Genomic DNA, 55,127 nt, shown 5'->3' with positions numbered 1-55,127 from the left:
CCTTCTGGCCTCGGGCGACTTCTACCATCGCCGCATCGTCGAAGCCTCGCCCAAGCTGCACGACAAGAAGCGCGCGCTGACCATCGTGCGCGACGTGGAAAAGCAGATCTCGCGCTATCTCGGCGCCATCACCATGATCAACGCGGGGCTGGGCCTCGCGATCGGCATCGCGCTCTGGATCATCGGCCTGCCGATGCCGCATGTATGGGGCACGCTGGCCTTCCTTCTGAACTTCATGCCCTTCATCGGCGCGATCATTGGTACCGCCGCGGTGGGGGCCTTCGCGCTGGTGTCGTTCGACAGCGTCCCCTACGCGCTGCTGGCGCCGCTGTCCTACTTCGCGCTGACCACCATCGAGGGCAACTTCGTCACGCCGATGCTGGTGGGCCGCAGGTTGGAGCTCAACATCGTTTCGGTCTTCGTCACCGTGGCCTTCTGGATCTGGCTGTGGGGCGTGCCCGGGGCGGTTCTGGCGGTGCCGTTCCTCGTGGTGGTCAAGGCGGTCTGCGACCACGTTCCCTCGCTCAAGGCCTTCGGCTCCTTCCTGTCGGGCGACCCGGCGGTCAAGGCCGAGGACCGCGAGGCCGACCGGCAGGACAAGGAGGAGAAGCGCGCGGCGCGCCCGGCCTGAGCCCGGTTTGACAGCGCTCGGACCCCCGGCCTAGGGTCCGCCGCGACGCCCGGACCCGGACAGGGCCCCGGCCAAGAGGAGATCCACGAGATGAGCTATACCCCGAGCCCCGACCGCTACGAGCGGATGGTCTATCGCCGCTGTGGCCGGTCCGGCCTGAAGCTGCCCGCCGTCAGCCTCGGGCTGTGGCACAATTTCGGCGACGACACTCCGCACCAGACCAAGCGTGAGATCTGCCGCACGGCCTTCGACCACGGCATCACGCATTTCGACCTTGCCAACAATTACGGCCCCGAACCGGGCGCCGCCGAGAGCGCCTTCGGAGAGATCCTGAAGACCGATTTCGCCGGTTATCGCGACGAGATGATCATTTCGTCGAAAGCCGGTTATCACATGTGGGACGGCCCCTATGGCGAGTGGGGCAGCCGCAAGTACCTGATCGCGTCCTGCGACCAGTCGCTCAAGCGGATGGGACTCGATTACGTCGACATCTTCTATTCGCACCGCTTCGATCCCGAGACGCCGCTCGAAGAGACCATGGGCGCGCTCGATCACATCGTGCGGTCGGGCCGCGCGCTCTATGTCGGGATCTCGAGTTACAACTCCGAGCGCACCCGCGAAGCGGCGGCGATCCTGAAGGATCTCGGCACGCCCTGCGTGATCCACCAGCCGAGCTACAACATGCTCAATCGCTGGGTCGAGCATGACGGGCTCAAGGACACGTTGAAGGAACTCGGCATCGGCTCGATCGCCTTCACGCCGCTGGCGCAGGGCATGCTGACCAAGAAGTATCTCGGCGGCATCCCCGAGGACAGCCGCGCCGCGCAGGACAAGTCGCTGTTCCCGTCGATGCTCAGCGAGAAGGCGATCGGCAACATCCGCAAGCTCAACGAGATCGCCGAGGCGCGTGGACAGACGCTGGCACAGATGGCGATCGCATGGGTGCTGCGCGAGGGCGGTATCACCACGGCGTTGATCGGCGCCTCGAAGCCGAGCCAGGTGATCGACTGCGCCGGCGCGGTCGGCAATCTCGACTTCACCGCCGACGAACTGGCGAAGATCGACGAATATGCCGACGAGGAGCAGATCAACCTCTGGGCCCGCTCCGCCGAGATCGAAGGCTGAGGCGAGACCGGCGGGGCGCGTTGCCACGAACGCGCCCCGCTTTGGCCCATGAATCCCCACTCCGGCCGGGCAGGGTGGCTTTCGGAGCCGCGCATCGGGCGCGGACCGAGCCGGAGACGAGCCGATGCAGGACCTGCCGCTGATACTTGCCGCGCCGCTGATGGCCGCGATGATCTGGACCGACCTGCGACACATGCGGATCCCCAACATGCTGGTGGGCGCGGTGGCGCTGCTCGGGATCGGCTGCGCGATCCTCGGGCTGATGCCGGATCTCGGGATGCGGCTGATCGCCGGGGGCGCGGTCTTCGTCGCGGGGCTCGGGCTCTTTGCCATCGGCACCATGGGCGGCGGCGACGTGAAGATGCTGGCGGTGCTGGTCCCCCTGATCCCGCCCGAGGCGTTGCCCAGCTTCGCGGTGCTTCTCTCGGCCACGATGCTGGCCGGAGTGCTGCTGCTGACCGGGGCGCGCCGCGTCGCGGGCGGGCCGGAATCCGCATGGGTCAGCCTGCGCGCCACGGGCCGCTATCCGCTCGGTCTTTCGATCGCCACGGCGGCGATGATCCTGCCGCTGGCGATCTGACCGGGGCACGCGGTCCCGCCTGAGCGGGCCAAGGCATCGCTTGGCATCCCGGGCGGCACCTTTTCCCCGGCGGCGATCTGCGGCAGGAAGGGCGCGACCAAGCCTTCCGGAGACGACATGCCCGATCCCAACCCGCAGGCGCTCGATTTCCTGCTGAAGCGCCGCTCCCGCCCCGCCAAGACGCTGACCGCGCCCGTGCCCTCGCGCGAGGAGCTGCTGCCGTTGCTCACCGCCGCGCTGCGGGTTCCGGATCACGGCAAGCTCGAACCATGGCGGCTCGTCGTGCTGGAAAAGCCGGCGCTGGCAGGGCTGGCGGCACGCGTGCCCGCCCGCGCCGAGGCGCTGGGCATCGATGAGGGCAAGCGCGACAAGGCGGTGGCGCAGTTTCGCGACGCCGATCTCGCGGTCGCGGTGATCTCCGCCCCGAAGGAAAGCGACAAGGTGCCCCGGATCGAACAGGTCCAATCGGCCGCCTGCGTCTGCCTGTCGCTCCTGAACGCGGCGCTGGCGGCGGGCTGGGGCGCGAACTGGCTCACGGGCTGGCCCAGCCACGACCCGGAATTCTGCCGCGAGGGGCTGGGGCTGGCCGAGGGCGAGAGCGTCGCGGGCCTGATCCATATCGGCACCGAGACCGTGGCGGTGCCGGAGCGGCCGCGCCCCGACGTGATGGCGCTGACGGAGTGGCGCTCGGCATGATCCTGACGGATTTCATGCGCGCCTTGGCGCAGATGTTCGACCCGCGCTTCCGCCGGGTGCTCTGGCTCGGCATCGGCCTGTCGGCGGGGCTTCTAGTCGCGCTCTATGCCGGGCTTCTGGCGCTGGTCGGGCTGTTCGCGCCCGACAGCGTGACGCTGCCTCTGATCGGCGAGGTGGCGTGGATCGACGACGCGCTGGGCTGGGGCTCGCTGTTGCTGATGCTCGGCCTTTCGGTGTTCCTGATGCTACCCGTGGCCTCGATGATGAGCGGCTTCTTCCTCGAAGAAGTGGCCGGTGCGGTCGAGGCCCGGCACTATCCCGGCCTGCCGCCCGCCCGCACGATCCCGCTGGCGGACCAGATCCGCGACACCTTTGCCTTCCTCGCGGTGCTGGTGCTCGTGAACGTCGCGGCGTTCGCGGTGAGCCTCGCCTTTCCGCCCGCCGCGCCCTTCCTGTTCTACGGGGTCAATGGCTGGCTGCTGGGGCGCGAGTATTTCCAGGTCGCGGCGATGCGGCGCGAGGGCCGGGCGGGGGCGCATGCCATGCGCCGGCGCCATCCGCTGCGGATCTGGGGCGCGGGCTGCCTGATGGCGGTGCCGCTGACGGTGCCGGTGGTGAACCTGCTGGTGCCGGTGCTGGGCGCGGCCACCTTCACGCATCTCTATCACCGGCTGGCGCGGCGGCGGCCCGCTACTCGCTGACCAGCGGGCCGTTGGCCGGGGCCATGCGGCCGAACACGTCGATGTCGCGCACCGTGACGCCGCCCCACAGGATGAAGGCCGAGAGCGCGGCCCAGATCGGCACCGCCCAGAGCGTGGTGATCTTCGCCTTGCGGCCCAGCCGGAAATCGGCCGGGGCCGAGGCATGGGTGCCGGGCACCGTCTCGCCCGCATCGCCTTGGGTGACGAGCCGCAGCGGCAGCACGATGAAGAACACCATGAACCATGTCACGGCGAAGAGCACGAAGGCGGCGGTGATGGTCATGGCATCTCCACGGGGGCAACCCCCCTGTTGTTTTTCATCTCGGGTCGTGCGGGCCGTCGGCCCCGCCTCTCGGTCAGACCTGTTCGATCTCGATCAGGCAGCCGTCGAAATCCTTGGGGTGCAGGAACAGCACCGGCTTGCCATGGGCACCGGTCTTGGGATTGCCGTCGCCCAGCACTCGCGCGCCTTCGGCCACGAGCCGGTCGCGCGCCGCGTGAATGTCCTCCACCTCGTAGCAGACATGGTGCATGCCGCCCGAGGGGCTCTTTTCGAGAAACCCCGTGATGGGCGAGGCCTCGCCCAGCGGCTCCATCAGCTCGATCTTGCTGTTGGGCAGTTCCACGAAGACCACGCGGACGCCATGCTCCGGCAGCGCCTGCGGGGCGCTGACCTGCGCACCGAGCGACCGGGCATAGCGGTCGCGCGCGGCGGCGAGGTCGGGCACGGCGATGGCGACATGGTTGAGGCGACCGATCATCGGAAAGCTCCTGCTGGCATGGGGGCGATATGGCGGCTCGGACCCGGTGGCGCAACCGCGCGGATCGTCGCGGCTTAAGACGGGATTCACCCTGTCCGGCGAGACTGCCCGAAGCAAGGGTCCTTCGGGCCCGACCCCAAAGGGAGCCCAGCATGCCGGTCAACATCACCTTTCCCGGCGCGCGCGCGCCCACCGCGGACAGGCCGCTGCTCGGGCTGACCGTGCTGCTGGTCGAGGACAGCCGCTTCGCCTGCGAGGCGATGCGCCTCTTGTGCCTGCGCTCCGGCGCCCGGATCCGCCGCGCCGACAGCCTGCACAACGCCCGCCGCCACCTGCGGGGCTACCGCCCCGACGCGGTGATCGTCGATCTCGGCCTGCCGGACGGCTCGGGGATCGAGTTGATCCTCGAACTGGCGCAGGCCACCCCGCGGATCGACATGCTGCTGGCCACCTCCGGCGATCCGGATGGCGAAGCGCCGGCGCGCGCGGCCGGGGCGGACGGCTTTCTCCCCAAACCGATCGGCCGACTGGGCGAGTTCCAGCAGGCGCTGCTCGCGCATGTGCCGCCCGATCGCCGCCCCGGGGGACTTGGGTGCCTTCCGGTCGGGGAGGAGATCCGTCCCGATCCGGTGGCGTTCCGCGACGATCTGGCGCTGGCGGCCCAGCTGATGCGGCACGGCCGCGCGGACGAGCGGGTCATGGCCTATCTGGCGCAGTTCCTCGCCGGAGTGGCGAAGGCCGCCGGCGATACGAAGCTCTGCGCGGCGGCCGAGGCGCTGTCCGTCGCGCGGCAGGGGGGCGTGGCGGGCCCGGCCTTCGACCGGCTGGCGGCGCTGGTCGAAGATCGGCTCGCGGCGCCGGCGGCGCTTTGAGCCGTGCCGCCACTCAGGCGAACAGTCCGGGATCGGCGCCGAGTTCGAGCCCCGGGAACACCGATCCCTCGATCACCGACCGGTCGAGGCCGAACAGGCCGCGCATCACCCAGCCCGCATGGGCGCGCAAGTCGCGCGTCGGCATCAGGTCGCGCCGGTCGTAGAGCGCGGCCTCGGACAGGCCGGGCCAGTCGCCCAGCACCCGCCCGCCGCGCAGCGCGCCGCCGGCATAGAGCATCGCGCCGCCGGTGCCGTGATCGGTGCCCTTCGTGCCGTTCTCGCGCGCGGTGCGGCCGAACTCGGTCACGCAGAGCACCGCGGTCTTTTCCCATGCAGGGCCCAGCCCCGCCTCCAGCGTCAACAGCGTATCGGCGAGCCGCCCCAGCGCCCGGCTTAGCCCGACCGACTGCCGTTCATGGGTGTCCCACCCGGTGAGCGAGAAGCTGGCGATCCGGCTGTCTCCCCGAAGCCGCGAGGCCGCGAACTCGGCCAGCCGCACATGGTCGCCGCGCAGCGCCTCGTCGCCGTTGTCACCCATCTCAGCGGCCTGACCGGTCTCTTCGGCGGCGAGGCTGTCGACGATGTCCATCGCCTCGGCCACGGCGTCGCGGAACAGCGGATCCTCGTGCGTCACAAGCTCCAGCAGCCGGCGCCCCTGCGGGGTCAGCTCCAGCCGCGCCTCGGGCGACCAGCGGGTCGTCGCGGCGCGGCCCGACAGGATCAGCATCTCCTCGCGGCCGATCGCATAGGCGGTTTCGGCGGAAAGGCCCGGAATGGTCTGCAGCATCCGGTTGAGCCAGCCATCGGCCCCCGCCTGTCCCGGCGTCCCGGCTTCGAGCAGGTCCTGCCCGTCGAAATGGCTGCGCTTGTCGCGATAGGGTGTCGAGACGGCATGGACGGCGCCGAACTCGCCGCGTTTCCACATCGGGGCCAGCCGGTCGAGCGCCGGATGCAGTGCGTAGAACCCCGCATCGATGGCGCCGGGATCGGCTTGGACCGCCAGCGTCGGGCGCAGCGCCGCGAGGGCGGGATCGCCCACGGGGCGCACCACGTCGAGCCCGTCCATCGCCCCGCGCAGCACGATCACGACGAGCCGGTTCTCCCACGGCGCGCTGGCGAAGGCCATCGGCGTCAGCAGCGGGCTCGCCGCGGCGGAGCATCCCAGCGCGAGGCCGCCGCGCAGCACGGAGCGTCTGTCGATCCCGGTCATGCCGTCATCTCCTCTGGAAGGCGGGGCTGGACAGCACCACCCCGATCGCCTCGGCGCGGCTTTCGGCGGCCCGGGCCGCGAAGACCAGCGCCTCCGGCGCGTCGGTACCCACGGCGACCCGCACGAAGGCGCGCGGGTCGGGCAGGTCGTCGAGCAGCACCGATGGCGTGTTCATCGCCCAGTCGATCCGCGCGGCCATGCCATGCGGGGTGATCCAGGCCTCGGCGGCCTCGGGCCAGCCATCGGGGCCGGGCGGCCGTTCCCAAGGCTGCCCCATCCGCATCAAGGGCTGGTACAGCTGCCGCCTGAGATCGGGCGTGCCAAGCCCCGCGATCGCCTGCGGGGCCACGCCGAGCGCCCGCAGCGCGCTCTGCACGAAACCGTAAGGCTGCTTGATCTTGCGCGGCTCCGGCGACCAGGCGGCGGGGTGTTCCAGAAGCGTCGCGGTGACCGCGAGAAGGTCGCCACGACTGTCGCGCCAGACCGTTTCGAGCGTGGCCACAAGCGCCTCGTCGGGATCATCAGCCACGAAATGCACCGCGATCTTGCGCGCCATGTGACGGGCGGTGGCGGGGTGACGCGCCAGCATCCTGAGCGCCTCGCGGATCGTGTCGAAGCTGGCGCGGTCGGAAAAGGTCATGCCAAGCACGGTCTCGGCGCCCGGCTCGGCCCGGTCCGGACGGTATTCCAGGCCGCGCGCGGGGCTCCAGCTCAGCCCGGTGAGCAGCTCGGCCAGCTCGCGCACGTCGGTCTGGTCATAGGGACCGTCCACACCCAACGTGTGCAGTTCCAGAAGCTCGCGCGCGAGATTCTCGTTCAGCCCACCGCCGCGGCGCCCGGCGCGGCTGTTCGGCCCGGTCGATCGCGCCTGATCCAGATAGGCGAGCATCGCCGGGTGAGTGACGACGGCGATCAGCAGCTCCTCGAAGGGGGCGGCGACGCGCGGCCGGATCGCCTCCTCGACATAGGGGGTGATCAGGTGACGCCAGGCCTGCACTGGTGCCCGCGTGGTGAAGTGATCGGCCCAGAACCGCACCAGACGCTCATGCAGCCCGCCTTCCGGCGCCGCGACGCCACGGGCAAGACTGGTCGCGAAATTGCGCCAGCCAAGCGCGCTCGCCGCGGCGCTCAGCTTGTTCTGCGCATCGCGCGCGGCCTTCTCCTGCGCGCTGCCACGGGCCGCGCGCTTGGCACGGCCGGCCTCGTACCATTCGACCAGGGTCGGTCGCGCCTCGCCGAAGGGGGGGATCGGAAACTGTCGGGCGATCTCGTCACGCCCGCTCAGCGGTCGCAGCATTGCCGCGACGCTCTCGGGGGGCGGCTGCACCGGCGACAGGCCGGTGCCGAAGCGGATGGCGGCACGAAGCGGGTCGAAGGGCACGGGCGAATCCTTCTCGGTATCTGCCGATCATATAGGCAGGCGCCGCTCCGGGCGTGAGCCCCGCCGCGCACGCGCGGCGGGAATCCGCCTCAGTAGTCGCGTTCGAAGAAGATCCCGAGCGAGGTCTCTCCATCGCTGCTGACGCGGCCCTGCGCCGTGATGTCGTCGGTCACGTCGAGGTTGAGGTTGATCGAGGTCTGGTCGGTGCCGACGGTGACGTCGGTATAGACGTTCTCGGAAAGGTACTTGCCGGCGCGTACGGCGGCGTTGCCCTCGTCGTCGGTTGTGATGTCGAGATCGTCGAGGCCGGTATCGGCCCGGAAATCATCGATCAGTCCGCCGCCGCCGGTGCCCGCCAGCGTGCCCACCGCCGCCGCGAGCTGCACCGCCTGCAGCGGCGAAAGCGAGGTGATGTCGCGCCCGAAGATGAGCTGGGCCAGCACCTCGTCCTGCGGCAGGTCGGGCGTCGATTCGAACCGCACCCCGGGCTCGCTCGCCGGACCTTCGATGATGATCCGCACCTGCGTGCCGGTCGCGGCCTCGGTGGTGGCCACCAGCCGGATGAAGGGGCTGAAATCGCCTTGCAGATAGGCACCGCCCTCGTCGAGCTCGAAGCGCTGCTGCAGGATGTCGAGCCGGCCGCGGATCAGTTCGAACTCGCCCACGGGGATCACCTGGTTGGTGGTGCCGCTGATCTCCAGCTCGCCACCCAGCTCGGCGTCGAGGCCACGGCCGCGGATGAAGATGCGCGACGGCGCGCTGATGGTCACGTCGAGCCCGTAACCCGGGCCGGAGGGTCCATCGGCCTCGGCCGCGCTTTCGCCGATATCGACCCCGGCGATGCTCAGCCCGGCCCGCGCCAGCGTGCGCTGCACCTCCTGCGGCGCGTTGACGTGACGCACCTCCGGCAGGTCGCCCAGAGCGCCGATGCCGGAAGACGGCACCTGGATCTCGGTCTGGCCCAAGGCGACCAGCCCGGAGATCAGCGCCCCGCCGGCCAAGGGGCCGGTGACGCTCAACCGTCCGTCGGCGGTGGTCTGGTAGAGCTCGGGGTCGCGCAGCTCCAGATCGTCGAGCGTGATGACCAGATCGGCGTCGAAGCCGCCGGTCAGCGCCACGGGACCGGAGACGCCGATCCGGCCGCCCTTTTCCAGCGCCGCGGCGAGCGACAGCTCCGCCCGATCGCCCGAGAGGCGGATGGTGGTGTCGATGTCCTGCACCGTGAGGCCGACGGTCGGCACCGCGAGCTCGGCACCGGCGGTAGAGATGGTGCCGGTCACCGATGAAAGGGCCGGGGGCCCCTCGACCGAGAGATCGAAGCGGGCGGTGCCGTCGAGACGGCGCGGCTCGATCAGATCGTTGACGAGGCCGAGCTGCGCCTCGCCGGTCACGTCGAGATCGAGCGTGCCGTTAGAGAGGTAGCGCCCCGAGACATCCGCCGAGGTGCCGCCCGGCCCGGTGGCAGAGACGTCCAGATCGAGATCGCCTGTCGCGTTGCGCGCGGCGGTGCCCGAGGCCGTGACGGGCCCCGAGAAATCGGGGGTGAACAGGCCGATATCGTTCAGCCGCGCCTCGAAGCTGGCGCTTTGATTGCTGCCCGAGCCGGTGGCATCGGCCTGCACCGAAAAGGCCGGGAAGCGGATGTCGAGATCCTGCACCGCGATCTCGCCCGGGGCGTCGCGGCTCAGCCGGGCATCGATCGAACCGGTGCCGTCTAGCAGGCGAGAGGCCGCCTCGACGCCGATGTCGAGATTGGCGGCCTGACCGTCGATGGTGACGTCGAAGGCGGAGAGATCCGGCATCACGCTGCCCGCGGCGTCGAGATCGACGCTGCCGCCCAGGGGGCGTCCCGCGAGCTGCGAGAAGGGCGCGAGTGACGCGATCTCGGTCGCGGCGCTGAAGGTGATCCGGCGGCCCTGCGCCTCCGGCGCGACGCGGCCCGTGGCGGCGATGTCGGTGCCTTGGGCGCGGCCGGTCACGTCGAAGTCGATGCCGCCCGCGGCGTCGCCCGAAGCATTGGCCGAGAGGGTGGCGGGACCCGACAGCCCCGGCGTGAAGGGCGCGATCTCGGTCAGCTCGATATCGACATCGCCGGTGGGCAGCCCGTCGGTCACGGTGGCCTCGCCCATGGCGCGGATCTGCGGGTTCACAAGCGTGAAGCGGGGCAGGGCGAAGTCCTGCGGGCCGGAGCGGATCACCTGCGCGTCGAGCACCGTCTCGCCCGCGAGCAGCGGGTCGAGCTGGCCGATGCCGGTGGTCACGTCCGAGGTCGTGCCGTCGAGCGTCACGTCGAAGCGTGACAGGTCGGCGCTCGCGGTGCCGTTGGCCCTCAGATCGACCGCGCCCGAGAGGGGGCGGCCCGCCAGCGTGCCGACGGGCGCGAGGTCGTCGATGTCGATGTCGAGGTCGAAATCGCCCGCGCCGTTCTCGATCGTGGCAGAGCCCGTGACGTTGAGGCCCTCGGAGGCGACGCGCAGGTTCTCGACCAGCAGGTCCTCGGGGCCGGTACGCACCGCGTGGCCCGAGAGCGTCAGCTCGCCGCCGAACAGCTCGTCCGCCTCTGCCGTGCCGGTCGAGAGATTGGTGGCGCGGCCATCGAGGGTCACGTCGAAGGTCGAGGCGTCGAGCGCGGCGGAGCCCTGCGCGCTGAGCTGCGCCTCGCCCGCGAGCGGGCGGTCCACGGCCTCGCCCACGGCGGAGAGATCGCGCGCGTCGAGGTCGAGGTCGAACTCGGCCAGTCCCTCGACCACCTCGGCGCGGCCCGTCGCGGCAACGGCGGGGCCGTCGAGCTTCAGATCCTCGACCGAGAAGCTTTCCGGCCCGGTGCGGGTGGCCCGGCCCGAAAGCGCGACGCGACCCCGCAGCAGCGGGTCGGCTTGGGCGATGCCGGTGACGAGGTCGGTGGTCACGGCGTCGAGCGTGAGGTCGGCGGCGGAGCCGTCGGTCTCGGCCGTGCCGGCCGCATAGAGCCGCGCGGCGCCGGAGATCGGCCGGTCGAGCGCTTCGCCAAGCGGCGAAAGGTCAGAGGCCTCGGCCTCGATGTCGAATGTCGCGGTGGTCCCGTCGAGGGCTGCGTCGCCACTGGCGCGAACCCAGGGGGCCGAAAGCACGAGATCCTCGACCGAGAAGGCCATCTCGCCGCTGCGGACCGCATGGCCGGCGATCTCGACCCGGCCCCGCAGCAGCGGGTCGGCCTGCGCGATGCCGGTGACGAGATCGGTGGCGCTGGCGTCGAGCGTGATGTCGGCCTCGGAGAGATCGGTCTGCATCGAGCCCGCCGCCGAGATGTCGATCGCGCCCGAGAGCGGCATCGCGACCGCCTCGCCCACCGGGCCGAGATCGGATGCGGCCGCGTCGATGTCGAAGGTCGCGGTGCCGCCGTTCAGCTCGGCGCGCCCCGTGGCCCGGAGGCTCTGCGAGGTCATGTCGAGATTCTCGACGCGGAAGCTCTCGGGGCCCGAGCGCAGGGCGCGGCCCGACAGAGTCGCCTGTCCCCGCAGCAGCGGGTCGGCCTGGGCGACGCCGGTGACGAGATCGGTGGTCTCGGCGTCGATCACGAGGTCGAAGGTCGAGGCGTCGGGCGCGAGCGTGCCCTCGGCCGAGAAGACCGCCGCACCAGAGAGATCGCGGCCCGCGATCGAAGAGAAGGGCGCGATGTCGCGCAGGTCGGCGGTCATGTCGAGCGTGACCTGCTCGCCTTCCTCCTCGGGGGCCTGTGTGGCGTCGATCACGGCACGGCCATTGGGCAGTTCGGCCACCACGTCGGCGCGGGTCACGCCGGCCGCATCGCGTGAGGCGGTGCCGGTGAGGGTCGCGGGGCCCTCGACCCCGTCGAGCGCGAGGCCCGCATCCTCGACCGAGATGTCGAAGCGGGCCTCGGAGGCGCCGGAGGTGATGTCGGCCTCGGCGGTGGCGGTCAGCCCAGGCGTGGTGATCGCCAGGTTCTCGACCCGGGTGCCGGTCTCGTCCCGCGCGGCCCGGAGCGCGATCTCGCCTGCGCCGCCGATATAGGGGTCGAGCGGTTCGATCCCGAGCGCGAGATCCTGCGTGGTCCCCGACAGGGTCACGTCGAAGATCCCGTCGAGCGGGCGGATCGTGCTGTCAATGTCGAGATCGGCGGCTCCTGCGAGATCGAGGCCGGTGAGGCCCGAGAACCGCTCCAGCCGCTCGGCGGCAAGCTCCACCGTCGAGCTGGTTTCGAAGCCGTTTTCGGAGCCGGCGACGGTGCCGGTGGCGTCGAGCGCGATGCCCGGCCCGTCCAGCGTGACGCGGTCGATGGTAACCGGGCCTTCGCCGTCGCGTTCGAGCACGATTTCGCCCGCGATCTGCTCACCCAGCGCCTCCGCGAGGTCCTCGTCGTCGAATTGCAGCCCGCGCGCGGTGTAATCGATATCGGCGGTGAACAGGCTCGGCGCGACGTCGCTTTCGCGCACGATCACGCCGCCGCCCTGCACGGTGAATTGCGGGATCGTCAGCCTGGGACGCGCGAAATCGCGGGCGGTCAGGTCGATCACCCATTGATCGCCGATGCTGGCGTCGAATTGCAACGCCAGATCGGCGCCGCCGATCCGGGTTTCGCCACCGGCCACGGGCAGGACGACCGGGCCGCCATCCTCGCCGCCGATGCTGCCGTTGAGATCGAAGCTCTCCGGCCAGCCATCGGCGCCGATCCGGGCCGAGCCGTCGAGCGTGAGCGCCTGCGCCTCGATCGAAAGCCGCGACAGCGCCAGCGCGCCGTCGGCGCCGCGCGATCCGGTGACGGCGAGCCCGACATCGGGGCCGAAGAACTCGGCATAGTCGGGCGCGATCAGCGGCGTCACGTCGCCATCCACGTCGAGCGAGAAAGCCAGCGGCGCGGTGCCACCCTCGGGCGCTTCGCCCCGGTCGAGCGCGAAATCGCCGCTGATCCGCGGTTGCCCGTCGGTGGCCAGCGAGATCGCCGCGTCGAAATCGTCGATCGGCCCCGCGCCCTCGACCCTGAGCGCCACAGAGGGGCGGCCGGGCAGGTCGAGCGCCCGCGCGGCGATGCCGTTCTCGGCCTCTTCCAGCGCCAGCGTCAGGTCCAGGAGGCGGCTGTCGTTGGAATAGCTGCCCGAGAGTTCGAAGCGGCCGGTCTTCTCGCCCAGCCGCTCGGCGGTGAGTTGCGCCTCGCCTTCGCCGCCCGCAAGCTGCGCCGAGCCCTGCACGGTGAGCGCGACCTCCTCGTCGAGAAACGCCTCGCCCAGCACCAGCCGGTCGATCGAGAGCTCGTCGAGCCGGATCGAGACCGGCAGTTCGGGCAGGGAGAAGGGCGTGGCCTCGGCCGCGGGGGCCTCTTCGGCACCGGCCACCGGCGGCCGGGTCAGTTCGATCAGCTCGGCCGAAAGCTCCTCGACCTCGAGCCTGCCGCGCAGCAGCGCCGAGCGATTCCAGTCGAGCACGAGGTTCTCGGCCCTGAGCCAGACGCCTTCCTCGTCGGCGATGGTCATCACCTCGATCGAGGCGGCGGAGCTCAGCGCGCCCTGAAAGCCGGTGATGATCACTTCGCGACCGGCGCCCGAGAGGTTGTCCTCGATCAGCCCGGTGAGAAAGCCGCGATCGCGCTCGGCCTGCTCCTCCTGCGCGGGGAGCATGGTCGGCGCGACGGTGGCGATGGTGATGGCGGCGGCGCGGGAGAGCTGTTTCAAAACGACTGTCCTATTCCGATATAGACATGGACGCTCTCATAGGCGTCGTCGCCGGTGACCGGCGTCGCGAGGTCGAGCCGTACCGGCCCGATCGGCGTGGCATAGCGAATTCCCGCCCCGGCACCGGCCTGGAAGTCGCCCTCGCCATCCGGCAGGGCATCGGCCTCGACATAGCCGATGTCGTAGAATCCCACCGCGCCGATCTTCTCGGTCACGTCGAACCGCGCCTCGAGCTGGGCGCCAGCAAAGCTCTTGCCCCCCGAGCTGACCTCGACCGGGCCGTCGCCGAAATCGCGCGTGTAGGTGACGCCGAGCGACTGGTAGTCATGGCCGCGCACGGTGCCGCCGCCGCCGGAGTAGAACAGGAAATCGGCGGGGCTGTCCTCGAGGCTCGAGAGCAGCACCGAGCCGAGCTGGCCGCGCGCGGCCAGCGTCAGCCGCTCGGTCTCGCCGAAGCTGCGATAGGCGCGCGTGTCGACATAGAGCCGGAGCCCGTCATCGCTGCCGGTCACGCCGAGAAATGGGGTGACCTCGACATCGACGAAATAGCCGTTCTGGGCATCGAGCGCGGCGTCGCGCCGATCGAGCGTCGCGTCGAGCGGCAGGGTCAGCAGCGTATAGTCGCGAACCCGCGCATCGGTTTCCTCGCGCGCGGTCAGGATGCCGATGGCGCCGGAATAGCTCAGCGTCTCGTTGACGTAGCGTGACAGGCCGATCTCGGCGCTGAACTGGTCGAGCAGGTAGTCGATCTCGTCCTCGCGCTTGAGCTCGGCCTCGGCAAAGAGATCGACATCGGCGCGGAACGTGGCGGGGCGGTTGAAACTGGCGCCAAGCCGGTAATCGGCACCGCCCGAACCGGTGACGCCGGGCACCTCGCCCTCGATGCCCGAGATCTCGCCCTCGATGCGCAGCCGCTCGGCCCCGCCCAGAAGGTTGCGATGCAGCCAGAAGGCAGAAAGGCCCAGGCCCTCGACGGTGGAGATCTCGGCGCCGAAGCCGATCCGTCGCGGCAGCGCCTCGGTCACCGTCAGCTCGAAGGGCAGGGTATTGTCCGGGCCGATCTCCTCGCTCTCGATGAAGGCCACCGAATCGAAGGCGCCGGTGCGGCGCAGCCGGGTCGCGGCGAAATCGAGATCCTCGGGATCGTAGATGCGGCCCGTCGGCAGGTCGGCGATGGCGCGGATCCGCTCCTCGCGCACATCCTCGTTGCCGGTCACGGTGAGCGCACCGAAACGCAGCCGCGGTCCCGGGGCCAGGCGCACGGCGGCGTCGAGCCGCTCGGTCGCGTGGTCGGCGACGATCTCCTGATCCGCGACCTCGGCCTTGGCGAAGCCCACCGCCTCCCATGCCTCGACCCCGGCGCGCGCGGCGGCCCGCACCGATTCGGCGCGCGCGGTCTCGCCGGTGGCAAAGCTTTCGGGCAGTTCGGTGTCGGGGGCCAGCGGCGCGATCTCGGTACGACCGAAGGTGAAGCGCGGCCCCTGGCTCACCCGGATCGCGATGTCGTCGATCCGCGCCGGCGCGTCGAGCGGCGCGAGGGCCGCCGCTTCCTCGCCATTGACGAGTATCGAGATCGTGCCGCCGAAATAGCCTTGGGAATAAAGCCCGGTCAGCAGCCGCCGGTAATCGGCCCGGGCGGCGGCGACGTAATCCTGCGGGGTCGGGTTCTCGTCATCCTTGAGCGCCACCAGCAGCGAGGAATTCTCCAGCACGCTTTCGAGCTCGTCATCGGCGACGTCGATCTCGAAACGGACATCCTGGCCCAGCGCGGCGGATGTCGACAGGGCGAGAACCGACAGGCCGGTCAACACGGCGATATGGCGCAACTTCGATGTCCTCCCGGCGAACCGCTCTTTATTCGTGGCGCGGTCTGGGCCGGGCCTTGGCCCTATTGCTATCCTATCGAGACCGGGAGGCAACAGCCCGTTCCCGGCCCATGATCAATTGTGATCGAAGGGATCCGGCTCGTATCCCACGGCGGCGAGGTAGAGCCCGTGCGGTGGACAGACCGGGCCGCAGGCGGCGCGGTCGCGCGCCTCGAGCGCCGCCGTGACGTCATCCGGGCTCCACGCGCCGGCGCCGACCCGCTCCAGCGTGCCGACGAAGCTGCGCACTTGGTTGTGCAGGAAGGAGCGGGCTTTCACGTGAAACCGGATCTCGGGGCCCGAGGGGCCCTCGATCGCCTCGATATTGAGGCGGTCCAGCGTGCGTAGCGCCGAGTTGGCCTGGCAGATCGAAGAGCGGAAGGTGGTGAAATCGTGCCGCCCGACGAGCCGGTCCGCGCCCGCCTGCATGGCTTCCGCGTCCAGCGGGTGCGGCACCTGCCAGGCGAGACCCTTGTCATGTGTCAGCGGCGCGCGGCGCGTCACGAGACGAAACAGGTATTGCCGCCACGTGGCCGAGAACCGCGCATGGAAATCCTCCGGCACCACGGCACAGGCGGTGATCGCCACCGGATCGGGCTTGAGGTGATAGTTCAGCGCCTCGGACAGGCGGAACGGGTCCCAGTCCTTCTCGAGATCGCAATGCGCGACCTGGCCCAGCCCATGCACCCCGGCATCGGTGCGCCCGGCGGCGGCGATGGTGTGCGGGCGCCGCTCCAGCTTTCCGAGCGCGGCCTCGATCGCACCCTGCACGGAGGGGTGGTCCGACTGGCGCTGCCAGCCGGAAAAGGGCGCGCCGTGATATTCGACCTTGAGTGCATAGCGTGGCATGGCGCTGCGGGTAGCCCCGGTGCCACCGCTTGGCAAGCGCGCGCAGGTCCCTTTCATCTTTCTCCAAATACGCAAATCCGTGGGTGGTGCGGGGTGCGCCTCTGTGCATTCCGGGTGGGCATGCCTATCTTCGCGGCGAATGGCGGGCAGGGAGCGGCACATTGGTCATCGGGGCGATCACGCAAGGATTCACGCGCGGCGTCGAGGGGGTGGCGGACCGGCTGGTCTCGCCATTCACCGATCCGGTGATCCGGCTCGGCGTGACCGGGCTGTCGCGGGCCGGCAAGACGGTGTTCATCACCTCGCTGGTCGCGAACCTGATGGATCGTGGCCGGATGCCGCAATTCGCCGCCGGACCGCGCATCCAGGGCGCGGTGCTGCGGCCGCAGCCCGACGACACGGTGGCGCGGTTCGACTATGAGGGGCACATGGCGCAGCTCATGGGGCCCGAGCCCAGCTGGCCCGAGGGCACGCGACGGGTGAGCGAGCTGCGGCTCAGCCTGCGGGCCCAGCAGGGCGGGCTGCTGGCGGGGGTGCAGGGACCACGGACCGTGCATCTCGACATCGTCGATTACCCGGGCGAATGGCTGCTCGATCTCGGGCTTCTCGAAAAGGACTACGCGCAATGGGCGCGCGAGGCGCTGGGCCGGGCCGAGCGGCGGGCGGCGGCGATGCCGCAGGCGGCGGCGCTGCTCGCGGCGGTGGCCGCAACGGAGGCCGAGGCGCCGTTCGAGGAGCCGCGCGCCAAGACGCTGGCTCGGGCCTTCACCGAATATCTCAACGCCGCCCGCGAGGCGGGCTATTCGGACTGCACGCCGGGGCGGTTCCTGCTGCCCGGCGATCTGGAAGGTTCGCCGGTGCTGACCTTCGCGCCGCTACCCGGCGCGCCGGGCGGCAAGGGCAGCCTGAAGCGCGAGATGGAGCGGCGATACGAGGCCTACAAGCGCGAGGTGGTGAAGCCGTTCTTCCGCGATCACTTCGCCCGGATCGACAGGCAGGTGGTGCTGGTCGACGTGCTGTCCGCGATCCATGCCGGACCGCAGGCGGTCGAGGATCTGCGCGCCGCGATGGCCGACATCCTGCGCGCCTTCCGCCCGGGCCGGAACGCGTTCCTGAGCCGCATTTTTCAGGGCCGGCGCATCGACCGCATCCTGTTCGCCGCGACCAAGGCCGATCACCTGCACCATACCGAGCATGCCAAGCTCGCGGCGATCACCGAGGCGCTGTTGCGCGACGCGCGCGACCGCGCCGATTTCGCCGGGGCCAGGACCCAGGCGATGGCGATCGCCGCGCTGAGGACCACGGTCGAGGACCGGATCAGCCATGGCGGCGAGATGATCGACGTGGTGCGCGGCAAGCTTCTGGAAACCGGGCGGCAGGCGGCCTTGCATGCGGGCGCGCTGCCGGACGATCCGTCCCAGCTTCTGGCGCCCGCGCGCGCCGGGGCTGAGCGCTGGCTCGACGGGGACTACTCGGTGATGAATTTCGGGCCGGCGCGGATGGTGCTGAAGCCCGGCGAGGGCCCGCCGCATATCCGGCTCGACCGCGCGGCGGAGTTCCTCTTGGGCGACCGGCTGTGAGGAGGCAGGCATGAGCGACCAGAAACGCCGCGGCCCGGTGATGATCGATCTCGAAGAGGAGGCGGCGCCCGAGGTGACGCCCGCCACCGCGCCCCCCGTACCCGAACCGGGGCTGTCGCAGGGCGCGGCGCTGCAACGCGCGGCGGTGATCGCGGCGCGGCCGCGCTCGGCGCTCGCGCGCTGGTTCTTCGCGGCGCTGGCCACGCTTCTGGGCTTCATGCTCTCGGTCGCGGCCTGGAACTGGGTGGCGGGGCTTCTGGCCGTGAGCCCGGTGCTGGGAATGATCGCGAGCCTGCTTCTGGCGCTGGTGCTGGCGCTGCTGCTGGCGATCGCGGCAAAGGAGTTCTGGGCGTTCCGGCGGCTGGCGCGGCTCGATCACATCCAGAGGGATGCCGGCGCGGCGCTGGGCGCGCAGGACCTGCCGCTCGCGCGATCGGTCTCGGCGCAGATGCTGTCGCTCTATGCCGGTCGCGACGAGTTGGCGCCGGGGCTGGCGCGGATCCGGGCGCGCGAGGGAGAGGTCTTCGACGCCGACGGGTTGCTGGCGCTGTCGGAAACCGAGCTTCTGGCGCCGCTCGACGCCATGGCGCTGCGCGAGGTCGAGGCGGCGGCGCGGCAGGTGGCGACGGTGACGGCGGTGGTGCCCTTGGCGCTTGCCGACGTGACCGCGGCGCTCACCGCGAATCTGCGGATGATCCGGCGCGTGGCCGAGATCTATGGCGGCCGCTCCGGCACGCTGGGCGCCTGGCGCCTGACGCGGTCGGTCTTCACCCATCTCGTGGCGACCGGCGCGGTCGCGGTGGGCGACGACCTCGTCAGCTCGGTGGCGGGCGGCGGCGTGCTGAGCCGCGTCTCGCGCCGCTTCGGCGAAGGGGTGGTGAACGGCGCGCTGACGGCGCGGGTGGGCGTCGCCGCGATCGAGGTCTGCCGGCCGCTGCCGTTCCGCGCGGCCAAGCGCCCCTCGGTCTCGGGCCTCGTGGGACGGGCGTTGACCGGGCTGTTCGGGTCGCGCGAGGGCTGACCGGCCGGGCGCAGCCTGGCTGATGACTGCATCTCGTCGTTTCGATGATCGAGCGCGCGGGCAGGGCGCCGAGCACGTCGATCCCGGTTTCGGTGTGGCCGGGAGCGCGCCTCGTGTGCCGATGCGGGTTCCCCCGCATCATTGGGGCGTGCCGCCTAGAGCAGCTTCGGAATGCCGCCCGGTAGGGTCTCGCGCTCCGTGACACCGGCGCGCAGCGTCCGGCCGATGCGATGCGCCAGCGCCGACCACGCGGCGGCGGTCTCGGGTGGAAGCTCCTCGCGCAGCGTCATGTCGAACAGCGCCAGCCACGGCGCGAACATGCCGGGCCGCACGTCGCGGGCTTCGCGATGCACCGTCACCGGGCTGCCGCGATAGCCGGGACGGCCGAGGATCGCGCTTTCCCAGAAGGTCACGATCCGCGCCTCGTGCTCGGGCCAGTCGGTGACGTGGCGCGCGAAGACCGGGCCGAGACCGGGATGGGCGCGCACGCGCTCGTAGAACCGCGCGACGACGCGCGCGATCTGTTCCGGCGTGATCTCGATGCGCGGTTCCGGCATGGCGGGCTCCTTCCGATCCCTGTCATAGACCCAAGCCCGGGCATGGGAAACCGGGGCGCGCTTTACCCGCCGCGCGGCCGCGCCTATAAGCGGCGCCATGACGGCCCTTCGCGCCCATATCACGCGAATTACCGGCCCGGCGCTCTGAGGATCAGGGCCGCCGGGACAAGGCGCATGAGCTGACGCCGCGCCGCCCTTCACCAGACATTCCGATACGACCGGACTTCGACAGGACCGAACAGCGATGTGCGCCGATACGCCCGAGAACCAGACCGACACCCCCGACTACAAGGACACCCTGAACCTGCCGCGCACCGATTTCCCGATGCGCGCGGGCCTGCCCAACCGCGAGCCGGGCTGGCTCGCCCGCTGGGAGCAGATCGGGGTCTATGACCGGCTGCGCGAGAAGGCGGAGGGCCGCAAGCCCTTCACCCTTCATGACGGCCCGCCTTACGCCAACGGCAACCTGCATATCGGCCACGCGCTCAACAAGATCCTCAAGGACATGGTGGTGCGCTCGCAGCAGATGATGGGCCGCGATGCGCGCTACATCCCCGGCTGGGACTGCCACGGCCTCCCGATCGAGTGGAAGATCGAGGAGCAGTACCGCAAGAAGGGCCAGGACAAGGACAAGGTCGACGTGATCGACTTCCGTCAGGAATGCCGGAAGTTCGCCGAGGGCTGGGTCGATATCCAGCGCGACGAGTTCAAGCGGCTCGGCGTCACCGGCAAGTGGGAGAAGCCCTATCTGACGATGGACTTCCACGCCGAGCGGGTGATCGCCGAGGAGTTCCAGAAGTTCCTGATGAACGGCGTGCTCTACCAGGGCTCCAAGCCGGTGATGTGGTCGCCGATCGAGAAGACCGCGCTGGCCGAGGCCGAGGTCGAGTACCACGACAAGGAAAGCTTCACGATCTGGGTGCGCTTCCCGGTGCTGGGCTCGGACGACCCGCTGCTTCAGGGCGCGGATGTCGTGATCTGGACCACCACGCCCTGGACCATTCCCTCGAACAAGGGCGTCGTCTACCACCCCGACATCTCCTACGGCGTCTACGAGATCACCGGCGCCCCGGAGGACAACTGGGTGAAGAAGGGCGACCGGCTGCTGCTCGCCGACAAGCTGGCCGAGGGCTGCCTGGCCAAGGCCCGCGTCGATGGCTGGGAGCGGATCGGCGACGCGCCCGCGCTCGACGGGCTGTCGGTCGCGCATCCCTTTGCCGGCATCGAGGGCGGCGAGGGAGAGTGGGACCAGCCCCGCGACTTCCGCGCCGCGCCCTTCGTCACCGACGAGGACGGCACCGGCTTCGTGCATTGCGCGCCCAGCCACGGCATGGACGAGTTCGAACTCTACCGCGATGCGGGGATGCTCGCGGAGGTCATCACCTACAACGTCGAGGAAGACGGCTCCTTCCGCGCCGACCTGCCGCTGTTCGGCGGCAAGCGCATCCTCAAGCCGAACGGCAAGGAAGGCGACGCCAACGCGGCCGTCATCGACGCGCTGGCGCAGTCGGGCAAGCTCTTCGCGCGCGGCAAGATCAAGCACTCCTACCCGCATAGCTGGCGCTCCAAGGCGCCGCTGATCTTCCGCAACACGCCGCAATGGTTCGCCGCGATCGACCGCGAGGTCGGCGACGGGCAGGACCGGTACGGCAAGACCATCCGCGAGCGGGCGCTGACCTCGATCGACGAGCTGGTGACCTGGACGCCGAAGACCGGCCGCAACCGGCTGCATTCGATGATCGAGCAGCGGCCCGATTGGGTGCTGTCGCGCCAGCGCGCCTGGGGCGTGCCGCTGACCTGCTTCGTCAAGAAGGGGGCCCGCCCCACCGATCCCGACTTCCTGCTGCGCGACGAGGGCGTCAACGCCCGTATTCTCGAGGCCTTCGAGGCCGAGGGTGCGGATGCGTGGTACCGCGACGGCGCCAAGGCGCGCTTCCTGGGCGATGCCGTGAACCCCGATGATTACGAGCAGGTCTTCGACATCCTCGACGTCTGGTTCGATTCCGGCTCCACCCACGCCTTCGTGCTGCGCGACCGCGAGGATGGCTCCGAGGACGGTCTGGCCGACCTCTACCTCGAAGGCACCGACCAGCATCGCGGCTGGTTCCATTCCTCGATGCTGCAATCCTGCGGCACCAAGGGGCGCGCGCCCTATCGCGGCGTGCTGACGCATGGCTTCACGCTCGACGAAAAGGGCATGAAGATGTCCAAGAGCTTGGGCAACACCGTCAGCCCCGCAGACGTGACCAAGCAGTACGGCGCCGACATTCTCCGGCTCTGGGTGGCGCAGTCGGACTACACCGCCGACCTGCGGATCGGGCCGGAGATCCTCAAGGGCACCGCCGACGGCTACCGCCGATTGCGCAACACCATGCGTTTCCTGCTGGGATCGCTGGCGGATTTCACCGAGGCCGACCGGGTGGAGCCCTCGGAGATGCCCGAGCTGGAGCGCTGGGTGCTGCACCGGCTCGCCGAACTCGACCAGACCGTGCGCGAGGGCTACGACGCCTACGACTTTCAGGGCGTGTTCCAGTCGGTCTTCACCTTCGCCACGGTGGAGCTCTCGGCCTTCTATTTCGACATCCGCAAGGACGCGCTCTACTGCGACGGCGACACCGCGCGGCGCCGCGCGGCGCGCACCGTGCTCGACCTGCTGTTCCACCGCCTGACGACCTGGCTCGCACCGATCCTCGTCTTCACGATGGAAGAGGTCTGGCTGGAGCGGAACCCGGGCGACGACGCCTCGGTGCATCTCACCGACATCCCCCAGACGCCGCAGGCGTGGCGCGACGAGGCGCTGGCCGAGAAATGGGCGGCGATCCGCAAGGTGCGCCGGGTGGTGACCGCGGCGCTCGAAGTGGCGCGGCGCGACAAGGTGATCGGCGCCTCGCTCGAAGCGGCGCCCGTGGTGCATGTGCGAGACGCCGAGGCGCTGGCCGCGCTCAAGAGCGTGAGCTTCGAGGATCTGTGCATCACCTCGGCGATCTATTTGACCGGCGACCCGTCGCCCGCCGAGGCGTTCCGCCTGCCCGAGGTGGAAGGCGTCGGCGTCGTGTTCGAAGCGGCCGAGGGCGAGAAGTGCCAGCGCTGCTGGAAGATCCTGCCCGATGTCGGCACGCATGCGCATCCCGGCGTCTGCGCGCGTTGCGACGCGGCGCTGGCGTGACGATCATCCGGCGCCGCTCCAGCCGCGGCGTCGGATTTGCGTATTTGAAGAACAAAGTTGCCAAGCGCGTCTCTGGTGACTTTGTTCCGCAAATACGCAATCGCGGTTTCGGCCCGCGATGAGCCTGCCGATCTTCCTCGCCGTGATGCTCGCGGCCTTCCTGCATGCGAGCTGGAACGCGATGATCAAGCTCGGGGCCTCGAAGGTGGCGGGCATGGTGATCCTGGCGCTGGTGCAGGGGCTGATGGGGCTGGCCGTGGCGCTGGTCCGGCCCTGGCCTGCCGCCGAGGTCTGGCCCTGGATCGCCGCCTCCGCCGTCTGTCATGCCACCTACAACACGTTTCTCGCCTTCGCCTACGAGCACGGCGACCTGAGCCGGGTCTACCCGATCGCGCGGGGTGCCGCGCCGATGGCGGTGCTGGTGGCGAGCGCGCTGTTCCTGTCCGACGTGATCGAGCCGATGTCGGTGGCGGGCGTGCTGGTGCTGGGCCTAGGCATCCTCGGCATGGCGCGCGGCGCGCTGGGCTCGGGCGAGAGCCGGCGACTCATTCCCTACGCGCTGGGCGCGGCGGCCGGGACCGCCGGCTACACGCTGGTCGACGGGCTGGGGGCGCGGGTCTCGGGCGACCCGGTGGCCTATGTCGGCTGGCTCTTCGTGGCGCAGGCGCTGCTGTTCCCGCCTCTGGCCTTCGCGATGCGTGGGCGGGGGCTGTTGCGCGTTTCGGCCCGCGTCTGGGGGCAGGGGGCGCTGGCGGCGGCGGCCTCTTACGGGGCCTATGCGATCGCGGTCTGGGCGATGACGCTGGCGCCGATCGCGCTGGTGAGCGCGCTGCGCGAAACCTCGATCCTCTTCGCGGTGCTGATCGGCTGGGCCGCTTTCGGCGACCGCATGGACCGGGGCAAGGCGATCTCGGCGGGGCTGATCGTCACCGGGGTGGTGCTGACCCGGCTCTAGGCGGGCCGGTGCTCAGCCGTCCCTGCCATGCACCAGCTGCTGCGCAGCGCCGGCGCCGAGCAGGTAGACCGAGGTCACGACTAGGCCCCAATGCGCCCAGCTGGCGGGGTCGAAATCGACCCAGGCGGCCCAGCCCGCGAAGAAGGTCCAGGCCAGCGCCATCGGCAGCGACACCGCGCGCCAGCGCTTGGTGCGCACCGGGTGGATGAACTTCACCGGCAGGAACATCGTCACCGCGAGCACCACCACCAGCGCCAGAATGATCCAGAAATTGGGCGAGAGGGCGAAGAGCACGAGGATCAGCATGTTCCAGCAGCCGGGGAAGCCCTGGAACGAGTTGTCCTTCGTCTTCATGCGGCTGTCGGCGAAGTAGAGCGCCGACGCGAAGGTGATGACGATGATCGCCAGCCAGCCGGTCCAGCCCGGCAGCAGATCGGATTCGAACAGCGCGAAGGCCGGAACGAAGACATAGGTGAGATAGTCGATGATCAGGTCGAGCAGCACGCCGTCGAAGATCGGCGCGTTGCGCTTCACGTCGTATTTGCGCGCCAGCGGCCCGTCGACCCCGTCCACCGCGAAGGCCACCACGAGCCACAGGAACATCATGCTCCAATCGTCCTGCACCGCCTCCAGCATGGCGAGCATGGCGAAGACCGCGCCTGTGGCGGTGAAGAGATGGACCCCGAGGGCCTTGCGTGCGTCAGTCATGCCATCCCTCTTGGCCGAAAGCGGCGGCGGGCGCAACGCGGCTCAGGGGCGAGGATGGGCGCGATCATAGATCTCCATCAGCCGGGCCGCGTCGACCGCCGTGTAGGTCTGAGTCGTCGAAAGCGAGGCGTGGCCCAGAAGTTCCTGAATCGCGCGCAGATCGCCGCCCGCGCTCAGCAGATGCGTGGCGAAGCTGTGGCGCATCGCATGCGGCGTCGCGGTGGAGGGCAGGCCGAGCTGGGCGCGTGCCATTTCCATCGCCTTCTGGATCGGACGCGGGCCCAACGCACCGCCGCGCACGCCTCGAAACAGCGGCAGGGCGGCGTCCATCGGGTGCGGGCAGAGCTTCACGTAATCCGAGACGGCCTTTCGCGCGACCGGCAGCACCGGCACCAGCCGCTCCTTGCCACCCTTGCCGGTGATGCGCAGCGTCTCGGGCAGCGGCACCTGCGCACCGGTGAGCGACAGCGCCTCGGAAATGCGCAGGCCGCATCCCCACAGCAGCGTCACCACCGCCGTGTCGCGCGCCGCGACCCATGGCTCGCGCGATTGCAGCTCCACCGCCTCGAGCACGCGGGCCGCCGCGTCCTCGTCGAGCGGGCGCGGCAGCCGCGCCTTCATGCGCGGCGCCCGGGTCGAGAGCACGGCCGTGGGCTCGAACCCCTCGCGCGCGGAGAGCCAGCGATAGAAGCTCTTCACCGCCGAGAGCGCGCGGGCAAGGCTGCGCGCCGAAAGACCGCGCGCGCGTTCATGCGCCATCCAGGCGCGCATGTCCGACACCGTGACCCGGGCGATGGGCCCGAGGCCCTGCGCCTCGGCATGGTGGGTCTGCATGAAGGCGAGAAAGCCCAGCACGTCGCCCTGATAGGCGGTGAGCGTGTTCTGCGCGGCGGCGTTCAGGGCCCGCTCATGGTCGAGCCACCGGCCCATCGCATCGGTGAGGGCGGGCGAGATCATGACAGCCAGCGCCGCATCTGCCGCTCGAACACGCCGGCGAAGAAGCCCATCAGATCCGTCGCCTGCGCCGGCGCGAAACGGTTCGCGTCGGTGGCGCCCAGAAGCAGCATGCCGGGCAGGCGACCGGGGCCGAAATCGAGCTTGAGGCAGGCCTCGGAGAGAATCTCGGGCGCGCGGGCGCCGTAGGGCCCGGCCTCGATCGGCTCGACCGGCCGCAGCGATACCTGCCGCAGCGGCACGTTGCGGCCTTGGGTGACGTAATCGGCGACGAAGCCCGGCTCGGCCACCGACAGCACGTCCGAGAGCCGCGCGATGGCCGGGTCGTCCTCGGGACTCGCGGTCTCCAGAACGAGGCGCACCACGTCGACCCGCAGCATGTCGGCCACCTCGCCCGAAAGATCCTGGAGGAAAGTCTCGAAGCGGGTCGCGTCCATCATCCGCAGCACGGCGCGGTGGATCTGGTTGGTGCCGGCGAGATTCTCGTAGGCCGCGGCGATCACCGAGCGGTGCGTGTCCTCGAGCCGGTCGAGCCGTGCCTGCAGGCGCTGCATGGCGAGGCCGCGCAGATCGACCACGTTCGATCCCTTGGCCTCGGCGTCGGCGGTGACGAGGGCGCGCATGATCTCGGGATCGTCGAGCAGGCGGGCCGGATCGGCGAGGATGCGCTCGCGCAGCCCGTCATCGGGGGGTGTGTCGTCTGTCATCTGGGCGCATCCGGGCTGTCGCAACGGCCCGAACATAACAGTGGCTGCGGGGCGATGCGCCCCGGTGTGGCAAGAATGCGGCGGGGCGCGGCCCGGAAGGCACAACGCCCCGCCAAGGCGATCACACGATCTTCTGGCCGGTCGAGGCCCAGTCCTTGAGGAAGGCGTCGAGGCCCTTGTCGGTCAGCACGTGGTTGGCCATGGCCTTGATCACGGCGGCCGGCGCGGTGGCGACGTCGGCGCCGATCTTGGCGGCCTCGGACATGTGGTTGGCGTTGCGGATCGAGGCGGCGAGGATCTGCGTCTCGAAGCCGTAATTGTCGTAGATCTGCCGGATGTCGGCGATCAGCTCCATGCCGTCGAGGTTGAGATCGTCGAGCCGGCCGATGAAGGGCGAGATGAAGGTCGCGCCGGCCTTGGCCGCCAGAAGCGCCTGATTGGCCGAGAAGCACAGCGTGACATTGACCATCCGGCCCTCGTCGGTGAGCGTCTTGCAGGCCTTGAGGCCGTCCCAGGTCAGCGGCACCTTGATCGCGATGTTGTCGGCGATCTTGGCCAGCTCGCGGCCCTCGGCGATCATGCCCTCGGCGTCGAGCGCCACGGTCTCGGCCGAGACCGGGCCGTCGACGATCGAGCAGATCTCCTTGGTCACTTCCTTGATGTCGCGGCCCGACTTCATGATCAGCGACGGGTTGGTGGTGACGCCGTCGATCATGCCCAGGTCGTTGAGTTCGCGGATCTGGTCGATCTCGGCGGTATCGACGAAGAACTTCATGGGGTCTCTCCCTGTCAGATGGTGCGCGCCCACGCGCGCTCCCTTGGTGTCGCACGCCCCCGCGCGGGGCGGCTTCGGCCCCGGTCTAGCAAGTGACGCAGCGGTGGAACAGCGCCTTTCCCATATGGGAAGCACGCGCCGCGCGCGAAACCCCGCGACATGCCGCTCCCTTGAAGCGGCCGGGCGCGCGGCGCATGTTGGCGGCTCCTTCCCGCCCGAGGATTCCGACCGGCCCATGACATCCCCCCGTTTCGAGGAAGGCGCGCTGATCGGCGTGCTGACGACGCAGCCGCTCGACCGGGTGCTCGACTACCGCGCGCCCCGCGGCGGCTGCGCGGCGGGCGACCATGTCGAGGTGCCGTTCGGGCCGCGCAAGGTCACCGGCGTGGTCTGGGGGCAGGGCGCGGGGGATTACGATCCCGCCAAGGTCAAATCCGCGATCCGGGTGCTCGACCTGCCGCCGATGCGCGCGCCGATGCGCGAGTTCCTGGGCCGGGTCGCGGATTACACGCTCACCCCGATGCCGGCGATGCTGCGGCTCGCCACCCGCGCGCCGGGCCTCACCGACCCGCCGGGGATGCGCAAGATCTACCGTCGCGGTCATGGCCAGCCCGCGCGGATGACGCCGGCGCGTGCCCGGGTGCTCGATCTGCTCGAAGAGCATGACGGGCTTGGCTTCATGCTGGGCGAGCTGGCCGATCTGGCGGGCGTCGGCTCCTCGGTGGTCAAGGGGCTGGTGGCCTCGGGTGCCGTGGCCGAGGAGGAGGCGCCGCGCGACGTGCCCTATCCGCCGCTCGATCCGGACATGGCGGGCAAGGCGCTCACGACCGATCAGGAGCTGGCGGCGGCGCGGCTGCGCGAGGGGATCGCGGCCGGGCGCTACGGCACGACGCTGCTCAAGGGGGTGACCGGTTCGGGCAAGACCGAGGTCTATCTCGAGGCGGTCGCCGCCTGCCTCAAGGCCGGGCGGCAGGCGCTGGTGCTGTTGCCGGAAATCGCGCTGACGGCCGAGTTCCTGACCCGGGTCGAGGCTCGGTTCGGCGCGAAGCCCGCCGAGTGGCATTCCGGCGTCACCACGACCGAGCGGCGGCGCTGCTGGAAGATGGTGGCCGAGAACGGCGCGCAGCTGGTGGTCGGGGCGCGCTCGGCGCTGTTCCTGCCGTTCCACGATCTCGGCCTCATCGTCGTCGACGAGGAGCATGACACCTCCTACAAGCAGGAGGACGGGGTTCTCTACAACGCGCGCGACATGGCGGTGCTGCGCGCCTCTTTGGAAAAGGCGCAGGTGGTGCTGGCCTCGGCCACGCCCTCGCTCGAGAGCTGGGTCAACGTGCAGCAGGGCAAGTATGCCCGGCTTGATCTCGAAAGCCGCTATGGCCCCGCCGTGATGCCCGAGATGCGCGCCATCGACATGCGCACCGAAGAGGTGCCCTCGGGCTCTTGGATCTCCCCCGCTCTCAAGGGCGCGGTGATGCAGCGGCTGGAGCGCGGCGAGCAGTCATTGCTGTTCCTCAACCGCCGTGGCTATGCGCCGCTGACGCTGTGCCGCGCCTGCGGCCACCAGATCGGCTGCAAGCATTGCGACGCGCGGATGGTCGAGCACCGATTTCTCAAGCGGCTGATGTGCCACCAATGTGGCGAGACCGCGCCGATGCCCGAGACCTGCCCGAACTGCGAGGTGGCGGGCAAGCTCGCCGCCGTGGGGCCAGGGGTGGAGCGGATCACCGAGGAGGCGCAGGCGCTGTTTCCCGACGCGCGGGTGACGGTGCTGTCGTCGGATTTGTTCGGCTCGGCCCGGGCGCTCAAAACGCGGATTCTCGAGATCGCCGAGGGCGCGGCGGACATCGTCGTGGGCACCCAGCTGGTCGCCAAGGGTCACAATTTTCCCAAGCTGACGCTGGTCGGCGTGATCGACAGCGATCTCGGACTGCAGGGCTCGGATCTGCGCGCCGCCGAGCGGACCTTCCAGCTGATGCGGCAGGTCGCGGGCCGGGCCGGGCGCGCCGAGGCGCGGGGCACCGCGCTCTTGCAGAGCTTCCAGCCCGAACACCCGGTGATCCGCGCGATTCTCTCGGGCGACGAGGAGGGGTTCTGGGCCGCCGAGGCCGCCGCGCGGCGGGCGGCGGGCGTGCCGCCCTATGGCCGCATGGCGGGCATCGTGATTTCGTCGCCTGACATGCAGCAGGCCTTCGATCTCGGCAACCGGCTGGCGCGGCTCGACGCGCCGCTGCGCCGGATCGGCGCGCAGCTCTTCGGGCCTGCGCCTGCGCCGATCGCCCGGGTGCGGGGACGCCACCGGGTCCGGCTTCTGGTCAAGGCCGAGAAGACCGCGCCGTTGCAGTCGGCGCTGGCGGAATGGGCGGCGCAGGTGCGGGTCCCCGCCAATGCGCGGCTCGCCATCGACATCGATCCGCAGAGCTTTCTCTAGGCTCTTGCCCCGCGCGGTGCGGCCCGCGAAGCTGCGGGCGGGGAGGACCGGCAGGGAGGTTTGGGCCATGAGCGATCCGCGCATCAAGGAGTTCTTTGCCCGCGAGGGGCGCTGGCGGGCCGAGCTGTCGGCGCTGCGCGGGCTGCTCCTCGAAGCCGAGGGCATCGAGGAGGTCTGGAAATGGCGCCAGCCCTGCTACTGCTGCGCGGGCGGCAACACGGCCATGGTCGCCGGGCTGGCCGACCGCTGCGTGCTGTCCTTCTTCAAGGGCGTGCTGGTCGAGGACCCGGAGGGGCTGCTGGTGCCGCCGGGACCCAATTCGCGCTCGGCGCGCTACGTGGTGTTCCGCGGGCTCGACGAGATCCGCGCCCATGAGCCGGCGCTGCGCGCGTTGATCGCCCGCGCGGTCGAGATCGACCGGGCCGGGCGGCGGGTGGCCTTCGCGCAGGACGACGTCGAGCTATGCGCCGAGTTCGAGGAGACGCTCGCCGCCGATCCGGATCTCTCGGCCGCATTCGAGGCGCTGACGCCGGGGCGGCAGCGTGGCTACGCGATCCATGTCGCGGGCGCGAAGAAACCCGAGACCCGCTTCGCCCGGATCGCCAAGCACGCGCCGCGCATCCTCGCGGGCAAGGGGATGCACGACCGCTAGGCTGCTTTTGGCCCAGCCGTTCCGGATCGATCGGAAGCGACGCCGCCATGTCGCGCATGGACCGGCGCACCGATCCCGATTCGGCGCAGCCTCGCCACAGGAGCCGGTGGGAGATGCGCCATGGAACTGCCCGGGATCGCGGAATGGGAGGGCGCGCCGGTGGCGCGCGGCTTTTCGGTCGAGGCGTCGAGCGTGGCGCTCGAGGGCGGCACCGACCCGGCCTTCGGCACGGTGCGCTGGCGCACCTTGGTCTCGGCCGACCGCACGCCGTCCTCCGGCATGACGCTGGGCCTCGCCGAGTTCGGCCCCCTGGGCACGCTTGAGCCGCACCGCCATGGGCCGGCGGAGTTCTATCTCGGGCTCGAAGGGGCGGGCATCGTGACCATCGACGATGCGGCGCATCCGATCGGGCCGGGAATCGCCGTCTTCATCCCGCCCGAGGCCGAGCATGGCGTGGTGGCGGGCCCGGAGGGGCTGCGCTTCGCCTACGGGTTTCCGACAGCGCGATTTTCCGAGGTCGATTACAGATTCTCGCCCCGCGGTTGACGGAACGTCTCGCCAAGCGGGGCGGCAGCCCCTAATGCTTGCGCATGACACGCATTCCGATGCCGCTTGCCGAGGCCCGGACCCTGCCGCCGTGGCGCAGGCCGGTGACGCTCCTGTTCCTGATGGCGATGGCCATGCCGGTGGCCTTCGCCACATGGTCGGCACTGCTCAACAACTTCGTCATCGAGGCGGCGGGCTTCGACGGCTCCGACATCGGCTGGCTGCACACGGTGCGCGAGGTTCCGGGCTTTTTCGCCATCGGGGTCATCGCGATCCTGCTCTTCGTGCGCGAGCAGAGCCTGGCGCTGGTTTCGCTGGGGCTCCTCGGGGTGGCCACCGCGCTCACCGCCCAGTTCCCCTCGATGGGCGGCATCCTGACGATCACCATGCTGTCCTCGATCGGCTTTCACTACTTCGAGACGGTGAACCAGTCGCTGCAGCTGCAATGGCTGCCCAAGGAGCGGGCGCCGCAGATGCTGGGCTGGATCGTTTCCGCCGGGGCCGGGGCGACGCTGGTGGCCTATCTGGCGATCGTGCTGACATGGGAAAGCCTCGGGCTGTCCTATGACTTTGTCTACATGGTCTCGGGTGGCTTCACCGCCGCCGTGGCTCTGTATTGCTGGATCGCCTTCCCGGCGTTCCGCGAGCCGCATCCGCAAAGCAAGAGCTTCGTACTGCGCCGCCGCTACTGGCTCTACTACGCGCTGCAGTTCATGTCGGGCGCGCGGCGGCAGATCTTCGTCGTCTTCGCGGGCTTCATGATGGTCGAGAAGTTCGGCTACGACGTGCACGAGGTGACGGCGCTGTTCCTGATCACGCTCCTGACCAACATCTTCGGCGCGCCGCTGATCGGCCGCGCCGTCGCGCGTTGGGGCGAAAAGCGCGGGCTGATGGTCGAATATGCCGGTCTGACGCTCGTGTTCCTCGCCTATGGCGGGCTCTACTGGTTCGGATGGGGCGTCGCGGTCGCCGCCGCGCTCTACGTGATCGACAACGTGTTCTTCGCGCTGGCGCTCGCGCTCAAGACCTATTTCCAGAAGATCGCCGATCCGGGCGACATCGCCCCCACCGCCGCCGTGGCCTTCACCATCAACCACATCGCCGCCGTGTTCCTGCCCGCGAGCCTGGGCTACCTGTGGCTGGTCGCGCCCGACGCGGTCTTCGTGCTGGCAGCCGGGATAGCCGGGCTGTCCTTCGCGCTGGCGCTGATGATCCCGCGCCATCCCGCGCCCGGCCACGAGACCGTGTTCGCGGGGCGCGCGCTTCCCCTGGCGGCCGAGTAGAACTCGGGGCGAAGCATGCCTATATGCCGGGCAAGCCACCAGACGAGGAGAACGCGATGTTCGGCCTGAGTTCGACCAAGACCGAGATGGTCACCCCCGAGAACGCGCTGCCGGGCCGTCCGCAGCCGATCCCCACCGCCACCACCCATTCCGTGCTGGGCACGCCGCTCGACCCCGAGGCCCCCGAGGGGATGGAGGTCGCGATGTTCGGCATGGGCTGTTTCTGGGGCGTCGAGCGGATCTTCTGGAAGCTGCCGGGCGTGCATTCGACCATGGTGGGCTATGCGGGTGGCTACACGCCGAACCCTACCTACGAGGAGGTCTGCACCGGCCGCACCGGCCACAACGAGGTGGTGCGGGTGATCTACGATCCCGCCCAGACCAGCTACGAGGACCTGCTGCGCGTGTTCTGGGAGAACCACGACCCGACCCAGGGAATGCGGCAGGGCAACGACCGGGGCACCCAGTACCGCTCGGGTATCTACGCCTTCGACGAGCAGCAGAAGCGCGCCGCCGAGGCCTCGCGCGAGGCGTTCTCGCCGCGGCTGACCGGGGCGGGCTACGGCGCGATCACCACCGAGATCGTCGATGCCCCGGCCTTCTACATGGCCGAGGACTACCATCAGCAATATCTCGACAAGAACCCGAACGGCTATTGCGGGATCGGCGGCACCGGCGTGACCTGCCCGATTGGCGTCGGGGTCTGAACCGCCGGGCGGGGGCGCGCCCCCGCCTCAGCCCGCCTGCCGCTCGATCCGCGCGCGCGGCAGGCGCAGCACGATCCGGCAGCCCTCGGCGCCGACCTCTCGCGAGAACCCCCCGCCCAGCCGTCCCTCGACCATCAGCCTGATCAGCTGGCTGCCGAACCCGGAGCGGTCGCTCTGGGGAAGCGCTACGAGCGACGCGGCCCGGCTTTCCTGCCAGACGATCACCAACTCCTCGGTCTCTGGGCACATCATGGCCCGGATCGCGAGCCGGCTGCCTTCGCCGAAGCCGCCGTATTTCAGCGCGTTGGTGGCCAACTCGTGGAACACCAGCGACAGCGGCATCACGCTTTCGCTGTCTACGATCAGGTCCGGCACCTCGATGTCACGCGCGCCGTTCTCGGGCAGAAGACCGATCGAATCCCGGATCAGCGCCGCCAGATCCGCACCGGTTTCGGCCTCCTCGATCGCCATGCGGTTGGCCTGTCCCACGGCGGTGACGCGGCCGAGAAACGCCTCGCTCAACTCTTCGATGCTGGCGGCCTGGCGGGCGCAACTGCGATAGATCGCCGAGAGGACGGTCAGGCTGTTGCCGACCCGGTGGATCAGTTCGCGGCGCAGCGTCTCGCGGCGTTCGGCCCCTTCCTTGCGGCGGATCGCGAGGCCGAGATGGCTGCCCACCGTCTGCAGCATTCGCAGGAAGGCCGGATCGAGCCGGGATTGCGCGGTGCCGTAGAATTCGAGCACGGCGTGTATTTCGCCGCTATGCAGGATCGGCAGGGCGATGCCGCGCGTGAGGCCGACCTGCTCGAACACGTCGCGGCGCAGGAAATTCGCATCATCCGGCAAATGCGACTCCACCACCAGCCGGCCCTCGGCCCAGGCGCGGCCGGGCAACCCGATGCCGGGGGTGAAGCGCTGGGCTTCGGTGGCCTCGCAGATCGGGGCGTAGCGCGCATCGCGCAGATGCCAGATGCCCGAGGGTGCGAGGTGGCGGGCCGGGCCCGCCCCGCGCGCGACGAAGAGATGTCCGGCCTCGAGCCCGGCAATCTCGCAGACCTCCTGCAGGCAGTACCGGGTGAACTCCTCGAAGGAGATCTCTTCCAGCAGTTTCTGGGCGACCCGCAGCAGGATCTCGGCCTCCTGAGCGCGGGCCTCCTGCTCGTGGCGGTGCGCCTCTTCGGCGGCGAGACTGCGGATGAAGGCATAGAACACCGGCGGCGCATCCGCCTCCTCGACCGGAAGGATCGACAGCTCGACCGGGAACTCGGTCCCCTCGCGATCGAGTGCGGTGATCCGCACCCGTTGCTCCAGCACCGGCCCCTCGCCGGTGGCGAGGTAATGCGCGAGCCCCTTCGCATGGGCGGCGCGGTATTGCTGCGGGACGATGAGATCGTCCATCATCGCGCCCATGGCCTCGGCGCGGCTGCGGCCGAACATGGCCTCGGCCGACCCGTTCCAAGCGATGACGCGGCCCTCGTGATCCATCCCGACCACGGCGTCGAGCGCGCGGTCGAATAGCGCCTCAAGGTGCTGCATGGTTTTTGGGCTCCCCTGCTCCCTAGTCGCGATAGAGCCGGATTGCGGCGCTGTCGAGGAGACGTCGCGCGGGGCGGGGCCAACCTTAGGTCAGGGCCGGGGCGGGGTGGGCGTTCGGGGCGGGGCCCGGGCAGGGCGATTGACCAGGGCCATGGCTTGCGCCTATGCCGCGCCCGAGCCCCTTGCCCGGAGTACAGCCGATGCCCGTCTTCACCGCGATCACCCAGCTCGACGACCAGCGCCGCGGCGAGATACTCTCGGAGGCGCTCGAAGAGTTCGAGCCCACGCCCTACGGCACCGGCGTGTTCGAAATCGAGGATGGCTCGGGCCTGTTCGAGGTCACCGCCTATTTCGAGGAGGCCCCCGACGGGGTGGCGCTCGACCTGCTGGCGGCGAGCCACGGCGCGAAGCCGTTCCTGGTGTCGGAAGTGCCCGATCAGGACTGGGTCGCCAAGGTGCGCCGCGACCTCTCGCCGGTCGAGGCGGGCCGCTTCTTCGTCCATGGCAGCCACGACGCCGACCGCGTGCCCGAGGGCGCCATCCCGCTCTTGATCGAGGCGGCGATGGCTTTCGGCACCGGGCATCACGGCACCACGCTGGGCTGCCTCAAGGCGCTCGACGCGCTGGCTGCCGAGGGCGCAACGCCGGCGCGCGTCGCCGATATCGGCTGCGGCACCGCCGTGCTCGCCATGGCGGCGGCGCGGGTCTGGCCCGAGGCGCGGGTGATGGCTTCGGATATCGACGCGGTGGCGGTCGAGGTGGCCGAGGCCAACCTCGCGGCGAACGGCATGGCGGGGCAGGTGGAATGCTTGGAAGCGGCGGGGTTCGAGCACGAGGCGCTCGAGGCGGCGGCACCTTTCGATCTGGTCTTCGCCAACATCCTCAAGGGGCCGCTGGTGGCGCTTGCCCCCGAGATGGCGCAGAAGGTGGCCTCCGGCGGCCGGGTGATCCTGTCCGGGATCCTCAACGAGCAGGCCGATGCGGTCGAGGCGGTCTATGTCGAGAACGGCTTCGCCCGGGCCGGGCGCGCGAGCCACGGCGAATGGACCACGCTCGACATGAAGCACGGCTGAGCCGAACCATGTCGCCGCGATGGCGTCGCGCCGCATTCCCGCCGGAAATTGGCGTCGCTGCCATAATCTTGCCATGATCTGGCAATAGTCCTGACAAGGTGAGGTGGGGGCACCTCGCCAGGACTGCTTGCCATGTATCGTGTTTCGCCGAGCTTCGAAGCCCGTCTCAACCGGATCGAGTTTCGCAATCGCCGCCTGTCGAGAGGCGTCGAGCATTACGTGCTCGATGACGGTCTCATCGTCGCCATGCCGCGGCGTCGCCCCGGCACGGCCCTCGCCTTCCTGATCGTGTTGCTTCTGCCCTTGGTGACCGCTCTCGGCGCCAAGAGCTTCCTGCTTGCCCGCTTCGATGCCGTCGCGCTTGAGGAACTGCTGTCGCGCTTCGAAGCGATGGGCGAGACGGGCAAGGCGCTGCTCTGGCTGATGCAGCCGGAGCCGCTGACCGCAGCGCTGTCACAGCTGTTGACGGGACTCCTCGGCTGAGGGCCCCGCCCTGCGGCGCTCAGTCCGCCGCGTACATGCCTTCGTAGATCGGCGTCAGGGTCTCGTGCTCGAACAGCGACGAGACGCTGGTGCCGTTCCAGATGTTGAGGATCGCCTGGGCGAACATCGGCGCGGTCGGCACGATGCGGATGTTCGGGGCGCTGCGCACCGCCTCGGTCGGCTCGATCGAGTCGGTGATCACCAGCGACTTCATCACGGATTTCTCGATCCGACTCACCGCCGGGCCCGATAGCACGCCGTGGGTGATGTAGCTGTGCACCTCGGTGGCGCCGGCCTCCATCAGCGTCTCGGCCGCCTTGCACAGCGTGCCGGCGGTGTCGCAGATGTCGTCGACGATGATGCAGGCCTTGCCCGAGACGTCGCCGATCACGGTCATCTCGGCCACTTCGCCGGCCTTTTCGCGGCGCTTGTCGACGATCGCCAGCGGTGCGCCGATGCGCTTGGCCAGCTCGCGGGCGCGGGCGACGCCGCCGACATCGGGCGAAACCACCATGACCTCGTCGCGCCGGCCCTTGAAGTGATGCGCGACGTCGAGCGCGAAGATCGGCGCGGCGTAGAGGTTGTCGACGGGGATGTCGAAGAAGCCCTGGATCTGGGCCGCGTGCAGGTCCATGGTCAGCACCCGCTCGATCCCGGCCTCGGCGATCAGGTTGGCGACGAGCTTGGCCGAGATCGGCGTGCGCGCCTTGGCGCGGCGGTCCTGACGGGCATAGCCGAAATAGGGAATCACGGCGGTGATCCGCGCCGCCGAGGAGCGCCGCAGCGCATCGGCCATGATCAGCAGCTCCATCAGGTTGTCGTTGGCCGGGTTCGAGGTCGGCTGGATGATGAACATGTCCTCGCCGCGGACGTTCTCGTAGACCTCGACGAAGATCTCCTGGTCGTTGAACCGCTCGATCCTTGCGTCGACGAGACCGACATTCATGCCCCGGTGCATCGACATGCGGCGTGCGACCGCCTGGGCGAGGGGTTTGTTGGCGTTACCGGCGATCAGCTTCGGCTCGTTCAGGGTGGGCATCAAGCGGCATCCTTGGCAGGCTTGGGCAGCCCCGCAGCGGGGCGGCGGACAGATTGACACCGCCTAGCACAGCCCTAGCATGGCGCAAACCTGCCCGATGGGCGGTAACGCCCGGGGAGGGGCTCGATGCCTAGGATCGACTACTTTTTCGCGACGCTGTCGCCTTACGTCTACATCGCGGGAACCCGGCTCGAGGAAATCGCCGCCAAGCACGGGGCCGAAATCTCCTACAAGCCGATGGACGTGATGGCGCTGTTTCCACGCTCGGGCGGCCAGCTGCCGAAGGACCGGCATCCGAGCCGGCTCGAATACCGCAAGCAGGAGATGCGGCGTCAGGCCAAGAAGGCGGGGCTGCCGCTGGTGATGCGGCCCGCCAACTGGCCGACCAACGCCGCGCCCTCGTCCTATGCGATCATCAACGCGCAGCGGGCCGGCGGCGGCGATATGGGGCGGCTGGTGCATGCGATCACGCGCTCCTGCTGGGCCGAGGAAAAGGACATCGCGCAGGAGGACGTGATCCGCGAGGCGCTCGAGGAGGCGGGCTTCGATCCGGATCTGGCCGAGAGCAACCTGATGCTCGCGGCGGATGAATACGCGCAGAACCTCGAAGAGGCGGTGCGGCGCGGCGTCTTCGGCTCGCCCTTCTACATCACCGACACCGACGAACGGTTCTGGGGCCAGGACCGGCTGTCGGATCTCGAACTGCACCTGTCGGGAAGGCTCTGACGGGGGCGGGGGGCTTCGACGGCCCCTCGTTCAGCCGAGCAGCGACAGGAATCGCGCGACGCGCTCCTCGCCCAGAGACCAGTCGCAGACCATGCGCGCGGTGAGCCGCTCGGCCGGGTCGCCCGCCAACGGATCGCCATCCATCACGTAGAAATCGGCACCGGCCTCGATCAGCCGCCGCAGCGTGGCGCGGGGCAGGGCGACGAAGACGAGATTGGCCTCGGCCGGATGCAGGATCTCTGCCTCCGGATGGGCGCGCAGCCCCGCCACCAGCTTGGTGCAGGCGGCGTTGGCCCGGCGCGCCAGATCGTGCCAGAGGTCCCCCGCGAGATAGGCCTCCATCTGCGCCGAGAGAAACCGGTGCTTGGAGAACAAATGCCCGCCGCGCTTGCGGCGCAGCGCGAAATCCGCGGCGAGCGCCGGGTCGAAGAAAACCGCCGCCTCGACGCCGAGGCAGCCATTCTTGGTGCCGCCGAAGCTCAGCGCGTCGACCCCCGCTTTCCAGGTCATGTCCGCCGGAGAACAGTCCAGAGCCGCCACGGCGTTGGCGAATCGCGCGCCGTCCATGTGCAGCCGCTGGCCCCGGGCCCGGGCGAGATCACCGATGGCGCGGATCTGGTCGAGCGTATAGACGCTGCCGGTCTCGGTTACCTGCGTGATCGAGATCGGGCCGGGCTGCGCGTTGTGGAACGAGCGCGCGCCCATCGGGCCGATCACCCGGTCGAGCTCTGCCACCGTGATCCGTCCGTCGGGGGCGGGCACGAGGCTGAGCTTGGCGCCGCCGGTATAGAATTCGGGAGCGTTGCCCTCGTCATGCTCGATATGCGCATGTTCGGAGCAGAAGACCGCGTCCCAGGGCTTGGCCATGCAGCCGAGGATCAGCGCGTTGGCCGCGGTGCCGGTCGCCACGAGGTGCACCTCGGCCTGCGGCGCTTCGAAGATCTCGCGGATGCGGGCGCGGACCCGGTCCATCGCGCTTTCCGAGCCATAGGCGCGCTGGTGGCCGTCATTGGCCTTGGCGATCGCCTCGAGAATCGCGGGATGGGCCGGTCCGGTATTGTCGGAGGCGAACTGCATCAGACGGGTTCCTCGATGATATGGTCTTCCCAGTCGTCGTCATCGACCTGGGTTTCCGGCACGGTACGGCCCGCCATCGAAACCCCGGCGCGGTGCACCGCCTCCCGGTCGCCCGAGATCAGGTGGTGCCAGTCATGGAGCGGCCGGCCCTCGGCGCGAAGCCTGTAGGCGCAGGTGGCGGGCAGCCAATACATCGTCTCGGCGGTCTTCTCGGGCGTCAGCACGATGCATTCGGGCACGTATTTGTGCCGCGTCGCGTATTTCGTGCACAGGCAGGTCGCACCGTCGAGCAGGCGGCAGGCGACGCGGGTCAGCGCCACCTCTCCGGTGTCCTCGTCCTCGATCTTGTTGAGGCAGCACTTGCCGCAGCCGTCGCAGAGCGCCTCCCATTCCTTGCGGTCCAGCTGTTCGAGCGGCAGTTCCCAGAACCTGTCACGCATCGGCCAATACCTTCCGGGCGCGGGCGCAGTCCGCGTCCATCTGGGCGATCAGCGCGTCGAGGCCGTCGAACTTCTCCTCGCCGCGCAGATACTCGACCAGCGCCACCGAGATCTCGGCGCCGTAGAGATCGCCCTTGAAGTCGAACAGGAAGGTTTCGCAATTCGGATGGTTCTCGCCGAACATCGGACGCACGCCGATCGAGGCGGCGCCATCATAGCTGCCGGCATGCGGCCCGGTGAGCACGTCGACCTTGACCGCGTAGACGCCGAAGCGCGGCAGGTGCAGCCCGTCGATGGTCATGTTGGCGGTCGGAAAGCCCAGCTCGCGGCCGCGCTTCTCGCCATGGATCACCTCGCCCTCGAGCCGGTGCAGGTGCCCGAGCATGGCGGCGGCGTCGCGCGCTCGGCCCTCGGTCAGGGCGCGGCGGATCGCGGTCGAACTGACCTCGCCCGCATCGAGCGCCACCAGCGGCGAGACGGTGACGCCGAAGCCGTGTTCACGACCCAGTGCCTCCAGCATCGCGGCATCGCCGGCGCGCCCCTTGCCGAAGCGGAAATCGGCGCCGATCACGACATGGCGCAGGCCGAGACCCTTCGCGATCACGTCGCGGGCGAAGGCGTCCGGTGTCAGCGCCGCGAGCGCGGCATCGAAACGCAGCTCGAACAGCCGCTCGACGCCGATCTTCTCCAGCCGATGCGCCCGCGCGGTCCGGTTCATCAACCGGAAGGGCGGCGCCTCGGGGGCGAAATACTCGCGCGGATGCGGCTCGAAGGTCATCACCCCCAAAGGCGCGCCGAGACGCGCGGCCTCGGTGCGGGCCAGGTCGATGACCGCCCGGTGGCCGAGATGCACGCCGTCGAAATTGCCGATCGCGGCAGCGGCGCCCCGGTCGGTGGCGGGGATGTCGGTGAAGTCGCTCAGGATGCGCATGGCGCCCTGCGTAGCGGCGGGGCGGGGCGCACGCAAGCGGGGCGCGCGCCGCCGCTCATCTCAGCGCAGGAAGCCCATCGCATAGGCCGGAGCCTGCCGCTCTTCGCGAAGATGCGCCTCGAGCCGGTCGGCATCGGGCTGGCCGCCCGGCGCGGTGCCGGTCTCCTCGGCCGAGAGGCCGCCGGTGATGAACAGCGCGTCGAGCCCGGCGCCCGCCGCACCGGACACATCGGTCTGCGGACCGTCTCCGATGCAGATGATGCGGTCGTCGGCGATATCGGGATCGATCTCGGCCAGCCGGCGCCGCGCCAGATCGTAGATCGGCGCGTGCGGCTTGCCGAAATAGAGGCTCTCGCCGCCCATCTCGGTATAGAGCCGCGCCAGCGCGCCCGCGCACCAGACCCGCTCGTCGCCGCGATCGACGATGATGTCGGGATTGGCGCAGAGCAGCTTCAGCCCGCGCGCGATCGCCTGCTCGAATTGCGGGCGGTAGACGTCGGGCTCGGCGTGCTCGTCCTCGGGGCCGCAGCAGACGATGCCTTCGGCCTTGTCGAGATCGGTGCGGGTGACCGGGACCGGGTCCTTGATGATCTTCAGCGGCTCGAAGAAGGCCTCGTCGCGTTCGTCGCCGATGAACCAGACCTTCTCGCCGACCACGCCCTCATACATCGCGGCGCGGGCCGAATCGCCGGAGCTGGCGATCGAATCCCAGCAGTCGCGCGGCACGCCGAGACCCTTTATCTGGCTCTCGACGGAGGCGCGCGGGCGCGGCGAGTTGGTGACCAGGATCACCTTGCCGCCGGCCGCGCGAAAGCCGCGCATCGCGGCGACCGCGGCCTCGTGAGCCCGCACGCCGTCATGCATGCAGCCCCACAGGTCGACGAAGGCGGCGTCGTAATCGCCCGAGATCGCGGCGAAGCTCTCGATGATCCTGGTCATGCGCCTCAGACCTTCAGCACGGGGATGATCTGCTTCTTGCGGCTCATCACGCCGGGCAGCACGACGCTGTCACCCTCGACGGTCGCGTCGAAGCTCTTCTCGGCGATCGTCTTCACCGTGTCGTTGGGGATCAGCATCGTCGCCTGCTCGGCAAGGATGTCGACCACGAAGAGGAGCACCTCGTCGGCACCGTCCTCTGCCGCGACCTTGGGCATCGCCTCGAGCAGCGCCGCCTTGCGCGACAGCACCTGATCGGGCGAGGTCGTCTCGAGCACCGAGACGCGCAGCTTCTTGCCCTCGACGGTGGTTTCCTTGCTGTCCATGCGCAGCAGCTCGGCCTCGGAGAAGGCCGAGACGTCGGATTTGGCGGCGAACATCTCGGCCGCGTAGTCCGAAACGTCGAGGCCGAGATCGGCAGCGAGGCGCTCGGCCAGCGCCTGATCGGCCGGGGTGGTGGTGGGCGAGCGGAATTCCAGCGTGTCCGACAGGATGCAGGACAGCATCAGCCCCTTGATGCCCTCGGGCATCTCGGTGGCGACGTGACCCATCAGGTCGTGCATGATGGTGGCGGTGCAGGCCAGCGGCTTGATGGTGATGTCGATCGGGCCCTTGGTCTCGAGGCCGCCGAACAGCTTGTGGTGGTCGATGATCGCGGTGATGTCGGCCTTGTTGATCGAGGCGGGCAGCTCGGCGGGGTTGTTGGTGTCGACGATCACGACCTTCTGGCCCTCTTCGACGTCATCGATGATCTGCGGCAGTTCGAAGCCCCAGCGCTCGGCCACGAATTTCGCCTCGGTGTTGGGCTCGCCCAGGAGCCGGGCCTCGGCGGACTGGCCGCGCTGCGACAGGTACCAGGCCCAGATGAGCGGCGAGCCGGTCGAATCGGTGTCGGGCGCCTTGTGGCCGAAGACGAGCGTGGTCATGGGGAAATCCTTCGGAGAGATACGGGTGAACGGGTCGCGCGCCTTATAGGCAGGGGCACGAGGCTTGTCACCCGCCCGGAGGTCCGCCGACGGGAGGGGTGGCGCATCGGGGGAGGGGCGGCGCGATGATCCGCGCCGCCCCATGTGTCACCGCACGGGCTCCGTCATCGGCCTGCGGCTCACCAGCGCCCGCAGGCGCGGCCAGATGCCGCCCGCCGTGGCGCGGGCCGCCGGGGGATCGTCTTTTGCGGTACGCAGCAGGGCCAGACCGGTGCCGGTATGCGGCATCTCCAGGTCGAGCCGGGCGGGCCCGCCGCGCCGGACCCGGGGGCGCTCTTCCCACGGGGCGAGGCTGTCGGGCTGGGCACGGTGATCGATGATGTAGAAGGGCGGATGCATGGGATGTTCCTTTTCATCCTTGGGTTGAGTTTTCGGACATGGCTCGGCCGTGTCCGGGGTGGTGCGGCCACGTCTCTCCCGGCCGGTGGCGCGGGTCGCGCCGCCGGGGCGGGATGGGAAGGGTCGCTTGCGGGTCTCGCCCTAGAGCGGGGAGGCGCGCGGGTGGTGGAGGATCGCCGCGCCGCTGCCCGCATGCGCAAGCATGCCGGATCGCGGCCGCCCAAGGACGGCGCAATACGGCAGGGTCTGGCGCGATGCGCGTCGCACGGGGCGACGGGTGGCGGCGGTCGAGCGATCGACCACGTCAATACGGGGGGTCATGGACTAAGCCCTGGAACTGGTAACATCGACGGGCGGAGGCGGGGGCGAGCCGGCCATCCGCGACAGGCGGTGGCGCGGCGTTCAGCCGTGAGAGAGATATCCTCGAGTCATAAGCCGCCCTCCCGATCCGGGGTTGTCCTGACGGCATCATGCACGAAGACGCCGTTCTGAGAAGCCCCTTTTTCAGGTTTCTCGTGCGCGCGTCCGAGGCGTGACATTTCCGCGCCGCGAGGCGCTTGACAGCTCCGTGAGCCCTGCTTACCTCTCTCGTCGTTGGCACTCACCGACAGGGAGTGCTAATGCCTCTTCCGGGGGCATGGGAACATACATACTGCTGAGGAGCTGCAGAGATGGCATTCAAACCGCTTCACGACCGGGTCCTGGTGCGTCGCGTCGAGGGCGAAGAGAAGACCAAGGGCGGTCTGATCATCCCCGACAACGCCAAGGAAAAGCCGGCCGAGGGCGAAGTGATCGCCTGTGGCGACGGCGCCCGCAAGGACAATGGCGAGCTGATCGCGATGGCCGTCAAGGAAGGCGATCGCGTCCTGTTCGGCAAGTGGTCCGGCACCGAGGTCACCGTCAACGGCGAAGAGCTGCTGATCATGAAGGAAAGCGACATTCTCGGCATCATCGCCTGAGACCCTCGCTGACCCTTTCCCACTGAATTCAGATCAAGGAGCACTCACATGGCTTCCAAGGACGTCAAGTTCGACACCGATGCCCGCAACCGCATGCTCAAGGGCGTCAACACGCTCGCCAACGCGGTCAAGGTGACCCTCGGCCCCAAGGGCCGCAACGTGGTCATCGAGAAATCCTTCGGTGCGCCCCGCATCACCAAGGACGGCGTCACCGTCGCCAAGGAAATCGAACTCGAGGACAAGTTCGAGAACATGGGCGCGCAGATGGTGAAGGAAGTCGCTTCCCGCACCAACGACGAAGCGGGTGACGGCACCACCACCGCCACCGTGCTGGCCCAGGCCATCATCAAGGAAGGCCTGAAGTCGGTCGCCGCCGGCATGAACCCGATGGACCTCAAGCGCGGCATCGATCTCGCCACCGCCAAGGTCGTCGAGGCGATCAAGGCCGCCGCGCGTCCGGTGAACGACAGCGACGAAGTCGCCCAGGTCGGCACCATCTCCGCCAACGGCGAAGCCTCGATCGGTCGCCAGATCGCCGACGCGATGCAGAAGGTCGGCAACGAGGGTGTCATCACCGTCGAGGAGAACAAGGGCCTCGAGACCGAGACCGAAGTCGTCGAGGGCATGCAGTTCGACCGCGGCTACCTGTCGCCCTACTTCGCGACCAACCCCGACAAGATGGTCGCCGAGCTCGAAGACTGCATGATCCTGCTGCACGAGAAGAAGCTCTCCTCGCTGCAGCCGATGGTGCCGCTCCTCGAGCAGGTGATCCAGTCGCAGAAGCCGCTGCTGATCATCGCCGAGGACGTCGAGGGCGAGGCCCTGGCCACGCTCGTCGTCAACAAGCTGCGTGGCGGCCTGAAGATCGCCGCCGTCAAGGCGCCGGGCTTCGGTGACCGTCGCAAGGCCATGCTGCAGGACATCGCGATCCTGACCGGCGGCCAGGTGATCTCGGAAGATCTCGGCATGAAGCTCGAGAACGTCACCATGGACATGCTCGGCACCGCCAAGAAGGTGTCGATCACCAAGGACGAGACCACCATCGTCGACGGCCATGGCGACAAGGCCGAGATCGAGGCGCGCGTCGCCCAGATTCGCACCCAGATCGAGGACACCACCTCGGATTACGACCGCGAGAAGCTGCAGGAGCGGGTTGCCAAGCTCGCCGGTGGCGTCGCCGTCATCCGCGTCGGCGGCATGACCGAGGTCGAGGTGAAGGAGCGCAAGGACCGCGTCGATGACGCGCTCAACGCGACCCGCGCCGCGGTGCAGGAAGGCGTGATCGTCGGCGGCGGCGTCGCCCTCGTGCAGGCCGGCAAGTCGCTCGAAGGTCTCGCAGGCGAGAACTCGGACCAGGATGCGGGCATCGCCATCGTGCGTCGCGCGCTGGAAGCGCCGCTGCGCCAGATCGCCGAGAACGCCGGCGTCGACGGTGCCGTGGTGGCCGGCAAGGTCCGCGAGTCGACCGACCTGACCTACGGCTTCAACGCGCAGACCGAGGAATATGGCGACATGTTCAAGTTCGGCGTGATCGACCCGGCCAAAGTGACCCGCACCGCGCTCGAGGACGCAGCCTCGGTCGCCGGTCTGCTGATCACCACCGAAGCCATGATCGCCGACAAGCCCAAGAAGGACGAGGGCGGTGCCCCGGACATGGGCGGCATGGGCGGCATGGGTGGCATGGGCGGCATGATGTAATCTGCCGCGATCCACACCGATCGTTACGGGAAAGGGGGCTCTTCGGAGCCCCCTTTTGCGCTTTCAGGCCCCGGGCCCGGCCTGCGCCTGCACGAATTCCGCCATCAGCGCCTCGTAGCGCTCCACCGGTGGAAACCCCTCGAAGCGGTGCCGCGCTGGGGTCTCGGCCCAGGCCAGCTTCTCGCGCGTCATGGTTTCGACGAAGGGCGCGAACCAGGAGGCGTCGTCGAACATGGTGGGGCGGACATTCACGAAGGGCATCTCGTCGAAGCGGGTGAACATCCAGCTCATGCAGCGCGGGCAGAAATGGTGGCGCTGCCGCGGAACGTGCATCCCGCCGATCACCGGTTCGCCTTGGATCACCTCGAAGCCCTCGGCCGGGACCATCGCGGTGAGCGAATAGGCGCTGCCGGTCATCTTCTGGCAGCCGGTGCAGTGGCACGCCGCCGTCATCAGCGGCGGCGCGGTGATCCGGATGCGGGTGGCGCCGCACCGGCAGGCGCCGTCGAGCGGGAGCGTCGGTTGTATCATCTGGCCGGGTCCTTCCTGTTGCGGGGCGAGCCTAGCGCGGGCCCGCGGCCGCGCGAAGCCTCAGCCGCCGCGCGGCCGCCTGACCGACTGCCCTTGCCCCTGCTGCATGCGCACGGCATGGATTGCGCGGCCCGACAGTCCGGACCGATGGGAGACCCCATGCTGTTCTTCGTCACGATCACCATATCGGGTCTGCTTGCCGGCGCGCTCAACGCGGTCGCCGGTGGCGGCACCTTCCTGACCTTTCCGGCGCTGGTCTGGCTTGGCGTGCCGCCGATCATGGCCAACGCCACCGCCACCATCGGCGCGCTGCCGGGCTATGCCAGCTCGGCCTGGGGCTACCGCTCGGATGTCAGCGCCGAGGGCACGCTGGGGTTGCGCGCGATCGTGGGGCTGGGGGCTCTGGGCGGCCTTCTGGGGGCTGGGCTGCTCCTCGTGACGCCGGGTGCGGTGTTCGAGGGGCTGGTGCCGTGGCTGCTGCTCATCGCCACCGTGCTGTTCGCCACCGGGCCGCGGGTTCTGGCCTTCGTGCGGGCGCGCGGCTTCGGCCCGGCGGGCCCGGTGCTGTCGGGGGCGGCGGTGCTCGCCGTGTCGATCTATGGCGGCTATTTCAACGGTGGACTGGGCATCCTGCTCCTGGCGATGCTCGGGCTGATCGGCTTCGTGAATCTGCACGGCATGAACGGGCTCAAGGTGCTGCTCTCGGCGGTGCTGTCGCTGGTCTCGGCGGCGGCCTATGCCGCGGCTGGGCTGATCGACTGGGACGCGGCGCTGATCATGGCGGTGGCGACGACGATCGGCGGCTATCTGGGCGCGCGCGGCGCCAAGCTCATCCGCATGGACCATCTGCGCATCGGCATTACCGGCGTCGGTCTGGTGATGACGCTGCTGTTCTTCGCGCTCTAGAGCAGGATCGGCTCGAGCGGGTCGTAGCCCGGCGCGTCTCCGTCCTCCCAGGCGACGGCGGCGAGGCTGTCGGGCTTGACCCTGAGCCCGGCCATCTCGGCGCGCGTGACCCAGCGGCGATGGCTCACCACCCCCTCGGGATCGACCCAGTCGCCATGCGGATCGCCCGAGACCAGTGCGCAGCGGAAGTAGAGATCGACCTGATGGAAGCCGCGCCGCTGGTGGTGGAACTCGTTGACGAGACAGGGCGCGCCCACCGCGACCTCCAACCCGCATTCCTCGCGCAGTTCGCGCGCGAGGTTGTCGGGCAGCGAGGCGTGCGGCTCGACGCCGCCGCCCGGCGCGCACCACAGATCGTCGCGGCCCCTGTAGGCATTGACCAGAAGCAGGCGGTTCTCGCGCATCAGGATCGCGCGCACGGCGAGGCGGACGGGGGATGTCATGGCGCGACCATGGCCGTGGCGGCGGGCGCAGGCAAGACCGGCCTGTGCGCGGCGGTCGCGCCACCTATCTGATGTGCATGATACGCCCCGTCCTGATGCTGTCCGTCTGCCTCGCCCTGCTCTCCGCCTGCGCCCGCGCCGCGCCGGAGGAGACGGCGGATTGCGTCGTGTTCCTGCACGGTCTGGCGCGCACCGATCTCAGCTTCGCGCCGATGGCCGAGGTGGTCGAGGCCAACGGCTACAAGGTGGTCAATCGCGGCTATCCCTCGACCGAGGCGCGGATCGAGGATCTGGTCGAGGCGGTGCCCGACGACGTGGCGGCCTGCGGCGACCGCACCGTGCATTTCGTGACCCATTCGATGGGCGGCATCCTCGTGCGGCTCTGGCTCACCGATCACCGCCCGGCGAAGATGGGCCGGGTGGTGATGCTGGCGCCGCCCAACAAGGGCTCGGAGCTTGTCGACGTGTTCGGCGAGTTCGAACCGTTCGAATGGATCAACGGCCCGGCGGGGTTGCAGCTCGGCACCGATCCGCAGAGCCTGCCGAACCGGCTCGAGCCGCTGCCCTCCTACGAGGTCGGCATCATCGCCGGGGATTCCTCGCTCAACCCGGTTTTCTCGGCGCTGATCGAGGGGCCGGATGACGGCAAGGTCTCGGTCGCCTCGACCCGGCTCGAAGGCGCGGCGGATCACATCACCCTGCCGGTGAGCCACACCTTCATGATGAACAATCCGCTGGTGATGGCGCAGGTGCTGGCCTTCCTGCGGCAGGGCCGGTTCGACCGCGAGTTGAGCCTCGGCGGCGTGCTGTTCGGCCTCGACTAGGGCGGCGGGTCTTCGCGCGGTCCTGTACCGCGTCGGAACCGCGCCATGGATCGGTGGTTCGAGTCATCGAACACACGTGCTGCGCGACCGAACGGCGGGCGGCGCGGTCCCACCGTCCAGGAGGAAGGCTGCGATGACCTACAGGACCTTTGAGGACGACCGGCGCGCCCGGCGCGCGCGCCATGCGGCGCAGCCCGGCGGTGCGGCGCTGGCGGTCGGCCTCGGATTGCTGCTGCTCGGCGGCCTCGCGGCCCGGCAATATGCCGGGCAACAGGCGCTGCACCGTCCCGCCGACAGCGCCCCCGGCCGCACTGCCCGGCAAAGACGCTTCGGCGACTACGCCGTCACCGGTCGCAGCGTGACCATCAACCGTCCCCGCCAGGAGATCTACGATTTCTGGCGGGACTTCTCGAACTTGTCGAAGTTCATGGAGAACATCGAAAGCATGCACGCGTCGGGCGACGTCACGCGCTGGACCATCAGCGGCCCGATGGGCCGCGCGGTCGAGGTCATCACCCGCATCGTCAGCGACCGCCCCGGCGAGGAGATCGCCTGGCGCTCCACCGAGGACAGCGAGATCGACACGGAGGGCAAGGTGATGTTCCGCGATGGGCCCGGCATGCGCGGCACGGTCGTCGAAACGGTGATCGCCTACCGCCCGCCGATGGGCGAGCTGGGCCGGATCGTGGCCAAGCTGTTCCAGGACGAGCCCGGCGTGCAGGCGCGCCGCGACCTGAAGCGGCTGAAGATGCTGCTGGAGACCGGCGAGATCGCCACCAATCGCAACCGCAACGACGGCTGAGGGGGCCTGAGACATGCGCGCACTCACCTATCACGGCAGCCACGACGTCCGCGTCGATACCGTGCCCGACCCCGAGATCGTCAACCCGCGCGACGCGATCATCGAGGTGACCTCGACCGCGATCTGCGGCTCCGACCTGCATCTCTATGACGGGGTGATCCCCGGTGTCATGTCGGGCGACATCCTTGGCCACGAATTCATGGGGCGCGTGGTCGAGACCGGCCCGGGCTCGACCCTGAAGAAGGGCCAGCGCGTGGTGGTGCCCTTCACCATCTCCTGCGGCCAGTGCTTTCACTGCAAGATGCAGCAGTTCTCGGCTTGCGACAATTCCAACCCGGCCGAGAAGCAGGACCTGACCGAACCGCTCTATGGCCATCCTCTGTCGGGACTGTTCGGCTATTCGCACCTGACCGGCGGCTATCCGGGCGGGCAGGCGGAATATGTCCGGGTGCCGTTTTCGGATGTCGGTCCGATCGTCATCCCCGAGGGCATGGATGACGACGAGGTTCTGTTCCTCTCGGACATCCTGCCCACGGGCTGGATGGCCGCCGAGAACGCCGACATCACCGAGGGCGACACCGTCGCCGTCTGGGGTTGCGGCCCGGTCGGGCTCTTCGCCGTGCAAAGCGCGCGGATCATGGGGGCGCATCAGGTGATCGCCATCGACCACCACCCGCACCGGCTAGAGCTGGCGCGGCAGATGGGGGCCAAGGTGATCGACTACACCCAGACCCATGTGCTCGAGGCGCTGATGGAGATGACCGGCGGCATCGGTCCCGACGCGGTGATCGACGCGGTCGGCATGGAAAGCCACGGCTTCGCGCCCGACAACGTGTTCGACACGATCAAGCAGAAGGTGGGCATGGGCGCCGACGCCCCGCATGCCTTGCGCATGGCGATCATGGCGGTGCGCAAGGGCGGACGCATCTCGATGCCCGGCGTCTATGGCGGTTTCGCCGACAAGTTTCCGCTGGGCGCGCTGATGGAGAAGGGGCTGCAGCTCAGGACCGGCCAGACCCACGTGCAGCGCTACACCAAGGACCTGCTGCGCCGGATTCAGGAGGGCGAGATCGACACCACCTTCCTGATCTCGCACCGGCTGCCGCTCGAAGAGGCACCGCGCGGCTATGCCAACTTCAAGGAGAACCAGAACGAGTGGACCAAGGTCGTGCTCAAGCCCGGCACGGCGGCGGTCTAGATCCGGTGCGTGCCCGAGAGCCGGGGGGGATTCCCGATCCCTCGGCGCATCGGGGCCAATCAAGCGGTCAGCCGAAACCGCGGTAGGGTGCTTCCGGGGAGAATGGCCGCGGTATCCGTCGTGACGCCGCTTGAGATCGTGGAGCGCGCTGGCCAAGCGCTTGGCCCGCTGGAAATGGCGGGCCTCGCCCCTGAGGCGGAGCGCTGGGTTAAGGCACCGGCCGTCCCGGCCTGCGCGAAGGTGATCCTCCGCCCCTTGTTTTGCGGCGCGCGGGCGCTTCTTATGGAGTGTATCGCAAGCCTCGGGGGCACCGCCTCATGGAGATCCATCTCGAGAAGATCGACGCGCGGCGCAACTGCTACCGCTTTTACGAGATCACCGTCGAGCCGGACCTATTCGCGCAGGCGGCGCTGGTAGTGCGCTGGGGCCGGATCGGCGGGCGCGGGCGTTCGCGCATCGCCGGTTCTGGATCGGTGCGAGAGGCGCAGGACCTCGCGACACGCCTGCTCAAGCTCCGGCTGCGCCACGGCTACGCACTGCGCTGAGCGCCGCCGTGGTAGCTGAGCGGTGGATGGTTTCGACCTCCATCCACCGAGTTTGACAGGTCGACCCTGTCCGCCCAAGGCGCGACGGCCGCGCCTTTGGCCGGTGCCGTTCTCAGGGCCAGAGCGACCAGAGATAGATCGCGTAGCCGGCCAGCAGCAGGGCGCCCTCGCGGCGGGAGATCCGCAGCCCGGTCCAGGCGAGACCGACGACGGCGAGCGAAGCGGCGATCATCACGAGGTTGTCGAAGCTCAGGATCTCGGTCGGCACGTTGCCGGGAGACACCATCGCGGTGACGCCGGCGATGCCGAGGATGTTGTAGATGTTCGAACCGATGATGTTGCCGAAGGCCATGTCGGCCTGCTTGCGGATCGCCGCCATCACCGACGTCACCAGTTCCGGTAGCGAGGTGCCGATCGCGACAACCGTGAGACCGATCACCGTCTCGGAGATGCCGAAGCTGCGCGCCAGCGTCGTCGCGCCCTCGACCAGAAGGTAGCCGCCATAGACCACCAGCGCGAGGCCGCCCAGTGCGGTGAGGAGCGAGACGGGCAGGGAGGTGGTGCCGTCGGGCGCCAGCGCCGGGTCGGCGCTCTGGGTTGCATCGGCCTTCTCGCGCACGGCACCACGGCTCTCTTGGCGAAACGCCATGTAGATGTAGAGGGCGAGCGCGGTGACGAAGGCGGCGCCCACCGCCACGCCCAGAGGCATCAGCAGGCCCAGCGCGGCAAAGCTCAGCGTGACCGCCACCATCACCGCGCCGTCGCGCCTCAGCGCGGCCGAGGCCACGGCGATCGGGGTGATCAGCGCGGCGCCGCCCATGATCAGCAGGATGTTGGCGATGTTCGAGCCGACGACGTTGCCATAGGCGATGCCCGGCACGCCCTTGAGCGCGGCCTGCACCGAGGTGACCAGCTCGGGCGTCGAGGTGCCGAAGCCCACCAGCGTCAGGCCGATCACCAGCGGCGACACGCCCAGCCGTTCGGCGACGCGCACCGCGCCGCGCACCAGAAATTCGCCGCCGAGCACCAGCAGCACGAGGCCCGCGACCAGCGACAGCCACATTCCCATGTCGGATTCCTTCTCACCATCCCGAGGCCGTGGTTCCGGCCTCGCGCAGAGATGGGATGGCGGGCGGGGGTCCGACAAGCGGTCGGCCCCCTCGGGGCGCGAAAATCTTTGCGCCGTGTCGTCGAGCGTGCCGTCAGGCGGCGCGCAGCCGTGCCGGCATCAGCCCGGTTTCCTCCATCGAGACGGCGCGGCCCTCGCGGATCGACATCTGCGCGGCGATGCCCATGGCCACGGCGGCCCAGCCATCCTCGAGCGTCACTTCGGCGCGGGCGCGCTGGCCGCGCACCAGTTCGAGGAATCGTGCATGCTGGTAGAAGGTCGAGCCGTTGTGGTCGCCCGCCTCCAGCAGCGCCGGGTCGACCGGGATCTCGCGGATCTCGGGGCCCTTGGGCTCGCGCGGGCTGACGATCAGCTGCGGCACCGGCGGCTCGCCCAGATGCTCGGGCCAGAACCGGCCCGGCCCCGGCACCAGCGCGTCGATCCGCGCCCGCGGCCCGACCGCCGTGACCTCTTCCTGGTAGCGCGCGCCCTCGGCGAACATGCACAATTCCAGCAGGGCACGACCGCCGCGCGCGAAATCGACGATCACATAGCCATTGTCGAGCACGTCGGGCGCCACGCCCTCGTAATTCTCGTCCTGGTGATTCACCGCCTGGCTGCCCGAGGCCATGACCCGCACCGGCTCGTCGCCGAGCGTGAGCCGCATCAGGTCGAAGAAGTGGCAGCACTTCTCGACGAAGGTGCCGCCGGTGAAACGGTTGAACCGGTTCCAGCCGCCGACCTTGTGCAGGAACGGGAAGCGATGCTCGCGGATGGTGAGCATCTTGATGCCCCCGGTGGCCGCCTGCGCCTCCTTCAGGAAGGCCGCGATGGGCGGCATGTAGCGGTACTCCATCGCCACCCAGACCGGGGCGGGGTAGCTGTCGCGGAAGGCCGCGAGCCGCGCCGTCTCGGCCGGATCGGTGAAGAGCGGTTTTTCGACGAGGACCGGTAACGGCCGAGTGCGGGCGATCTCCTCCATCTGCTCGAGATGGCGGAAATTGGGGCTGGCGATCAGCAGGCAGTCAAGCCCCTCGGTCGCCATCAGATCGGCGACCGAATCGCACAGCCGCGCCTCGGGCGCGAGCGCCTGCGCCTGCATCGCCATCTCGGCGTCGGGCTCGAAGATCGCTGCGACGCGCGTCCCGGGCAGCAGCGCGATGTTGCGCAGGTGCTCCTGTCCCATCATGCCGCAGCCGATGATGCCGTAATTGGTGGGCGTGGTCATTGATCCTCCCTCAGATCAGGCGTTGCACGTAATGGGCACGCGCCGTGTCGAACCATGTGCGCGAGAACTCGACCGGCGCCGGGCCCTGCGCCCAGCTCAGCCGCTCGATGTATCCGGTGACGGTGCCGGGGCGCAGCGTGAAGGCCGCCGGCGCCCAGTGCGGCACCTCCCCGATGGTGACCCGATCCTCGGCGCGGGTGATCCAGAAGCCGAGATGGGTCTTGTAGTAGAGGTAGAGCGAATCCGCGAGTTTCGCGGGGTCGATCGCGCCGGCCGCGCCGTCGAGCCAGATCTCCTCGACCGCGATGATCGTGTCGTTGAGACGGCGCAGGCGGCGAATCCGCGTGGCGTCCGGCGCGGCGCCGAAGCCGGGCAGGTCGGCGGGCTTGTCCATGCGCGCGAGATCGAGCACCTCGGCGCGGGGCAGGCCGCCGCCTTCAGGCAGCTCCAGCCGGAACATGGAGTAGACGCTCTCGGCCTGCGCGTTGCGGCGCACGTAGTTGCCCGAGCCCTGCACCCGCTCCAGCATGCCCTTCTCCGACAGCTCGGCCAGCGCCTTTCTCAGCGTGCGCACCGAGGTGCCCAGACGCTGCGCGAAGTCGCGCTCCGGAGGCAGCCGCTCTCCTTCGACCAGCCGCCCGGAGGCGATCTCGCGCACGAGAAGTTCGCTGATCTGCTGGTGGATCGGCAGGGCGGCGGGGGCTTCGGGCATCTTGCGAAAATCTCGCGGTCAAAATTGATGCACCATTGATTTGCATTTGCCGGGCTGTTACGCAAGTGGAAATCGTACGCTTGGAGGAGCCCCCGCATGACCGTCGTCCCCATCACCTCGCCCGATCTCGACGCGGTCGAGGTGTCGTGGTTCGCAGCGCTCTGCTCGGATGATTACCGCCTGCTGGGCAAGCCCGAGGGCGACCTGCGCTCGTCCTGGGCGCATTGCTCGGAGATCGTGAAGACCGCCGAATCTCAGGGCTTCCGAAACATCCTCTGCCCGTCCTCCTATCAGGTCGGACAGGACACGCTGAGCTTCGTCGCGGGCTGCGCGCCGATCACCTCGAAGATCAACCTGCTGGCGGCGATCCGCTGCGGCGAGATGCAGCCGATCATGCTGGCGCGCACCGTCGCCACGCTCGACCACATGCTGGAAGGCCGCCTGACGCTGAACGTCATCTCATCGGATTTCCCGGGCGAGAAGGCCGAAAGCAAGTTCCGCTACCAGCGTTCGCGCGAGGTGGTGGAGATCCTCAAGCAGGCCTGGACCCGCGACGAGATCAACTACAAGGGCGAGGTCTACGACTTCGAGGGGCTGACCACCGACCCTGCCAAGCCCTATCAGGAGGGCGGTCCGCTTCTCTATTTCGGGGGCTACTCCCCCGACGCGCTGGAGCTTTGCGGCCAGCATTGCGACGTCTACCTGATGTGGCCCGAGAAGAAGGAAGACCTCGCCGAGCGGATGCGCGCGGTGCATTCGGTGGCCGAGAAATACGACCGCACGCTGGATTACGGGCTGCGGGTGCACGTCATCGTCCGCGATACAGAGGCAGAGGCGCGCGAATACGCGCAGCATCTCGTCTCAGAACTGGATGACGAGCAGGGCCGCACGATCCGCGAGCGGGCGCTCGACGCCACCTCGCTGGGCGTGTCGCACCAGGCGCGCAACCGTGAGCTTGCGGATATGGAGGGCTTCATCGAGCCGAACCTCTGGACCGGCGTCGGCCGGGCACGCTCGGGCTGCGGCGCGGCGCTGGTGGGCTCGACCGACCAAGTCTATTCGAAGCTCGAGGAATACCGGAAGATGGGCATGCGGGCCTTCATCCTGTCGGGATATCCGCATATCGACGAGGCCAAGCATTTCGGGGCCCGGGTGCTGCCGATGATGAAGACATGCTCGCTGCCGGAGGCCTATGGCCGGGTGCCGAGCCAGACACCGAAGACGCCGCTGGGCGCAGGAGAACGACGCTGATGGACCGTATCGAGATTTCGCGCGACGTGGCGCTGAGCCGCCTGGTCTATGGCATGTGGCGCATCGCCGACGACGCCGACACCAGCCCCGCCCATGTCCGCGCCAAGATCGACGCCTGCCTCGCGCAGGGCATCACGACGATGGATCAGGCCGACATCTACGGCGCCTATGGCGCCGAGGCGGTGCTGGGCGCGGCGCTGAAGGAAGACCCCGCGCTGCGTGACCGGATCGAGATCGTCAGCAAATGCGGCATCGTCGCGCCGATGGGCCGCCACGCCGACAAGACGGTCAAGCATTACGACACCTCGCGCGCCTATATCGAACAGGCGGTCGAGACGAGCCTGCGCGACATGGGCACCGAGTATCTCGACCTGCTGCTGATCCACCGCCCCGACCCGATGATGGACCCCCGCGAAACCGGCGCCGCGCTCGACGCGCTGGTGGCGAGCGGCAAGGTCCGCGCCGTCGGCGTCTCGAACTTCCGGCCATGGGACGTGGAACTGCTGGAATCGGCGATGGACACGCCGCTCGCCACCAACCAGATCGAGATCTCGCTGAAGGAGCTCGCGCCCTTCACCAATGGCGATCTCGCCTATCACCAGCGGCGGAACATCCCGCTGATGGCATGGTCGCCGCTGGGCGGCGGTGACCTGATGACCGGGCAGGGGCCGGTGGCCGAGCGTCTCGACCGCATCGCCGCGGCGCAGGGCGTCGACCGCGCCGCCGTCGCGGTGGCCTTCCTGCTCGCGCATCCGGCGGGCATCCTGCCGGTGCTGGGCACCAACAACGTCGAGCGGATCGCGAAGATTTCCGACGCGCTCAAGGTCGAGATCGACCGCGAGACCTGGTTCTCGCTCTACGAGGCCGGCCTCGGCACCGAAGTGCCATGAGCGCGGCGGCCGAGATCACCGGCTTCGTGCCGGATGCGGAGAACACGCGGCTCCTGCGCGATGCCTTCGGCCGCTTTGCCACCGGCGTCA

Annotated in this window: 53 protein-coding genes (2 of these 53 running past the window's edge); 28 read left to right on the top strand and 25 right to left on the bottom strand. The window is 69.3% G+C overall.

The genetic code is table 11. The features are described 5' to 3' along the window. The 5 genes from ACRAQ3_RS13260 to ACRAQ3_RS13240 form a co-directional block, all read left to right on the top strand. Positions 1-631, top strand: partial view of an AI-2E family transporter gene (locus tag ACRAQ3_RS13260; RefSeq protein WP_269395745.1) — the 3' portion only. The gene continues 581 nt to the left of window position 1, outside the view; only the last 631 of its 1,212 coding nucleotides appear in the window; its start codon lies off the left edge, out of view; its stop codon occupies positions 629-631. Between the two features lie 90 nt (positions 632-721). Continuing rightward, a complete protein-coding gene (mgrA, locus tag ACRAQ3_RS13255) occupies positions 722-1,756 on the top strand; it encodes an L-glyceraldehyde 3-phosphate reductase (protein ID WP_432254945.1) in 1,035 nt (344 codons plus the stop codon). A 124-nt stretch (positions 1,757-1,880) separates the two neighbouring features. After that, positions 1,881-2,336, top strand: coding sequence for an A24 family peptidase (locus ACRAQ3_RS13250; protein ID WP_432254944.1), 456 nt, complete (start codon positions 1,881-1,883; stop codon positions 2,334-2,336). A gap of 117 nt (positions 2,337-2,453) precedes the next feature. Next, the gene (locus tag ACRAQ3_RS13245) at positions 2,454-3,032 is read left to right on the top strand and encodes a nitroreductase family protein (protein ID WP_432254943.1); all 579 of its coding nucleotides are present in this window, start codon (positions 2,454-2,456) and stop codon (positions 3,030-3,032) included. Then, complete coding sequence (locus tag ACRAQ3_RS13240; protein WP_269395749.1) at positions 3,029-3,733, top strand: EI24 domain-containing protein; 705 nt, start codon at positions 3,029-3,031, stop codon at positions 3,731-3,733. The genes ACRAQ3_RS13245 and ACRAQ3_RS13240 overlap by 4 nt, the downstream gene beginning before the upstream one ends. On the opposite strand, the gene ACRAQ3_RS13235 is transcribed toward ACRAQ3_RS13240, so the two are convergent. Further along, positions 3,723-4,016, bottom strand: coding sequence for a DUF1467 family protein (locus tag ACRAQ3_RS13235; protein WP_370160086.1), 294 nt, complete (start codon positions 4,014-4,016; stop codon positions 3,723-3,725). The two genes, ACRAQ3_RS13240 and ACRAQ3_RS13235, sit on opposite strands and share 11 nt — an antisense overlap. A 73-nt stretch (positions 4,017-4,089) precedes the next feature. Further along, positions 4,090-4,494 (bottom strand): methylmalonyl-CoA epimerase, encoded by a 405-nt coding sequence (gene mce / locus ACRAQ3_RS13230; protein WP_432254942.1) that lies wholly within the window; start codon positions 4,492-4,494, stop codon positions 4,090-4,092. 152 nt (positions 4,495-4,646) lie between these two features. On the opposite strand from mce, the gene ACRAQ3_RS13225 reads away from it, so the two are divergent. Beyond that, positions 4,647-5,366, top strand: a complete 720-nt coding sequence (locus ACRAQ3_RS13225; protein WP_432254941.1) for a response regulator — start codon at positions 4,647-4,649, stop codon at positions 5,364-5,366. Positions 5,367-5,379: 13 nt separating this feature from the next. Here ACRAQ3_RS13225 and ACRAQ3_RS13220 read toward each other — a convergent pair whose 3' ends face one another. From ACRAQ3_RS13220 to truA, 5 genes are all read right to left on the bottom strand, one after another. Then, positions 5,380-6,576, bottom strand: coding sequence for a DUF1501 domain-containing protein (locus ACRAQ3_RS13220; protein ID WP_432254940.1), 1,197 nt, complete (start codon positions 6,574-6,576; stop codon positions 5,380-5,382). 4 nt (positions 6,577-6,580) lie between these two features. Further along, positions 6,581-7,957 carry a DUF1800 domain-containing protein gene (locus tag ACRAQ3_RS13215; RefSeq protein ID WP_432254939.1) on the bottom strand — a complete coding sequence of 459 codons (1,377 nt, stop codon included), beginning with the start codon at positions 7,955-7,957 and terminating at the stop codon, positions 6,581-6,583. A gap of 89 nt (positions 7,958-8,046) precedes the next feature. After that, positions 8,047-13,623, bottom strand: coding sequence for a translocation/assembly module TamB domain-containing protein (locus ACRAQ3_RS13210; RefSeq protein ID WP_432254938.1), 5,577 nt, complete (start codon positions 13,621-13,623; stop codon positions 8,047-8,049). After that, positions 13,620-15,449 (bottom strand): autotransporter assembly complex protein TamA, encoded by a 1,830-nt coding sequence (locus ACRAQ3_RS13205; RefSeq protein WP_432254937.1) that lies wholly within the window; start codon positions 15,447-15,449, stop codon positions 13,620-13,622. The genes ACRAQ3_RS13210 and ACRAQ3_RS13205 overlap by 4 nt, the downstream gene beginning before the upstream one ends. A 114-nt stretch (positions 15,450-15,563) precedes the next feature. Continuing rightward, entirely contained in the window at positions 15,564-16,337 is a 774-nt protein-coding gene (truA, locus tag ACRAQ3_RS13200; protein ID WP_432254936.1) for a tRNA pseudouridine(38-40) synthase TruA, read from the bottom strand. 161 nt (positions 16,338-16,498) lie between these two features. Between truA and ACRAQ3_RS13195 the strand changes: the two genes are divergently transcribed. Together ACRAQ3_RS13195 and ACRAQ3_RS13190 are read left to right on the top strand one after the other, a co-directional pair. Then, entirely contained in the window at positions 16,499-17,917 is a 1,419-nt protein-coding gene (locus tag ACRAQ3_RS13195) for a YcjX family protein (RefSeq protein ID WP_432254935.1), read from the top strand. Between the two features lie 10 nt (positions 17,918-17,927). Continuing rightward, positions 17,928-18,938, top strand: coding sequence for a YcjF family protein (locus tag ACRAQ3_RS13190; protein ID WP_432254934.1), 1,011 nt, complete (start codon positions 17,928-17,930; stop codon positions 18,936-18,938). Between the two features lie 155 nt (positions 18,939-19,093). On the opposite strand, the gene ACRAQ3_RS13185 is transcribed toward ACRAQ3_RS13190, so the two are convergent. Beyond that, a complete protein-coding gene (locus tag ACRAQ3_RS13185; protein WP_269395760.1) occupies positions 19,094-19,495 on the bottom strand; it encodes a group III truncated hemoglobin in 402 nt (133 codons plus the stop codon). A 244-nt stretch (positions 19,496-19,739) separates the two neighbouring features. Here ACRAQ3_RS13185 and ileS point away from each other — a divergent pair, with 244 nt between their 5' ends. Together ileS and ACRAQ3_RS13175 are read left to right on the top strand one after the other, a co-directional pair. Beyond that, a complete protein-coding gene (gene ileS / locus ACRAQ3_RS13180; RefSeq protein ID WP_432254933.1) occupies positions 19,740-22,661 on the top strand; it encodes an isoleucine--tRNA ligase in 2,922 nt (973 codons plus the stop codon). A gap of 118 nt (positions 22,662-22,779) precedes the next feature. Then, entirely contained in the window at positions 22,780-23,616 is an 837-nt protein-coding gene (locus tag ACRAQ3_RS13175) for an EamA family transporter (RefSeq protein WP_432254932.1), read from the top strand. Between the two features lie 12 nt (positions 23,617-23,628). Here the strand turns inward: ACRAQ3_RS13175 and ACRAQ3_RS13170 are convergent, their stop codons facing one another. From ACRAQ3_RS13170 to fsa, 4 genes are all read right to left on the bottom strand, one after another. Next, positions 23,629-24,324, bottom strand: coding sequence for a CDP-alcohol phosphatidyltransferase family protein (locus ACRAQ3_RS13170; protein ID WP_269395763.1), 696 nt, complete (start codon positions 24,322-24,324; stop codon positions 23,629-23,631). A gap of 42 nt (positions 24,325-24,366) precedes the next feature. Then, positions 24,367-25,281: a tyrosine recombinase XerC gene (locus ACRAQ3_RS13165; protein ID WP_432254931.1), complete on the bottom strand. Its 915-nt coding sequence runs from the start codon at positions 25,279-25,281 to the stop codon at positions 24,367-24,369. Then, positions 25,278-25,985, bottom strand: a complete 708-nt coding sequence (locus ACRAQ3_RS13160; protein WP_432254930.1) for a DUF484 family protein — start codon at positions 25,983-25,985, stop codon at positions 25,278-25,280. Before ACRAQ3_RS13160 ends, ACRAQ3_RS13165 begins: the two co-directional genes overlap by 4 nt. 121 nt (positions 25,986-26,106) lie before the next feature. Then, on the bottom strand, positions 26,107-26,760 hold the full coding sequence (gene fsa, locus ACRAQ3_RS13155) for a fructose-6-phosphate aldolase (protein ID WP_085896117.1): 654 nt from the start codon (positions 26,758-26,760) through the stop codon (positions 26,107-26,109). A 235-nt stretch (positions 26,761-26,995) separates the two neighbouring features. Between fsa and ACRAQ3_RS13150 the strand changes: the two genes are divergently transcribed. The 5 genes from ACRAQ3_RS13150 (at position 26,996) to msrA (ending at position 32,376) form a co-directional block, all read left to right on the top strand. Continuing rightward, a complete protein-coding gene (locus ACRAQ3_RS13150; RefSeq protein WP_432254929.1) occupies positions 26,996-29,188 on the top strand; it encodes a primosomal protein N' in 2,193 nt (730 codons plus the stop codon). A gap of 67 nt (positions 29,189-29,255) precedes the next feature. Beyond that, a complete protein-coding gene (locus ACRAQ3_RS13145; RefSeq protein WP_432254928.1) occupies positions 29,256-29,840 on the top strand; it encodes a YdeI/OmpD-associated family protein in 585 nt (194 codons plus the stop codon). A gap of 120 nt (positions 29,841-29,960) precedes the next feature. After that, on the top strand, positions 29,961-30,386 hold the full coding sequence (locus ACRAQ3_RS13140) for a cupin domain-containing protein (protein ID WP_269395769.1): 426 nt from the start codon (positions 29,961-29,963) through the stop codon (positions 30,384-30,386). A 44-nt stretch (positions 30,387-30,430) separates the two neighbouring features. Then, positions 30,431-31,669 (top strand): MFS transporter, encoded by a 1,239-nt coding sequence (locus ACRAQ3_RS13135; protein ID WP_432254927.1) that lies wholly within the window; start codon positions 30,431-30,433, stop codon positions 31,667-31,669. A 56-nt stretch (positions 31,670-31,725) separates the two neighbouring features. Continuing rightward, a complete protein-coding gene (gene msrA, locus ACRAQ3_RS13130; protein WP_432254926.1) occupies positions 31,726-32,376 on the top strand; it encodes a peptide-methionine (S)-S-oxide reductase MsrA in 651 nt (216 codons plus the stop codon). A gap of 27 nt (positions 32,377-32,403) precedes the next feature. Here the strand turns inward: msrA and ACRAQ3_RS13125 are convergent, their stop codons facing one another. Next, positions 32,404-33,912 carry a PAS domain S-box protein gene (locus ACRAQ3_RS13125; protein WP_432254925.1) on the bottom strand — a complete coding sequence of 503 codons (1,509 nt, stop codon included), beginning with the start codon at positions 33,910-33,912 and terminating at the stop codon, positions 32,404-32,406. A gap of 200 nt (positions 33,913-34,112) precedes the next feature. On the opposite strand from ACRAQ3_RS13125, the gene ACRAQ3_RS13120 reads away from it, so the two are divergent. Together ACRAQ3_RS13120 and ACRAQ3_RS13115 are read left to right on the top strand one after the other, a co-directional pair. Beyond that, positions 34,113-34,985 (top strand): 50S ribosomal protein L11 methyltransferase, encoded by an 873-nt coding sequence (locus ACRAQ3_RS13120; protein ID WP_269395773.1) that lies wholly within the window; start codon positions 34,113-34,115, stop codon positions 34,983-34,985. A 132-nt stretch (positions 34,986-35,117) separates the two neighbouring features. Then, positions 35,118-35,468 carry a hypothetical protein gene (locus tag ACRAQ3_RS13115; RefSeq protein ID WP_269395774.1) on the top strand — a complete coding sequence of 117 codons (351 nt, stop codon included), beginning with the start codon at positions 35,118-35,120 and terminating at the stop codon, positions 35,466-35,468. A 19-nt stretch (positions 35,469-35,487) separates the two neighbouring features. Here the strand turns inward: ACRAQ3_RS13115 and ACRAQ3_RS13110 are convergent, their stop codons facing one another. Further along, positions 35,488-36,507: a ribose-phosphate pyrophosphokinase gene (locus tag ACRAQ3_RS13110; protein WP_085896108.1), complete on the bottom strand. Its 1,020-nt coding sequence runs from the start codon at positions 36,505-36,507 to the stop codon at positions 35,488-35,490. Between the two features lie 126 nt (positions 36,508-36,633). Between ACRAQ3_RS13110 and ACRAQ3_RS13105 the strand changes: the two genes are divergently transcribed. After that, entirely contained in the window at positions 36,634-37,233 is a 600-nt protein-coding gene (locus ACRAQ3_RS13105) for a 2-hydroxychromene-2-carboxylate isomerase (RefSeq protein WP_269395775.1), read from the top strand. Between the two features lie 30 nt (positions 37,234-37,263). Here ACRAQ3_RS13105 and ACRAQ3_RS13100 read toward each other — a convergent pair whose 3' ends face one another. The 6 genes from ACRAQ3_RS13100 to ACRAQ3_RS13075 all read right to left on the bottom strand — a co-directional run bounded on the left by ACRAQ3_RS13100 (position 37,264) and on the right by ACRAQ3_RS13075 (position 41,942). Continuing rightward, the gene (locus tag ACRAQ3_RS13100; protein WP_432254924.1) at positions 37,264-38,310 is read right to left on the bottom strand and encodes a threonine aldolase family protein; all 1,047 of its coding nucleotides are present in this window, start codon (positions 38,308-38,310) and stop codon (positions 37,264-37,266) included. Further along, complete coding sequence (locus ACRAQ3_RS13095; protein ID WP_432254923.1) at positions 38,310-38,750, bottom strand: YcgN family cysteine cluster protein; 441 nt, start codon at positions 38,748-38,750, stop codon at positions 38,310-38,312. Before ACRAQ3_RS13095 ends, ACRAQ3_RS13100 begins: the two co-directional genes overlap by 1 nt. After that, the gene (locus ACRAQ3_RS13090) at positions 38,743-39,681 is read right to left on the bottom strand and encodes a bifunctional riboflavin kinase/FAD synthetase (RefSeq protein ID WP_269395777.1); all 939 of its coding nucleotides are present in this window, start codon (positions 39,679-39,681) and stop codon (positions 38,743-38,745) included. Before ACRAQ3_RS13090 ends, ACRAQ3_RS13095 begins: the two co-directional genes overlap by 8 nt. 60 nt (positions 39,682-39,741) lie before the next feature. After that, complete coding sequence (locus tag ACRAQ3_RS13085; protein WP_432254922.1) at positions 39,742-40,620, bottom strand: TIGR01459 family HAD-type hydrolase; 879 nt, start codon at positions 40,618-40,620, stop codon at positions 39,742-39,744. Between the two features lie 5 nt (positions 40,621-40,625). Next, complete coding sequence (locus ACRAQ3_RS13080; protein ID WP_432254921.1) at positions 40,626-41,543, bottom strand: manganese-dependent inorganic pyrophosphatase; 918 nt, start codon at positions 41,541-41,543, stop codon at positions 40,626-40,628. Between the two features lie 147 nt (positions 41,544-41,690). Continuing rightward, a complete protein-coding gene (locus tag ACRAQ3_RS13075) occupies positions 41,691-41,942 on the bottom strand; it encodes a hypothetical protein (RefSeq protein WP_432254920.1) in 252 nt (83 codons plus the stop codon). A 671-nt stretch (positions 41,943-42,613) separates the two neighbouring features. On the opposite strand from ACRAQ3_RS13075, the gene groES reads away from it, so the two are divergent. Then, positions 42,614-42,901 (top strand): co-chaperone GroES, encoded by a 288-nt coding sequence (gene groES / locus ACRAQ3_RS13070; RefSeq protein ID WP_085896098.1) that lies wholly within the window; start codon positions 42,614-42,616, stop codon positions 42,899-42,901. Between the two features lie 48 nt (positions 42,902-42,949). Next, positions 42,950-44,599, top strand: coding sequence for a chaperonin GroEL (gene groL, locus ACRAQ3_RS13065; protein ID WP_269395781.1), 1,650 nt, complete (start codon positions 42,950-42,952; stop codon positions 44,597-44,599). A gap of 63 nt (positions 44,600-44,662) precedes the next feature. Here the strand turns inward: groL and ACRAQ3_RS13060 are convergent, their stop codons facing one another. Next, on the bottom strand, positions 44,663-45,130 hold the full coding sequence (locus tag ACRAQ3_RS13060; protein ID WP_432254919.1) for a GFA family protein: 468 nt from the start codon (positions 45,128-45,130) through the stop codon (positions 44,663-44,665). Positions 45,131-45,289: 159 nt separating this feature from the next. Between ACRAQ3_RS13060 and ACRAQ3_RS13055 the strand changes: the two genes are divergently transcribed. Continuing rightward, positions 45,290-46,036 (top strand): sulfite exporter TauE/SafE family protein, encoded by a 747-nt coding sequence (locus ACRAQ3_RS13055; protein WP_432256295.1) that lies wholly within the window; start codon positions 45,290-45,292, stop codon positions 46,034-46,036. On the opposite strand, the gene ACRAQ3_RS13050 is transcribed toward ACRAQ3_RS13055, so the two are convergent. Next, entirely contained in the window at positions 46,033-46,479 is a 447-nt protein-coding gene (locus ACRAQ3_RS13050) for an NUDIX domain-containing protein (RefSeq protein ID WP_269395784.1), read from the bottom strand. The two genes, ACRAQ3_RS13055 and ACRAQ3_RS13050, sit on opposite strands and share 4 nt — an antisense overlap. Before the next feature lie 77 nt (positions 46,480-46,556). Between ACRAQ3_RS13050 and ACRAQ3_RS13045 the strand changes: the two genes are divergently transcribed. The 4 genes from ACRAQ3_RS13045 to ACRAQ3_RS13030 all read left to right on the top strand — a co-directional run bounded on the left by ACRAQ3_RS13045 (position 46,557) and on the right by ACRAQ3_RS13030 (position 49,848). Beyond that, positions 46,557-47,303 (top strand): alpha/beta fold hydrolase, encoded by a 747-nt coding sequence (locus ACRAQ3_RS13045; RefSeq protein WP_269395785.1) that lies wholly within the window; start codon positions 46,557-46,559, stop codon positions 47,301-47,303. Positions 47,304-47,436: 133 nt separating this feature from the next. Continuing rightward, entirely contained in the window at positions 47,437-48,105 is a 669-nt protein-coding gene (locus ACRAQ3_RS13040) for an SRPBCC family protein (protein ID WP_432254918.1), read from the top strand. A 13-nt stretch (positions 48,106-48,118) separates the two neighbouring features. After that, positions 48,119-49,303, top strand: coding sequence for a zinc-dependent alcohol dehydrogenase (locus tag ACRAQ3_RS13035; protein ID WP_432254917.1), 1,185 nt, complete (start codon positions 48,119-48,121; stop codon positions 49,301-49,303). 317 nt (positions 49,304-49,620) lie between these two features. Continuing rightward, positions 49,621-49,848, top strand: coding sequence for a WGR domain-containing protein (locus ACRAQ3_RS13030; RefSeq protein ID WP_085896092.1), 228 nt, complete (start codon positions 49,621-49,623; stop codon positions 49,846-49,848). A gap of 112 nt (positions 49,849-49,960) precedes the next feature. Here the strand turns inward: ACRAQ3_RS13030 and ACRAQ3_RS13025 are convergent, their stop codons facing one another. From ACRAQ3_RS13025 to ACRAQ3_RS13015, 3 genes are all read right to left on the bottom strand, one after another. After that, positions 49,961-50,917 carry a calcium/sodium antiporter gene (locus ACRAQ3_RS13025; RefSeq protein WP_432254916.1) on the bottom strand — a complete coding sequence of 319 codons (957 nt, stop codon included), beginning with the start codon at positions 50,915-50,917 and terminating at the stop codon, positions 49,961-49,963. Between the two features lie 133 nt (positions 50,918-51,050). Continuing rightward, the gene (locus tag ACRAQ3_RS13020; protein ID WP_269395789.1) at positions 51,051-52,184 is read right to left on the bottom strand and encodes a Gfo/Idh/MocA family protein; all 1,134 of its coding nucleotides are present in this window, start codon (positions 52,182-52,184) and stop codon (positions 51,051-51,053) included. Positions 52,185-52,194: 10 nt separating this feature from the next. Continuing rightward, the gene (locus ACRAQ3_RS13015) at positions 52,195-52,896 is read right to left on the bottom strand and encodes a GntR family transcriptional regulator (protein WP_432254915.1); all 702 of its coding nucleotides are present in this window, start codon (positions 52,894-52,896) and stop codon (positions 52,195-52,197) included. A gap of 96 nt (positions 52,897-52,992) precedes the next feature. Between ACRAQ3_RS13015 and ACRAQ3_RS13010 the strand changes: the two genes are divergently transcribed. The 3 genes in view from ACRAQ3_RS13010 to ACRAQ3_RS13000 are tightly spaced (each overlapping or abutting the next) and all read left to right on the top strand, a layout consistent with a single transcriptional unit that may run on beyond the window. Further along, positions 52,993-54,147 carry an LLM class flavin-dependent oxidoreductase gene (locus ACRAQ3_RS13010; RefSeq protein WP_269395791.1) on the top strand — a complete coding sequence of 385 codons (1,155 nt, stop codon included), beginning with the start codon at positions 52,993-52,995 and terminating at the stop codon, positions 54,145-54,147. Then, positions 54,147-55,037, top strand: coding sequence for an aldo/keto reductase (locus tag ACRAQ3_RS13005; RefSeq protein ID WP_432254914.1), 891 nt, complete (start codon positions 54,147-54,149; stop codon positions 55,035-55,037). Before ACRAQ3_RS13010 ends, ACRAQ3_RS13005 begins: the two co-directional genes overlap by 1 nt. Next, positions 55,034-55,127, top strand: partial view of a flavin reductase family protein gene (locus ACRAQ3_RS13000; protein WP_085896086.1) — the beginning only. The gene runs 416 nt beyond the window's last position; only the first 94 of its 510 coding nucleotides appear in the window; its start codon is at positions 55,034-55,036; its stop codon lies beyond the right edge, outside the window. Before ACRAQ3_RS13005 ends, ACRAQ3_RS13000 begins: the two co-directional genes overlap by 4 nt.

Source organism: Limimaricola sp. AA108-03 (assembly GCF_050847355.1).
Lineage (GTDB): Bacteria > Pseudomonadota > Alphaproteobacteria > Rhodobacterales > Rhodobacteraceae > Limimaricola.
This window is presented reverse-complemented; position numbering and strand designations above follow the sequence as displayed.

Coding starts and splice junctions, on each gene's coding strand:
- ACRAQ3_RS13085 (WP_432254922.1), bottom strand. CDS start 40,620: ATGACCAGGATCATCGAGAGCTTCGCCGCGATCTCGGGCGATTACGAC.
- ACRAQ3_RS13020 (WP_269395789.1), bottom strand. CDS start 52,184: ATGACCACGCCCACCAATTACGGCATCATCGGCTGCGGCATGATGGGA.
- ACRAQ3_RS13140 (WP_269395769.1), top strand. CDS start 29,961: ATGGAACTGCCCGGGATCGCGGAATGGGAGGGCGCGCCGGTGGCGCGC.
- ACRAQ3_RS13025 (WP_432254916.1), bottom strand. CDS start 50,917: ATGGGAATGTGGCTGTCGCTGGTCGCGGGCCTCGTGCTGCTGGTGCTC.
- ileS (WP_432254933.1), top strand. CDS start 19,740: ATGTGCGCCGATACGCCCGAGAACCAGACCGACACCCCCGACTACAAG.
- ACRAQ3_RS13150 (WP_432254929.1), top strand. CDS start 26,996: ATGACATCCCCCCGTTTCGAGGAAGGCGCGCTGATCGGCGTGCTGACG.
- ACRAQ3_RS13235 (WP_370160086.1), bottom strand. CDS start 4,016: ATGACCATCACCGCCGCCTTCGTGCTCTTCGCCGTGACATGGTTCATG.
- ACRAQ3_RS13010 (WP_269395791.1), top strand. CDS start 52,993: ATGACCGTCGTCCCCATCACCTCGCCCGATCTCGACGCGGTCGAGGTG.
- ACRAQ3_RS13035 (WP_432254917.1), top strand. CDS start 48,119: ATGCGCGCACTCACCTATCACGGCAGCCACGACGTCCGCGTCGATACC.
- mce (WP_432254942.1), bottom strand. CDS start 4,494: ATGATCGGTCGCCTCAACCATGTCGCCATCGCCGTGCCCGACCTCGCC.
- ACRAQ3_RS13115 (WP_269395774.1), top strand. CDS start 35,118: ATGTATCGTGTTTCGCCGAGCTTCGAAGCCCGTCTCAACCGGATCGAG.
- ACRAQ3_RS13190 (WP_432254934.1), top strand. CDS start 17,928: ATGAGCGACCAGAAACGCCGCGGCCCGGTGATGATCGATCTCGAAGAG.
- ACRAQ3_RS13005 (WP_432254914.1), top strand. CDS start 54,147: ATGGACCGTATCGAGATTTCGCGCGACGTGGCGCTGAGCCGCCTGGTC.
- ACRAQ3_RS13245 (WP_432254943.1), top strand. CDS start 2,454: ATGCCCGATCCCAACCCGCAGGCGCTCGATTTCCTGCTGAAGCGCCGC.
- ACRAQ3_RS13040 (WP_432254918.1), top strand. CDS start 47,437: ATGACCTACAGGACCTTTGAGGACGACCGGCGCGCCCGGCGCGCGCGC.
- msrA (WP_432254926.1), top strand. CDS start 31,726: ATGTTCGGCCTGAGTTCGACCAAGACCGAGATGGTCACCCCCGAGAAC.
- mgrA (WP_432254945.1), top strand. CDS start 722: ATGAGCTATACCCCGAGCCCCGACCGCTACGAGCGGATGGTCTATCGC.
- groES (WP_085896098.1), top strand. CDS start 42,614: ATGGCATTCAAACCGCTTCACGACCGGGTCCTGGTGCGTCGCGTCGAG.
- ACRAQ3_RS13135 (WP_432254927.1), top strand. CDS start 30,431: ATGACACGCATTCCGATGCCGCTTGCCGAGGCCCGGACCCTGCCGCCG.
- ACRAQ3_RS13050 (WP_269395784.1), bottom strand. CDS start 46,479: ATGACATCCCCCGTCCGCCTCGCCGTGCGCGCGATCCTGATGCGCGAG.
- ACRAQ3_RS13110 (WP_085896108.1), bottom strand. CDS start 36,507: ATGCCCACCCTGAACGAGCCGAAGCTGATCGCCGGTAACGCCAACAAA.
- ACRAQ3_RS13125 (WP_432254925.1), bottom strand. CDS start 33,912: ATGCAGCACCTTGAGGCGCTATTCGACCGCGCGCTCGACGCCGTGGTC.
- ACRAQ3_RS13165 (WP_432254931.1), bottom strand. CDS start 25,281: ATGATCTCGCCCGCCCTCACCGATGCGATGGGCCGGTGGCTCGACCAT.
- ACRAQ3_RS13240 (WP_269395749.1), top strand. CDS start 3,029: ATGATCCTGACGGATTTCATGCGCGCCTTGGCGCAGATGTTCGACCCG.
- ACRAQ3_RS13220 (WP_432254940.1), bottom strand. CDS start 6,576: ATGACCGGGATCGACAGACGCTCCGTGCTGCGCGGCGGCCTCGCGCTG.
- ACRAQ3_RS13080 (WP_432254921.1), bottom strand. CDS start 41,543: ATGACCACGCTCGTCTTCGGCCACAAGGCGCCCGACACCGATTCGACC.
- ACRAQ3_RS13170 (WP_269395763.1), bottom strand. CDS start 24,324: ATGACTGACGCACGCAAGGCCCTCGGGGTCCATCTCTTCACCGCCACA.
- ACRAQ3_RS13175 (WP_432254932.1), top strand. CDS start 22,780: ATGAGCCTGCCGATCTTCCTCGCCGTGATGCTCGCGGCCTTCCTGCAT.
- fsa (WP_085896117.1), bottom strand. CDS start 26,760: ATGAAGTTCTTCGTCGATACCGCCGAGATCGACCAGATCCGCGAACTC.
- ACRAQ3_RS13090 (WP_269395777.1), bottom strand. CDS start 39,681: ATGCGCATCCTGAGCGACTTCACCGACATCCCCGCCACCGACCGGGGC.
- truA (WP_432254936.1), bottom strand. CDS start 16,337: ATGCCACGCTATGCACTCAAGGTCGAATATCACGGCGCGCCCTTTTCC.
- ACRAQ3_RS13060 (WP_432254919.1), bottom strand. CDS start 45,130: ATGATACAACCGACGCTCCCGCTCGACGGCGCCTGCCGGTGCGGCGCC.
- ACRAQ3_RS13075 (WP_432254920.1), bottom strand. CDS start 41,942: ATGCATCCGCCCTTCTACATCATCGATCACCGTGCCCAGCCCGACAGC.
- ACRAQ3_RS13160 (WP_432254930.1), bottom strand. CDS start 25,985: ATGACAGACGACACACCCCCCGATGACGGGCTGCGCGAGCGCATCCTC.
- ACRAQ3_RS13120 (WP_269395773.1), top strand. CDS start 34,113: ATGCCCGTCTTCACCGCGATCACCCAGCTCGACGACCAGCGCCGCGGC.
- ACRAQ3_RS13145 (WP_432254928.1), top strand. CDS start 29,256: ATGAGCGATCCGCGCATCAAGGAGTTCTTTGCCCGCGAGGGGCGCTGG.
- ACRAQ3_RS13015 (WP_432254915.1), bottom strand. CDS start 52,896: ATGCCCGAAGCCCCCGCCGCCCTGCCGATCCACCAGCAGATCAGCGAA.
- groL (WP_269395781.1), top strand. CDS start 42,950: ATGGCTTCCAAGGACGTCAAGTTCGACACCGATGCCCGCAACCGCATG.
- ACRAQ3_RS13250 (WP_432254944.1), top strand. CDS start 1,881: ATGCAGGACCTGCCGCTGATACTTGCCGCGCCGCTGATGGCCGCGATG.
- ACRAQ3_RS13055 (WP_432256295.1), top strand. CDS start 45,290: ATGCTGTTCTTCGTCACGATCACCATATCGGGTCTGCTTGCCGGCGCG.
- ACRAQ3_RS13100 (WP_432254924.1), bottom strand. CDS start 38,310: ATGCAGTTCGCCTCCGACAATACCGGACCGGCCCATCCCGCGATTCTC.
- ACRAQ3_RS13105 (WP_269395775.1), top strand. CDS start 36,634: ATGCCTAGGATCGACTACTTTTTCGCGACGCTGTCGCCTTACGTCTAC.
- ACRAQ3_RS13030 (WP_085896092.1), top strand. CDS start 49,621: ATGGAGATCCATCTCGAGAAGATCGACGCGCGGCGCAACTGCTACCGC.
- ACRAQ3_RS13225 (WP_432254941.1), top strand. CDS start 4,647: ATGCCGGTCAACATCACCTTTCCCGGCGCGCGCGCGCCCACCGCGGAC.
- ACRAQ3_RS13185 (WP_269395760.1), bottom strand. CDS start 19,495: ATGCCGGAACCGCGCATCGAGATCACGCCGGAACAGATCGCGCGCGTC.
- ACRAQ3_RS13045 (WP_269395785.1), top strand. CDS start 46,557: ATGATACGCCCCGTCCTGATGCTGTCCGTCTGCCTCGCCCTGCTCTCC.
- ACRAQ3_RS13095 (WP_432254923.1), bottom strand. CDS start 38,750: ATGCGTGACAGGTTCTGGGAACTGCCGCTCGAACAGCTGGACCGCAAG.